Raw genomic sequence first — 49,303 nt, forward strand, 5'->3', positions numbered from 1 at the left:
ACGAGAGTATAGAAAATGAAAAGACAATACTCTTTATAGATGAAATGCACGTTATTATAGGAGCAGGAGCTGCAGAAGGGGCAATGGATGCCTCAAATATTCTAAAGCCAATGTTGACAAACGGAGAGCTTCAAATAATAGGTGCCACTACAATAAGCGAATACAGAAAACACATTGAAAAAGACACAGCTTTTGAAAGAAGATTAATGCCGATAACTGTGGAAGAACCTTCAATTGAAGATTCAATAAAAATTGTAACAGGACTTAAAGAAAAATATGAAACACATCACAATGTAATAATCAGTGAAGAAGCCATAGATGCAGCAGTAAAACTCTCCAGCAGATATTTAACAGACAGATTTTTACCTGATAAAGCAATAGACTTAATAGATGAAGCTGCTTCAAAAATTAAAGTTAGTTCTTACAAAACTCCTGAATACAAATACAACTATGAAAATGAACTTGAAGAACTGGACAAAGAAAAAAATAGAGCAATAGACTCTCAAGACTTTGAGTTAGCTGCTTCTATTAGAGATAAAGAGAGAATTTTAAAAGAAGAGTTTGAAGAAAAAGAAAAAGAGTACAAGGAAAGTGAAGAAAAAGCTGTAGTTGGATATGAAAACATTGCTGAAATAGTTTCAGATTGGAGCAAAGTTCCGGTTACAAGAATGACAGAAGAACAAAGCACTAAATTATTAAAACTTGAAGACAATTTAAAATACTATGTAAAGGGTCAAGATGATGCAATACACTCTCTATCAAGAGCTATAAAAAGAGCTAGAATTGGACTTAAAGATCCAAATAAGCCAATAGGTTCATTTATATTTGTAGGACCTACAGGTGTTGGTAAAACTTATTTGGCAAAAATGCTTGCAAAGGAACTCTTTGGAAGCGAAGAAAATATGCTTAGAATAGATATGTCAGAGTATATGGAAAAACATACTGTTTCAAGACTTGTAGGATCTCCTCCGGGATATGTTGGATATGATGAAGGTGGACAACTTACAGATGCAGTTCGTACAAATCCATACAGTGTAGTGCTATTTGACGAAATTGAAAAAGCACATCCGGACGTATTTAATGTATTACTACAAATTCTAGATGATGGAAGGCTTACAGATTCAAAGGGAAGAACAGTTAGCTTTAAAGACACAGTTATAATTATGACTTCCAACGCCGGAGCAAGTATGCTCAAGAAAAAAACATCAATAGGATTTACAACAGAAGACAACACCAAAAAAGAATATGAAAAAATGAAAGAAATAGTAAACACTGCTTTAAAGGATATATTTAGACCTGAGTTTTTAAACAGACTTGATGAGGTAATTGTGTTTAAAGAACTGGGACAAAAGGAAATTTCAAGTATTGTAGAGTTAATGCTTGTAACGTTAAAAGAAAGACTTGGCAATATGGGCATTAATGTGAAGTTTACTAAGAAAATCACTCAGTATATAGCTTCAAAGGGATTTGATCCGGAATTCGGAGCAAGACCTCTAGAACGTGCAATTAGAAGCTATATAGAAGATGAGTTAGCTCAAATGATGTTAGAGGGTGAATTTGGGAAGGGAGATTCAATAGAAGTCGACTTTAACAGAAAACTCATAGTTAACATTAAAAATACTGAGGTTAAAAATGAAGAAAAAGACAGTATTCAAGTGTAGTAACTGCGACTATATATCTCCAGGTTTTTTTGGTAAGTGCCCACAGTGTAATGAGTGGAACACGTTAGAAGAAATTGAAGTAAGTGGAAGTGAAAAGACCGCTACAACTGTAAAGAGAAGTAAAAATATTGCAAAAAAACTTTCTACAATAGAAGATAGAAATGCCTTTAGAGTAAAGACATCTATTGAAGAATTTAATAGAGTTATGGGAGGTGGAATCGTTAGAGATTCCATCTCTATATTAACTGCAAAACCGGGAGCTGGAAAATCTACACTGCTTTTACAAGTGGCAAATGACTTGAGCAGCAGTGGATTAAAAGTACTATATGCCTCAGGAGAAGAGTCTGAAGTTCAAATAAAACAAAGGGCTACCAGAATAACTGATGAGATATCAGAAAATATATATGTATATTCCGATACAGTTTTAGACAATGTGCTGGAGGAAATAGATAAAATTGACCCCGACTTTATAATACTGGACTCCATACAAACCTTTACATTAAATGAACTTCAATCAAGAGCGGGGACACCTACACAAGTAATGGAATGTGCTCACAAGATGGTTGAGATAGCAAAAGATGTAGAAAGACCTAGAATGGTGTTTTTAGTAGGGCAGATGACAAAACAAGATGAACTTGCAGGAGTTAGAGCACTTGAACATTTAGTAGATGCAGTTTTACTAATTGAAAATGAAGATAATGAAGAACTTAGAAGTTTACTTACAACTAAGAACAGATATGGCTCCACAGGAGAAATGGGTTTCTTTTTAATGACTCAGCAGGGACTAAAATCTCTAGACAATCCCTCAGAGTACTTTATGACCTATAGAGAAGAGGGAAGTGAACTGCCAGGTTCAGCCCTAAGTGTGATTAGAGAGGGAACAAGACCGATAATACTGGAAATTGAAGCACTTTCATCTCAATCCTTTCTACCCTATCCATCTAGAATAGGAGAGTGTATGAGAAGAGAACATTTAAATACACTAATTTCCATACTGGAACAGAGGGCAAATTTAAAGTTAATAGATAAAGATATAGTTGTAAAGACAACTGGAGGCATAAAGTTAAAAGAGCCGGCATCAAACTTAGCAGTGATGATGAGTATTTTTTCTTCTAGAAGAGATGTTGCCATTGACACATCTACAGTTTTTATTGGAGATGTGGGTTTAACGGGAGAGTTAAAAAGTGTGCCATCTTTGGAATTAAGACTTAAAGAAGCCAGTAGAATGGGATTTAAAAGAGCTTTTATACCTATTGTTTCAAATAAATTTGAAAATATTGAAGGTTTAAAAATTTATAAGTGCAAGACAATTTTAGATGTAATTAAATATTTTAATGTTTAGGAGGTTAAAACACAAAGTTTTAGCCTTTTTTTATTATAAGTTATTTTAATTAATTATGCTTTTTAAAGAATTTACATAAAATTCATTTGTTAAGAAAGTACTAAGTTATCTTAGTAAAATCCTTGATAAGTTAACAACTATTTCACTTGTTATTTGTATAGTATGTTGATAAAATAAAATGAAAGTAAAAATACACTTTACATTTATTGGAATTAATGATAAAATGAAAAATTTACTTTTAATAATGAATTATGTTATACTTATATTGGGCATATTTTCAGGAGGGATAAAGTGTTTAATATAGGTGATAAAGTTGTTTACCCAATGCACGGTGCAGGAATTATAGTTGCAATAGAAAACCGTGAAATTTTAGGAAAAATTCGAGAATATTATGTATTGAAGATGCCAATAAATGATATGGAAGTAATGGTTCCGGTAATTAATGCAGGAGATGTTGGAGTTAGAGATATTTTAGGAAAAGAAGAAATGGACAAAGTACTTAGTATTTTGTCAAGTGAAGATGAAGCTGTTATGCCCACAAATTGGAACAGAAGGTACAGATACAACATGGAGAGAATAAAAACTGGCGATATTGATGAAATAGCAAAAGTTGTAAGATCTCTAGAGAAGTTAGATGTTGAAAAAACTCTTTCAACAGGAGAGAGAAAAATGTTACTCAGCGCAAGACAAATTATTATATCTGAAATGGTCTTAGTTTATGAAAAGAGCACAGATGAAATTTCAGATCTTGTGGATGATATTATTATGAAAAGTTAAGAGGGAGGGATTAACATTAATAACAAGAAGGTAGTAAATAACTTATTTAGACTTCTATTTACAATGATAGGAGTTGGGTTTGGCATAGTTTCTTTTGAAATTTTAAAATACTTTCAGCTTTTTGATGGTTTTAGTAAAACTGTTATCTCAGCAATAAATGTATCAGTTGTTGTTGGATTTGCAATTATTTTTTTTCTTTTATCCAAGAAAGTATTTCGAAATATAAAAACTATACTGGACAAATTAGAAGAGGATTTAAAGGAAAAAGCTATTTCCGAAGTAATCTCAGGAACAATTGGATTAATTATTGGATTTATAATAGCTTTTTTTGTAAGTCAACCCTTCTATATGATTCAAGTTCCATACTTGGGTTCAGCAATAGGGATAATCTTTTACGGCGTATTTGGATATTTGGGCTTAAAGTTAGGACTTACTAATAGAGATACTCTATCTGTAAAGTTTAAAGACATTACAAGTTCGCTAAAAAATCCTGTTGTAAAAGAAAAGGAAAAGTCAAAGACTTCTAAAATGAATGGAATTCCAAAAATTCTGGATACATCAGTAATAATTGATGGAAGAATAATGGACATTTGCGATTCAAATTTCTTAGAGGGTTCAATAGTAGTTCCGGTTTTTGTATTGGAAGAACTTCAACACATTGCAGATTCTTCAGACGGACTTAAGAGAAGTAGAGGTAGGCGTGGACTTGATATTATAAAAGAAATGCAGGAAAATAAAAATTTGGACATAGTTATATTTCAAGGTAAGTACGATGAGATTAGTGAAGTGGATTCAAAACTATTGCAGCTTACAAAGGATTTAAATGGAAAAATCGTCACAAATGACTACAACTTAAATAAAGTTGCAGCAGTTCAGGGAATAGATGTGTTAAATATAAATGAACTTGCAAATTCTGTTAAGCCTGTTTACTTACCTGGAGAAGAAATGACAGTACAAATAGTAAAACTGGGCAAGGAACATGGACAGGGCTTGGGATATTTAGATGATGGAACTATGATAGTAGTTGAGTCTGGAAAGAATTACTTAGGAGAGACAATAAACGCAGTAGTTACAAGTGTACTTCAAACATCTGCAGGAAAGATGATTTTTGCAAAGCCTATGTAATATTAATAATCAGGGGGAAATAATGGAACAGAATATATATATTGAAAGAGAACGTTTAAATGAAGCGAAAGAGTTAGTAAAAAGTCTTGGAGAGTCTCTTTGACTTACCTACTCTAAGAACAAAAATTAAAAATTTAAATGAAAAACAAATGGTAGAGGGATTTTGGGATGACAGTGAAAAAGCTCAAAAAATAATAAGAGAACAAAATCACTATCAATCTAAAGTTGAAAAGTACGACAAGTTAATGAAAAAAATTTCAGATGAAGAAGATTTACTAGACTTAATGGAAATGGAAGAAGACTTTACTTTTTATGATGAGTTTAGATGGGAACTAACTTCAATAGAAGAGCTATCTCAAAGCTTTAAATTGGAAACACTTCTAAATGGAGAATACGATTCAAGTGATGCTATATTGTCAATTCATGCAGGGGCAGGTGGAACTGAAGCTCAAGACTGGGCTGGAATGCTCCATAGAATGTATGCCAGATATGCAGAAAAAAAAGGATATAAAATTGAAACTTTAGATATCTTAAAAGAAGAAGAGGCTGGAATTAAATCAGTTACAATGAAAATTTCAGGAGATAATGCCTATGGATATTTAAAGGGAGAAAAAGGTGTTCACAGACTTGTTAGAATATCACCTTTTGATTCAAACAAGAGAAGACACACTTCATTTTCATCTGTAGACGTATATCCTGTACTAGATGAAACAACAGAGATAGAAATAAGAGATGAAGATTTAAAAATAGATACTTATAGGGCATCAGGAGCCGGTGGACAACATGTAAACACTACAGACTCCGCAGTTAGAATTACTCACGTTCCAACGGGAATAGTAGTTCAGTGTCAAAACGAAAGGTCTCAAATTCAAAATAGAGAACAGGCTATGAATATGTTAAAGGCAAAATTAATAGCACTGGCTGAGGAAGAAAAGAAGGAAAAAATAGAAGATCTCCAAGGTAATTATTCACAAATTGCATGGGGTTCTCAAATAAGGTCCTATGTATTCCAACCCTATACAATGGTAAAAGATCACAGGACAAATACAGAAGTTGGGGATGTAAATAAGGTAATGGATGGGGATTTAGATATTTTTGTAAATGACTATCTACAGATGAAAGCATCAAACTAGGAGGTATGTATATGATTTTAACAACTACAGATAATGTTCAGGGAAGAGAAATCTCCGAGTACTTAGGTTTAGTTTTTGGAGAACAAGTTAACGGTATTAACTTTGTAAAAGATATTGGAGCTGGATTTAGAAATATTGTAGGTGGAAGAAGTAGTGGCTATGAAGATGAAGTAATAGACATGAGAGATGACTGTATAAAAGAGATTACTAAAAGAGCAAATGAAATGGGTGCAGATGGTATTGTAGGCCTTAGATTTGACTATGAAGTGCTGGGACAGGGCAATATGATTATGCTGTCTATTTCAGGAACAGCTGTAAAATTTAAATAGATATGTGTAGGAAGTATAAATATACTTCCTATTTTTTTAGTTTTAATATACACAAATCTATTAATTATGGTAAAATCTATTAAGAATAAAAGGAGGAATATTATGGCAAAAGATGTAATAATAGCATTGGACTTTGACTCAAGTGAAAAGACTTTAAAATTTTTAGAAAAATTTGAAGAAAAAATGTACTTGAAAATTGGTATGGAGCTATTGTATAGAGAAGGGTTAGATGTAGTAAGAGAAATTAAAAAAATGGGGCATAAAATATTTTTAGATTTAAAATTACATGATATTCCCAATACTGTTGCTCATGCTACTAAATCTCTTATTAGTTTAGATGTTGATATGATTAACTTTCATATTGCCGGTGGTTCTCAAATGCTATCTCAGGCAGTAAAAGTAATAGAAGATTCAAATGAAGAAGTTATTCCAATTGGAGTTACAATACTTACCTCTATGGCGGAAGATCAAATACATAGTGAGCTTCAAATAGCTGAAACTATGAGTTTAAATGAATTAGTTTTAGATTATGCAAAACTTGGGAAAAACTCAGGATTAAAGGGAGTAGTTTGCTCTGCACTTGAAGTTCCTGAAATAAAAAGACAACTAGGTGAGGACTTCTTAACAGTAACACCTGGTATAAGACTTGCTGAGGACTCAAAAGACGACCAAAAGAGAGTCGTAACACCAAAAGACGCAAGAGAGCTTGGCAGTGACTATATAGTCGTAGGAAGGTCTATAACGAAGTCAGAAGACCCTGTTGAAAGTTATCATAAAATTAAAAAAATGTTTTTAGGAGAGTAAGATGAAAAATATTGCAAAGATATTATTAGATATAGAAGCTGTAACACTGTCACCAGATGAGCCATATATTTGGGCATCTGGAATAAAAGCTCCAATATATTGTGATAATAGATTAATATTGTCATTTCCTGAAGAGAGAGATGAAGTTGAAGAAGCTTTAAAAGAAATGATTGTAGAAGAATTTAAAGATGTAGAATATATTATGGGAACAGCTACTGCGGGAATATCTCATGCGGCAATAGTTGCAGATAAACTAAATTTACCAATGGGTTTTGTGAGAACTTCTAAAAAAGATCACGGAAAGCAAAACAAAATAGAAGGTAAAATTAGAAAAGGTGCAAAAGTAGTAGTTGTCGAAGACTTATTTTCTACAGGAGGCTCATCAATAGAAGTGGCACTTGCACTTAGAGAAGCTGGGTTTGACGTGTTGGGAATAGTTTCAATTTTCACTTATAATTTAAAGGCAGCAGAGGAAAACTTTAAAAACAACAATATAGAGTACCATTCACTTACAAATATGGAAGAACTGGCAGAAGTGGCAGGAGAAATAAACTACATTAACGATGCACAAATAGAGAAACTTTTAAAGTGGAAAGAAAATCCAAGTGATGAAAGTTGGCTTATATAGTAAAAATAACAAAAAACGAGAGTTATAGAGCTCTCGTTTTGTTTTTAGAATTTAAAATTAAAAGAAGCGTAAAATAAATCCCTGTGCAAAAAATGCTACAATTACAACTGAGGTGTCAATAACCACTCCTGCAATCATAGGCTTAATTCCCACGCCTGAAACTTCTTTTAAACTAGTTTTTAGACCTATTGCTGCAAGAGCCATAGCTAGACAAAACTTTGAAATAAATGAAATATTACCTACTGTTGCTGTAGGAACAATACCTGTACTGTTAAGGGCAACCATTGCTATAAATCCTAAAATAAACCATGGGAATATTTTAAAATACTCTATTTTTTCCTTTTCAAATCCTGATTCAACTTGTTTGTTCATTTCCTTTTTAGCAAAAATCCATGAGAAAATAATAACTACTGGAACAATAAAAAGTGTACGAGTTAGTTTTACTATAGTTGCAAGCATTCCTGCAGCATCAGAAAAAGCATATCCTGCAGCTACAACTGAAGAAGTGTCATTTACAGCAGTTCCAACCCAGAGTCCAAATCCCGTATCAGTTAATCCCAACATATGTCCAATCCAAGGAAATGCAATTACAGTTATTATGTCAAATATAAAAGTAGCAGATATGGCATAGGCAATGTCTTTGTTATCAGCTTTAATAGTAGGACCCAGCGTAGCTACGGCAGTTCCGCCACAAATTGCAGTACTCACAGATAAAAGACTGGATAACTTCCAGTTTATTTTAAAAACCTTGCTGCATATGTAGCCCATACCAAAGGAAGTAGTAAGAGTAAATACTAATAAAATCATGGCATACTTACCTGACTGCATAAGTTGTGAAAAACTTAGAGTTATTCCGGTTAAGATAATTCCCATTCGCAGGATATATTTTGATGTCCAGTCAATACCATCTGATAAAAAATTATACTTTAGTAAAATTGGATTTAGCAGCATTCCAATGAGAAGTGAAATAATCGTAACCCCAAGTAAATCAGCGTGAAATACTTCATTTAGAATATAGGCTGTAAGTGCAATAATAGCACTTAAGATTATTCCCGAACTTTGTTTTTTAATTGTAGACATAATAGCACCTCGTTTTAAATTTTTAACAATGTATTGATTTTAACAAAGTTTTACAATAAAATAAAATTATGAATAATTATAGAACCATAAAATAAACTTATACAGGAGAGCTAAATGGACTTTAGACATGATACCTTTTTAACACTTTGTGAAATAGGAAACTACACTAAGACAGCTAAGCACCTTCACATTACACAGCCGGCAGTAACTCAGCACATTCAATATTTAGAAGAATACTACAACTGTAAATTATTTGTACACAACAATAAAAAAATAAAACTTACAAGACAAGGCGAGTATTTAAAAGATTTTATAAAAACTGTATCGGCAGATAGACAGCGCTTTAAAAAGAACTTGTCAGAAATGCACCTAGAGGAAATTACAGTTCAATTTGGAGCTACACTGTCAATTGGAGAATATGTAATGCCGGAAATAATATCAGAGCTACTACAGAAAAATCCTAAGTTAAAAATTCACATGCACGTTGCCAACACCCAAACTCTATTAGAAAAATTAAACTTAGGACAATTGGACTTTATAGTTGTAGAGGGATTTTTTAATAAAGCTGACTACCATTCAAAGACACTTAGCACTGAAAAATTTATTCCAATATGCTCTGTAAATTCACCTTTGGCAGAAGGTACTAAGTCTTTGGAGGAAATTACTAAGGAGAGACTAATACTTAGAGAAAGTGGCTCGGGAACTAGAAATATACTGGAAAACATATTAAAAAAATACAACTATACAGTAGATAACTTTCAAAATACTATAGAAATAGAAAATATGAATGCCATAAAAAAATTAGTTGCTGATAATTTAGGAATAAGTTTTTTATATGAAGTCGTTGTAAAAAGAGAAATAGAAGAGGGAATTATTAAAAAAATTAATATTTCGGATTTTAACATAGTTAGAGAATTTAACTTTGTCTTTTTAAAAGACAGTTTTTTTAAAGAAGAGTATATGAGTTATTTTAATATAATGAAAGAATTTATAAAAACTGAAGATAGAATTTAATAATAGGTAGTAATATACACTAAATAATAAAAAAATCTCAGTAGTGTTAAATATTCTACTGAGATTTTTTTATTATTGTTCTTCTTTTTTTAGTTTCTCTAAGTCGCTTTCATCAATAAATAATTTTATCTCGCCGGTTTCCATATTTAACTTTGCCTTTACTTCTATACCTGAAGGTATTAATATTCCGCCTGTATCTAATCTTGGGCGAGTAGTTCCAAAAGAATATGTAATCATTCTAAATATCTTTTCCAAAATGTTCACCTCTAATTTTTATATAATAATATTATAAATAGTTTAAATTAGCTTTCTCTCATTTTCTATACTCTCATTTTAATAGTGTTATAATAGTTAGAGCATTGGAGGTAATTATGCCTGATAAAAAATTCATATTATTTTTTATATTACTGTACTTAGTCTTAGCTATTGTATCATCAGTTATACCTAAGTTTTTATATAGCGTGGGTTCAACCTACTCAATGGGACCAACAATGAAGCAATTAATAATTTTTGGAGCAGTTTGTATAGTTGGGTATGTAATAAAAAACAAAAAGTAATTTAATATTAATAGTAGTTTAGTTAATAAAAGTAAAAAAGTGAAAAATAAATCTAAAAGTAAATATATTTGGACATTAAAAAAGCCCTACTATGAAGTAGGGCTTAATATTATAATCTGTTAATATTTGTAGCTTGTAATCCACGATCAGATGTTTCAGTGTCAAAACTTACTTTTTGACCTTCATCTAATGTTTTATATCCATCACCTTGGATTTGAGAGAAATGTGCAAAAACATCTTCACCATTATCTTGAGTAATGAAACCAAAACCTTTTTCAGAATTAAACCATTTAACTGTACCTAAATTCATAAAAATACCTCCTTTTAAAATATTGCAACAATCATAAATCTATAAAGGGGTATTAATATACACACATTTAATAAATTTCATAAAAATCACTTAAATAAGTGTAACATACAAATACTATAAAAGCAAACTATTATATTGAAAGAAAATTATTATATAAATAAAAGTATTTTCTAGGAGTAATATCAGGAAGCACAAGATGAATGAATTAAAAAAAGTTATTTGCAAGTAACTTTTTAAGCAGTTAATAAAGTAGTAATGCAGTTAGATATATAGAAATATTGAGTATCGTTTTAGGCACTGTAGTTAATGTCTTATTAAGAGGACTAAGTATTTAGGTTGTTTTAACCGGTGTAAGTTATACGATAAAATACTGGATGTATTTAATTTGGATTTAAAGGATAAAGAGTAAACTTTAAGAATTTTTATTTGGCAGCATATCGTCCTATAAAAATAAGAGTTCGTTCTAAATAACCGACGGAATCAATCGAATATTAGAGGCATCGTCCTTTACAAAAGAAGAACGTTCATATATAATAAGTTCGGAGGTTTTGTTAAATGAAATATTCTATAGAGATAGGCAAGATAGTTGAAGGAGCATTAAAACACGATAAAACAAAAGTTGTAAATTACACACAGAAACTTATTGAGAAACTTGAAGAGGACAAGGAAGAGAGAGCTGCCAAAAAGTTTGCTAAATTATTAGATATGAACGAACAAAAAACACTTTCTCCTCTGGTGGGATCCTCACTACCAAACTTACCAATAGACGAAGAATCTCGATCAACATTAGTAGATATAATTTATCCTGATGAAAACATAATTGAAGTAATTTTGTCTCAAAGTAATTATAAAAAACTAAATTCTTTTATTTTGAACTATGTTAATGCAGATAAATTGAATTCTCTAGGTCTGGGAGTTGCTAACACGCTTTTGTTATATGGTCCACCAGGTTGTGGGAAAACACAAAGCGCATTTCTTATTGCAAGAGAATTAAAATTACCTTTAGTAATTGCTAGGTTAGATAGTATGATTTCCTCTTATTTAGGGACTACATCTAAAAACATAAGAACGCTTTTTGAATTTGTGCAAAAAATGCCTTGTGTATTATTTTTAGATGAGTTTGATGCTTTAGCTAAAGCTAGAGATGATAGTAACGAATTAGGTGAATTGAAACGCGTTGTTAATAGTTTGTTACAAAATATAGATTCCATGGCTAGTGATAGTTTATTATTAGCTGCAACTAATCACGAACGACTTCTAGATCCTGCTGTATGGAGAAGATTTGACTATAAATTAGAAATTGAACTGCCGGATAAGAAAGCAATTATATCTTTGATTGAACTTTTTGTTAAAGATAATTTACATTTAAATGGAAAAGATAAAGAAGAATTGGCGTCTGTATTTTACGGACTTAGCGGAGCAGATATTGAGGAAATTATTAATAAAGCAACTAGAGATTCGGTAATATACAATAAACCTTTAAATAAAGAAAAAATCTATGATGAATTTTTTACGTTTAAAGAAATCATCCCTCAAAGTTGTGATGATAGACGTTTGCAAGAGAAAATCAAAGCTCTATATTTGCGGAAGTGTGATGAAAAAGTTTTTAGTTATTCAGTGATAGCAGATATTTTAAAAATATCAAAAACAAAAGTTGGAAATTTAATTAGCGAGGAGGTAACAAATGAGTGAAAAAAATCTTCCTATAAAAATTATTATGCAACGGAAAAATGATATAAAAAGGAATCAAGGAGGAGGACAGGATAAGTATTTTGAAGAATATACTCCTGAATTACAAAAAGAAATGGTAAGCAAATTTGAGAATATCTTAAAATTTTATGATGAAGTTTTTGAAGAAAACAAATTTGTACCAGCGATAGGAAAAATTACAGTAAAGGAAGAAGCTATTGCCAAATCACATAAACCGAATTATTTATGTAAAGAATGTAATATAATTGGCGGTGGGGAGTTAGATGAAATTTACATTAAGGTAACTAAAAATACGATTCAAGACACAATAAAACTTATTAAAGATCCTCCCGCTAAAACTTTAGAAGCAAATTTAACGGTTGTAAAAGATATAAATCCCGTATTTCCGAATGAAAAAATATCAAAAGAGTTAATTGAAATAAATAATCAGGGAGAGTTTGGTAAATTTAAGGAAAAAATTAAAATTAAATTATTTGATTTTGATAATGATTTTGATAATAGTCAAATCAAAACATATGTATATTCAAAGCTTGGGGAGTTAGGCTTAATGGCTGGGCATGAAGTTATTACATATGGTAAAAAAATTGATCTACTAAAAGTAAGTGTTTCTTCTTTTGATGATATCCTTAATATTTCGAAAATTAATGGTGTTAAATCAATAAATGTTCTTCAGGATTTTTCTATGCCAAATAGTAATGTGGAATATACAAATATAGGAAATGTTTTTGATGAACAAGAATATAGAAGTGATGTTTGTATTGGTATTATTGATTCTGGAATAAGTGAATCTAATGCTTTTTTAGAAAACTATGTTGTTGCTAGAGAAGAGTATGTAGATAGAAGATATCAAAATAGGAGTCATGGAACTTTTGTTGCTTCTATGATTCAATATGGAAATGAATTGAATAATATTCCAGAAAAGGAGTTTAGAAAATTTAATTTTATAGATATTATAGCGATTCCTAATAGCGACCTAAACTATGGGGAAAGAGATTCTATTAATGAAATAGAGTTGATGGAAATCATTGAAGAAGTAATGCAAAAATATTCGAATAAAGCTAAAATTTGGAATTTATCAGTAAATTTAGTAGGTAAAACTTATAGTAATACGATGTCTGATTTAGCTATTTTTCTTGATTATATTCAAGATGAGTACAATGTTCAAATTTTTAATTCCATAGGAAATTTAGATCAATTACCTTTAAGAGAATGGCCGCCAAGTGTTTCTATTGGAGAAAGAGATAGAATGTACCCGCCTGCAGATTCAGTTAGAGCAATTACAGTAGGTTCTTTAGCTTATCATGATTCTGCAAACTCTATGGTTAAAGCTAATGAACCATCTCCGTTTGGAAGAAGAGGACCTGGGGCAAATTATATTGTTAAACCCGAAGTAGTCGATTATGGTGGGAATATCTCAAAAAATTACAAGATAAATGGGTTAGGAATGAAAGGATTAGATGTTAACGGAAAAATTATTGAGGGCAATGGAACTAGTTATTCAACCCCAAGGGTGACCAAAAAATTTGCATCAATATTAGATGAAATGGAAGTTAAAAACGCTCTGCTAGCTAAAGGCCTTTTAATTCATTCAGCAAAAATGCATTCAAGAGATATCCTAGATCAAAATAGCGAAAATATTAAATATTTTGGATTTGGAATACCAATGGAAAACGCCAGTGAAATATTACATTGTAGCGAGAGTGAAGTAACGTTAATTTTTCAACAAGAAATTATTTCGGGCACACATTTAGAATTAGTGGACTTTCCTTTTCCGAAATCGCTAATTAGAGATAATAAATATTTTGGAGAAATAATTATGACTCTTGTATACCAACCTATACTAGATGAGAATTTTGGAGTGGAGTATTGTCGAACAAATATAGATGTAGGATTTGGCAGAATGCGATATGATAAAAATGGAGAATTAAAATTTAATTCCGATGTTCCTCTAGAGGTTTCATGGGATGATAAATTTGAAAAAAGTAGAGTTGAACATGGGTTTAAATGGTGCCCAGTAAAGTCTTATTATAGAAATATTAAAAATGGTATAAATTTGGGGGAAGGCTGGAAACTAAGATTAGATTTAACTTCAAGGAATGGGCTTAATATTGATAGGCAAGAGTTTGTGTTACTAGTAACTTTTAAAGATTCGAAAGGAAATGACATATACACAGATATTACAAATGAACTTAAAGAAAAAGGATATTCAACTAATAATTTGAAAACAAAGGCATTGATTCGTGAAAGACATAAAGCTTAACTACTCCCCTCAATCTGAATTGGTTGGGGGATTTTTTATTGCTCACTTATTAAATCCTTAGTAAAGCAAAAGCTGAACTAAGGATTATTTTTGTTAAGATTTTTATTAATAATACTACCTATTAAAAATCCTCTACTACAGAAAGGAAAGAACAATAAAGTAGTATTAATGTTAAAATTTTCTTTTATATTAAAATAAATAGTATATAGTATGATAAATATTATTAGAGTTATTAGAATTTTTTTGCTTTTCATAAGGAGCATCTACAGAAACTGATATATAGTTCTATAAGTATTAATAATTGTACTATAGTTAATAATAATTTTGTAATTTCAAATGTCATTACATAATATTTACATAAAAAAACGACTTAGATTAACTAAGTCGTTTTGACATGGTGCGGGAAAGAGGACTTGAACCCCCACTCCAAAGGAACTAGATCCTAAGTCTAGCGCGTCTGCCAATTCCGCCACTCCCGCAAGGACAATAGTTATTATATATAATTTAGAAAATATTGTCAATAGTTTTTTAAATATATTTATTTTTAGTGTATAATACATAACAAGGAGTGAATTTAAAGTGAAAGAAAAATTTTACAGATTTATGCAGGGAAGGTACGGAGCCCACTATGGAATGGATGCGCTGTCTAAATTTTTATTTGGACTTATGTTTGTATTAGTGTTGGCTACAATTTTTTTGGGGAATAATGTTATTTCAAATGTAGGGTTAATTTTATTAATTGTAGTTTTATATTATAGACTATTTTCTAAAAATGTCACTGCAAGATACCAAGAAAATCAAAAGTTTTTAAATATCACTGCACCGGTGAGAAAATTTTTTACTAGAACTAAGAGAAATGTAAAAGAGAGAAAAGAATATAAATACATTCAATGTGAAAACTGTAAACAAGAACTTAGAGTTCCAAGAAAAAAAGGAAAAATTAAAGTTACTTGTAAAAAATGTGGACATCAATTTGAAGTGAGAACTTAATTGTAAACTAAATAAAACTTAAAGTTGACATACCCCTTATAAAATATATAATTTTTATAGGGGGTATGTTTATGGATGTTGTATATTTAAAAAATAAAGTTATTGATGGATATAGTATTAATAAAAAAGAGGCTATGGAGTTATATAATTGTGACTATGAGCAGTTGAGAAAGAGCGCAAATGAAATAAGGAAATTTTTTATGGAAAACAGTTTTGATATATGTACTATTATCAACGCTAAAAGTGGAAGATGTAGTGAGGACTGCAAATTTTGCTCTCAGTCAGTTTATAGTGATTGCAATATTAAAGGTTATCCACTTTTAAATGCAGATGAAATAGTAGCAGATGCCAAAAGACAAAGGGATAATGGAATACTTAAATATTCTCTAGTAACGAGTGGTAAGAGACTTTTAGGTAGTGAGGTTGCAGAAGTTGCAAATGTAGTAAGGAGAATTAAAGAAGAAGTAAATATTGAGGTTTGTATTTCAGGCGGGTTACTTAGTTTTGAAAATTTTAAAGTATTAAAAGAAGCAGGTGTTACAAGGGTTCACAATAATTTAGAAACATCGGAAAGTTATTTTAAAAATGTGTGTACAACTCATAAATTTTCCGAAAAGTTAAAGGCCATTGAAGATGCAAAAAAATCGGGAATGGAAATCTGTAGCGGTGGAATTATTGGGCTTGGTGAAAGTGTTAAAGATAGAATTGAAATGGCCATTGAACTTCGAAAGTTAAACATAAAATCTGTTCCAATAAACGTTTTAAATCCAATAAAGGGGACTTCTTTAGGGGAGAATAATCCCTTGAGTATGGAAGAAATAAACAGAACTATATCTGTGTTTAGATTTATTTTAAAAGATTCTTTTATAAGACTTGCCGGTGGTAGAACTCTTATGAAAGATAGAGGAGAAAGTGCTTTTTTAAGTGGGGCTAATGCAACTATATCTGGCGATTTACTCACAACTTCAGGAATAGATACTAAAACAGATATAAAATTAATAAAAGATTTGGGATTTTCATTGGATTAAAAATTTGAATGCTAAAACTTTTATCATTTATTTTCATATGTTATACTAATTGTATAAAGAAAATGGAGGATGTTTAATGGATTTAGCAAGTAAGATTAGACCAATATACGATTATCCAATTGACGGAATAATTTTTAGAGATATTACTACTTTACTAAAAGATAAAGCTGCTTTTAAAGAGGCTATTGATAAAATGGCAGAGGCCTTTTATGAGGAAGTGGACTTAATAGTTGGAGTGGAGGCAAGGGGATTTATTATTGGATCAGCTGTTGCCTATGCTATGGGATGTGGTTTTGTTCCGGTTAGAAAACCTGGAAAGCTTCCTTCTGAAAAAATTTCATCTGAATATAAACTGGAATATGGAACTGACAGTGTTGAAATGCATAGAGATGCAATTGAAAAAGGGCAGAGAGTTTTAATTGTAGACGACCTATTAGCCACAGGAGGCACTGCAGGTGCTGTTGTAAATTTAGTTGAAGAATTAGGTGGCGAAGTTGTGGGACTGAACTTTTTAATAGAGCTAGTGGACTTAAATGCTCGTGAAAAGTTAAAGGGCTACAATGTAAAATCTGTAATTAAATTTAAGGGCGATTAGAGCTTATGAAAATACACCCTCAAGATTAATAATCTATAGAAACTTTGAGACCTAACAGAAATCTTTGATTTCGTTGTAGGTCCAATGTTAAGTTTTCCCAAGACTGAAAGACTTGGTTGAAAATCGTGGCATGATTTGTTATAGAATTAATGGTATCGTCATATTATGGTTAATAAATTGTAAGTGAGTATAAAAAATAAAATACACCTTCAAGATTAGATATAAAACTAATTTTAAAGGTGTGTTTTTTGATTTATCTTTCAGTTGTTTTTTAATTAAATAATTTTCACTAAATTTAAAGTTTATGAATTAAAAACTTAATTGCTCATAGTTTAAGTCTGTGAGATTAGAGGCACTAATACCTGCAAGTCTAAGTTTCTCTCCGGTGTACTGCTCATCAAAAATCTTTAAAGAAATTTCATAGATTTCATCAAAGGTTCTAATAACATGGGGAAAAGTTTTAGAGTGAGTAGTGGTTTTAAAATTACTGTTTTTAAGTTTTAAAGTAATAGTATAGAAGCCTAAATTTTTTTCGCTTAAATCTTTAGATAGTTCTGTGGCATAGTTTTTTATATATTCTCTTAGTAAATCAGCGTCATTTGTATCTAAGAAAGTTCGTTCAACAGCCATACTCTTGCGAACTCTGTTGGGTTCAACTTTTCGATTGTCAATTCCTCTAATTCTCTGATAAATTTCAGAACCCATTTTCCCAAACATCTCAACTAAAAAATCTTCAGGCAGAGCTAAGAGTTCTTCTATAGTATTTATGCCAAGAGCTCTTAATTTTTGTTGTGACTTTTGACCTAAGCCGTGGACATTATTTATATCCAGCGGTTTTAAAATATCGGGAATATCCGACTTTGTTATTATCATAAGTCCGTTGGGTTTATTCCAATCGGAGGCAAGTTTAGCTAAAAATTTATTATAAGATAGTCCGACACTTACAGTTAGTCCCGTATTTTTTTTGATATCTTCTTTCATTGCATAGATCATGTCAACGGGTTTGTGCTTGTTTTTAGAAATGTCTAAATAAGATTCATCAATAGAAACTTTTTCTATAGTACTTGAGTACTTTGAAATTATTTTAAATACTTCTTTGGACTTTTCCACATAGAGTGACCTTCTCATTGGCATAATAATTAAATCACTGCACAGTTGTTTTGCCATGAAAACAGGCATAGCTGAGTGAATGCCGTATTTTCTGGCTTCATAATTTGCTGTTGTGATAATTGAGCGGTCACTAAGTCCCCCAACACACATTGGCTTGCCAATTAAAGATGGGTTGTCAAGTTCTTCAACGGATGCATAAAAGGCATCTATATCTACATGGATTATATTGTTTCTCATATACTTCACCTATCTAAATATTATGATATAATTATGCTCATGTCAAAGCTAATATAACAGGTAATGGAGATTAAAAATCTAAGAGCGTGAAAATAATTTATTTGAGTAAATTAAAACATATTAGAAGCTATATTTGTTGTTTTATTTAAATTTATAATAATTTAGAGGTGAAGTATGAAGAAACAAGTTTTTTTATTTGATTTTGACAAGACATTAACTGATGAAGATAGTATATTTTTACTTTGGGAGTATGCCATTGAAAATAAAAAAATATCCAGAATAAACTATTACTGGACTATGTTTTTAGGAGCGTTAAAATATATTTTTACATTGGGCAATTTTAAACATATGAAAAATGCAATGTGCTCTGTATTAAAATACTTAAGTGAAGAGGATTTAAAGAATTTTGCAGCTTATATTTACAACAACCACATATTAAAAGAGGGTGAAGAATACTTTAACAATTTAGGCGAGGGCTATAAAATGTTGGTTTCAGCATCTCCGATTAACTATTTAAAATATATGGATAAATATTTTGAATTTGATGTAATAATGGGAACAAATTTAGACAGTAATTTTAAAATAGTTGGCGAAAATAACAAACATGAGGCAAAAGTTAGAAGAATAGATGAGTATTTAAAAGAAAAAGATATTGAAATAGACTATGAAATTTCAGAGGGCTATTCTGACTCCTATTCAGCAGATAGACCAATGCTTGAGATGGTTAAAAACAGATACTTAATTAATTCTGATAAGAGAGAAGAAGGATATATAAACTTAAGTTGGAAGTAATATATTAAATTCAAATTTTTTTACTATTAAAATAATGTGTAAAGACAGTAGAAATTACAGAAGTTGTTTTTAAACTTTTTATGTAGAAATATGAGTAGTTACAGTATATGCAACTGTCAGTTTACAAAAATCAAATTAAAGTTGATAGAAGGCAACTGACAAAACTGTTAAAATACATACAAAAGGAGGGCATATGGAAATTTCAGAAAGACTTCAAAAACTTAGAAAAGAAAATAATTTATCTCAAGAAGAACTTGCAAACAAACTTGAATTATCTCGGCAGGCAATTTCAAAATGGGAGAGCGGTATAACAAGCCCTGACATAAAAAACATAATAAAGCTAAGTGAAATATATGGTGTTTCAACTGACTATATTTTATTGGGAAGAGAAAATAATAATGAGAGTATTAAAGATAAAAACGAAGATTTTATAAGTCAAGATATTCCGATAAAATCAAAGAAGAAAAAATCTGTACTGTCTTGGGTATTATTTTCAATGTTTATATTATTTCTTATAGTTCTCATTTTTAATTTTATAGTTCCGGCAAATATAACAAAAGTAAATAATTTAAATAATGTAACGACAGTTGAAATGGAAGAAATTAACAATCAGTAGAAATTATATTTATGAGGAGCATTTATGGAAAATAGACCTGCATTAAGTAAAAAATTAAATAGGGAAGAGTTTTCCGAGTACTACTATTTAAAAGAAGAACTAGTGGAATTTTGTAGAGAAAATAAAATCCCCACTACAGGCTCTAAACTGGAATTAACAGAGAGGGTATCTCACTTTTTAGAAACAGGAGAAATATTAAAATCAAAAAGAAAAGTTAGACCAATAGCCAATATTGGAAATTTAGATGAATTTTCAACTATTGAAGATAATTTTGTTTGTTCAGAAAAACACAGAGCTTTCTTCAAGTCAAAAATAGGAGAGAGTTTTTCATTTAAAGTTAGATTTCAAAATTGGCTAAAAGAAAACAGTGGAAAGACCTATAGAGATGCCATTAATGCCTACTATAAAATTATAGAAGAAAATAAAAGTAAAAAGACTACTATTGATAAACAGTTTGAGTATAATACTTATATTCGGGATTTTTTTGAAAGAAATCCGGATAAATCTCTAGAACAAGCTATAAGGTGTTGGAAATATAAGAAGAGTATTAAAGGTCATAATCAGTATGAAGATTTAGATCTTAACATATTGCCATAAAATAAACTTATATGCACTATAGAAAAGCTGTTAGAAAAATAAATTTTAAAGGGAGAAAAATATGCCTTATATTACAATTGAAAGTGGAATTTTATCAGATGAGCAAAAGGAATTATTGATAAAGCGTTTAACTGAAGTATCTTCTGAAATAATGAATGTACCACAAGAGTTTTTTGTTACTACAATTAAAGAATTACCTGATAAAAACTTTGGTATTGGCGGCAAGACCATTGACAAGGTAAAAGATGAGTATATGAAGAAACATCAAAAATAAAATATAGTAAAGGTTAAAAGACAAGTAGTCTATATAGTTACTTGTCTTTAATAATTTACTCTAACTGAAATAAATATGTTCTACTATTTTTTAAAATAGTTACAATTTATTTACATATTTCAAGTTCTATTTACAATAACTTTTTTTATTGTTAAGATTAGGTATAGTTGGAGGAAGAGATGAAAAAAGTGTTTAAATTTTCTGCGATTTTTATTGTGGGAATTGTATTATTAGTATATATAGCAGGATTTTATTACTTTGGAAGATATTTTCTGCCGAACTCAAAAGTCAATGATAAAGATGTAAGTTTTACAAAGATTTCAGATTTATATAATACTTACAATTCAACTTATGATAATTTTGAGTTGGAAATTGTTGGAAGAGGAGTAAAAGATAAGGTAAAAGCTGCCAGTTTTGATTATAAGAATATTTTAGAACCAAATCAAGTTGTAAATCAAAATCCATTTTATTGGGTTTTTTATTTATTTAATCAGAAAGAATATAATTTGGAGTCTAGAGTAACTTATGATAAGGAAAAGTTTGAAGATATAGTAAATAATTTAAATTTAGTGAAAGAAAAAACTGTTGAGCCTGAAAATGCAAAGGTAGTTTTCAACGGGAAAAAATTTGAAATAGAAAAAGAAGTTTTGGGAAATAAACTTAAAAAGGACTTATTAATTGAAAAAATTTTAGACTATATAAGTGAGGACAAGGATACTTTAAAATTAGAGGATGAGGGAATTTACTATAACCCCACAGTCTATTCTGATGATGCGGGCTTAAAAAGTAAGTTAGACCAGATGAATAAGTTAAATTCTTTTGAAATAACTTATAAATTTGAAGATAGAACAGAAGTAATAAAAGATGAAGAACTTTTAAATATGTATAGAGAAAATGAAGATGGACTATTAGTTCCCGATACTGAAAAAGTTACAGCTTATGTCAGAAATCTTGAAAAGAAATATGATACTTTTCACGGAACTAGAAACTTTTATGCAACGGGTATTGGACCTATAGTTGTAAAAGGTGGAATTTACGGTTGGTGGACAGATACAAAGGCAACAGTTGAACAGCTTACAAAGGCGCTTGAAAACACTGAAACGGTAACACTTGAACCTGTTTACAAACTGACAGCTCAATCAAGATCTGCAAATGACCTTGGAAATTCTTATATTGAAGTGGATTTGGGTAGACAACATTTGTGGATGTATAAAGAGGGAGCTCTTGTGCTTGAGACAGATTTTGTATCCGGAAATCCAAACAAAGGTAACGGAACGCCAACTGGAACTGACAAAATTTGGTCAAGAGAGAAGGGACGTTATTTGACAGGAGAAGATTATAAGAGCTTTGTAGACTACTGGCTGGCAATTAATTGGAGTAATATAGGGCTACATGATGCAAGTTGGAGAAGTCAATTTGGAGGGAGTTTATACCTTTCAAACGGTTCTCATGGCTGTATAAATATAAAGCCTGATGTTATGAAGGACATCTATGACAATTCTTTTGTGGGAATGGGAGTAGTAGTATACGACTCCAGCGTTCCAAGTTAAATTAAAAAATTAAAGTTAAAATAAAACCTTTGAGAGATTATGGGAGAGTTATATCTAAATTTTTCAAAGGTTTTTAAATTCTATTAAAAGTAGTTATTTTTTTAACAATTCCTATTGTATAAACATAGACACTATGCTATACTTAATTTATAAATATCTTCAGGGCGAGGTGAAAATCCTTGACCGGCGGTAAAGTCCGCGAGTTCGAAAGAACCGAATTGGTTAGATTCCAATACCGACAGTATAGTCTGGATGAAAGAAGATTGCAGTTTTTTGTATGCAATTGAGCCCCGGAGACGAGGGCTTTTTTAATGCCCTTAATATATCTTTGGAGGGTTATTTATGAATAGTGTAAGTCGCAGTAGAAGTAAGGTAAAGTTTATGACAAGGGTGGGAATGCTTAGCTCGCTAGCTTTTGTGCTAATGTATTTTCAAATTCCGCTAGGTTTTATAGCGCCACCTTTTATGAAGTTGGATATTTCAGATTTGCCAATACTAATTGGATCTTTTACAATGGGTCCATTGGCAGCAGTGTTAATATCATTTATTAAAAATGTTTTGCACATTGCAATTCAAGGTAGTACAAGTGGAGGAGTTGGACCACTTTCAAACTTTATTGTGGGAAGTATTTTTGCAATAACTGCAGGAACAATCTACAGAAGAAACAAAACAATGAAAAGTGCCATAATTGGCCTTTTTGTAGGAACGATTGTAATGACAGCAGGAGCAATAATTTCTAATTATTTCTTTATTTTCCCACTATACGCAAAGATGATGCCAATGGAGGCAATTGTAAATGCAGGTGCAGCAATAACATCAAAAATTACTGATGTGTGGAGCATGATGATGTATTCAGTACTGCCATTCAACTTAATAAAGGGATTTATTGTATCTCTTATAACACTTTTAACTTATAAAAAAGTTAGTTATGTTTTTAAAGATTAATTAATAGTATATAAATTTTAATTACAGATTAAAAGGAACCTACCAAAATTTTGGCAGGTTCCTTTTGTATTATTTGAAAGTATAATAAAAAGAGTTCAGCTTAGTAAAACTAAACTGAACTCTTTTAAATTAAATGTAATTATTCTTCAGAACCTTCAGATTCAGAAACTGTAGGGATATCAGCAGCAGAAACTTCTTCAACTGCTTCTTCTTCAGCTTCTTCTTTTGGTTCTTGAAGTGTAGCTACAGTATCAGATAATTCTGTAAGTACTTCGATTTTATCGTTTTTACTTACATCAAGATCTTTTACTTCAATAACATCTCCAATTTGCATATCTTGAACATTAATTAATGCTTCAGATGGCAAATCAGCAGGGAAACATTCAATTTCAATTTCATCTAATATTTGAAGTAAATTAGATGGTTGAACTCTAATAGCATCTCTATTTTCAAGAACTACTGGAATTGTAACTCTGATTTTTTCAGTCATATCAACTAAATATAAATCAAAGTGTAAAATGTGGTTTTTAAAAGGATGTCTTTGTACATCTTTAAAAAGTACCATTTGAGTGTCAGAACCTAAGCTTGCTTCAACTATGTTAGAAGTACCAGCTTGGCTATAGATCTTCATAAGATCTTTTTCAACAGCACTAACGGATTTACTTTCATTACCTTTTGAATAAACTACTCCAGGAACAACTCCAACTTGTCTTAACTTGTCAACTTGGTTTTTCCCTTTTTCTTCTCTTGCTTCAAGTGTTAATTTAATACTTGACATTTCGTACCTCCAAAATGAACTTATTTATTTTATTATACCAGAACCTAAGCAAATATCTCCATCATAAAATACCAAAACTTGTCCAGGTGTTACGCCTTTAATTGGATTATCAAATTTTACTATTAATTCATCGTTCAAAAAATCCACAGTCATTGCTTCATCTTTGGCACGATACCTAATTTTTCCGGTACATCGTAAAGGAAAATCAGGAGTTTCTGTAATCCAAAAAGGTTCTTCGCATATGGTTTCTGTCTTATACAATAGTGGATTTTTAACGCCTTGTGCGACAATAAGTCTATTGTTTTTCAAATCTTTGTCTGCAACAAAAAACGGCTCTCCACTACCGATGCCACCTATACCGATTCCCTTTCTCTGACCTATGGTGTAATGCATAAGTCCAGAATGTTCTCCAAGGTATTCTCCCTCAACAGAATAGATGTCTCCTTTTTTAGTAAAGAGGAAACTGTCTAGAAATTTATTAAAATCTCTTTCACCTATAAAACAAATGCCTGTAGAATCTTTCTTTTTTGCAGTAGATAAATTGTATTTTTCAGCAATTTCTCTAACTTCTTCTTTTGTCATATCTCCAACTGGGAAAATAGTTTTTGAAAGGGCATCTTCTTTTACACGTGATAAAAAATAGCTTTGGTCCTTATTTTCATCAATACCTCTTAGTAGGTATGTATGATTATTTTTTTTGAGAGTTCTAGCATAGTGTCCCATTGCAATATAGTCTGCATCAAATTTCATTGCAAATTCTAAAAAAGCTTTAAATTTTATCTCAGTATTACACATTACGTCAGGATTTGGAGTACGTCCCTTTTCATATTCTGATAAGAAGTAGGAAAATACTCTATCTTTATATTCTTTTTCAAAATTTACAGTGTAATGCTTAATACCAAGCTCAGCACAGACTCTTACAACATCAAGATAATCTTCTGTTGCAGTACAAACTCCATCTTCATTTTCTTCGTCCCAGTTCTTCATAAAGACTGCTGTAACGTCATAGCCTTGATCTTTTAATAGAACAGCACATACTGAAGAATCAACTCCTCCACTCATGCCTAGAACTACACTTTTTGACTTAACCATCAAAACACTCCAGTTTTATTAAATTTCATTAAATCATTATACATTAATAGTGTGGAAAAATCCAATTATTTTGGAATTAGTTGCTTAAATTATTTTAGAACTGTGGGATTGTTATAGAAGTTCTTAGAATATAAGCAGATATTATTTTACTTTAATCTGTAATATATTAATGGTAATATATTAAAAGGTGATAAAATGAAAAAGTTATTCGCAGTGCTCATGGCGATTATATTCTTAAGCGGATGTTCTAAACACTACGATAAATATGATATAGAAGTTTTCGATGCCTTTGACACAGTTACTTCAATAGTAATTTACGACACAAGTAAGACAAAAGCTGATGAAAAACTAGGCGCTATGAAGGAAAAATTACTGCAATTACATAAATTATTTGATAGGTACAATGACTATGAAAATATTAACAATGTAAAGACTATAAATGATAATGCTGGAATTCAACCAGTTAAAGTTGATGATGAACTCTACTATTTAATTGAAAAATCTATGGAGTACAATGAAACTATAAGCGATAAAGTAAATATACTAATGGGACCTGTAGTAGATTTGTGGGCTGAGTATAGAGATTTATATAATGAAGGATATTCTGAAGATAAAGTGGCATTAAAACTTGGTAGTGATCTTCCGACAGAAGAAGAACTAAATAGTTTAAGACCACTTGTAGATTTATCTAAAATTGAATTAAATAGAGAAGAACAAAGTGTATTTCTAAAGGAAAAGGGAATGAAACTTGACCTTGGAGCTTGTGCTAAGGGATATTCTGTAGAGTTACTTTGTGAATTTGGGAAAGAAGAGCTTAAAATAGAGTCTGCCATAGTATCAGCCGGAGGAAATGTTAAAACTATAGGAAGTCCCCCAGATAAGGAATTCTATAAAATAGCAATTCAAAACCCTGAGAGTATAGATGATGAAACAAAAGATCCCTACATGGCTACACTAAAAATAAAAGAAGATTCTATTGTGACAAGTGGAGATTACCAGAGATACTTTACCTACAAGGGTAAAAAGTATTGTCATATAATAGACCCGAATACATTTATGCCTGCCAATGAGTTTAGGTCAGTGAGTATAGTGGAAGAAGATTCACTTCTTTGTGATTACCTTTCCACAGCATTATTTTTGACAGATTATGACGATGGACTTAAAATGTGTAAAGACTTAAATGTAAATGCAATTTGGTTTTTTGACGACGGTGAGATAAAATATACTGACGGAATCAAAAAAATGTTGGAGGGCTAGATGAAAAATAATGTAAGAGGATTAGTATTTCACTTATTTGTGATTATTATAGTTTTTTTAATTTCACTACTTATTAATTTAAATGAAACAGTGGTTAAAGTAGTTTATGGAAATATAGTTTTTAAAGTTATTCTATCTTTGTTTATAATTATTTTATATTATAATTTTGGTAAGGCAATGAGTAAAAGATCCAGTAGAAAATTAGATTTTTTTACGGGGAATATTATATTTTGTATAGCAATAGTATTATTTATGTTTGCATTTGTGGGATTGGGAGCGGATTTATTTAAATTTGAAGTTTCCGGTTCAATGTGGAAGTTTCCGCTGGACTTATTTCTAATGCCGGAACTTTACATTTATCAAATGTTTAATATTGGCTACAATATCTTTTCTATATTTTTTGCAGCTATAATACCGGGAATTATCTATGGAATTTCAATAAAGAGATCACGTGCAAAAATATTAAAGAAAAAAAGACTTATGAAGCAAAGACAGAACAGGAGAAGATAGTTGAAGAAAAGTGCTTGTTTTTTAAATGTAGTATTAATTTTAATATTATCCCTATTTTTAACAGGTTGTGAAAGAGAAAATATTAAAGCTGACTATGAAATTGTCACTGTTTCACAAGTTATAGATGGAGATACAATAAGAACATCTCAAGGGGAAAAAATAAGGTTGATAGGCATAAATACTCCGGAAAGTAAGAATAATAAAGAAGAGTTCGGAGAAGAGGCATATCTATATGTGAGAGATTTAATTGAAGGAAAGGAAGTATATCTTGAAGAAGATATTTCAGATAGAGATAAATATGATAGAATGCTAAGGTATGTTTGGTTAAAAGAACCTGAGCAAATAGATAAAAATACAGTTGAAAATTATAACTTGTCAGGTATCCTCTTAAAAGAGGGGCTTGCAAAGAAATATACTTTTGAACCGGATATTAAATACAGAGATTACTTCAGTGAAATTCAAGATACAGCAAGAGAAGAAAAAATAGGAATGTGGAGTAAGGACAAATACGGAGCCACAAGAGGAGATAGAATATAGATGAATATAAGCCACAGCTCTAAGGAACTCTACGAAGAGTCAATAAGCGCTTTTGAAAAAATAGGAGTGACAATAAGAGATATATCACTTATTGTATATGAACTACAAAAGCCATACTTAGAAGATATTACATTGGAAATGTGTGAAGAAAATGTTAGAGATGTTTTAAAAAAGAGGGAAGTAACTCATGCAATACTTACAGGACTTGCATTAGATGAGCTGGCAAATCAAAAAAAACTTCCAGAGCCAATTCAAACTATAATAGCCAATGACGAAGGACTATACGGCATTGATGAAGTGTTGCCACTTGGAATAGTAAACGTATATGGAACAATAGGTCTTACAAATTTTGGCTACTTAGATAAGAAGAAAATAGGAATAATAAAAGAGTTAGACAACAGAAAGAAAACTACAGGTGAAATTGCCACATTTGCAGATGATTTAGTTGCAGCAGTTGCAGCAGCAGCAGCTTCAAGGATGGCGCATAATGATGTAAAATAAAAAAATATAAATATTATTAAGGAGGATATATTTTATGAAAGTAACTATATGTATGGGGGCAAAATGTACATTAATGGGAGCTGATTCAATATATGATGCAGTGGAGTATTTAAAAGAAAATGTATGTGGTCCTGAATCAAATGTTTGCTCTGCAGAGGGACTGGAAGTTGAACTTTCTAACTGCATGAACTACTGTAAGGACAGAGAAGGTGTTGCACCAGTAGTTACAATTGACGATGAAGTCATATTTAATGCAACTGCACAAGAAATAAGCGAGAAGTTAATAGATAAACTAAGAATATAATATAGAATATAGGGAAAAAATATGAAAGAAAATTATCGTACGATATTAGATATAAGAAGAAAAGTATTTGCAGAAGTTGCCAGAATTGCATATAACGACTCTGACGTTTCAGAACTTGAGGACTCAAGTTACAGAATAGTGCCTGGGGAAGTTCCCAGATATAGAGAAGACATATTTAGAGAGCGCGCAGTAGCGGATGAGAGAATTAGACTTGCAATGGGAATGGATGTTAGAAAAATTAGTGAGTACAGGAAAGTTACAGACGGCTTTGATAAAATAGACATTGATACAAATGCCTATGAAAAACCACTTATAAATGTAATTAAATTTGCATGTGAATCCTGTCCTGAAAAATCTTTCTTTGTAACAAACAACTGTAGAAAGTGTATGGCACATCCTTGTACTAACGTATGTCCTGTAAACGCAGTTTCAATGACTAGAAACGGGGCGTTAATAGATAAGGAAAAGTGTATTAAGTGTGGCAGATGTAAAGATGCCTGCCCATACAGTGCAATAGTAAAATACGACAGACCATGTGCGGAAGCCTGTGGAGTAAATGCAATAAGTTCTGACAAATATGGAAGAGCTGAAATAGACCACGATCAATGCGTAGCCTGTGGTAGATGTATTGCAACTTGTCCATTTGGAGCAATAGCAGATAAAACTCAAATATTTCAACTAATAAAGGCCATAAAAGCAGGGAAAAAAGTTTATGGAGCAATTGCACCTTCGTTTGTTGGGCAATTCGGAGCTAAGACATCTCCAATTCAAGTAGTAGAGGCCATTAAAATGTTGGGCTTTAAAGATGTAATAGAAGTAAGTCTTGGAGCAGATGTAACAACTCTGCATGAGGCAAAAGAATACTTAAATAGAGTTCCAAATGAAATTCCATTTATGGGAACAAGTTGTTGTTACTCATGGTCACTTATGATTAAAAATAAATTTCCGGAACTGTCAGAACAAATATCGGACTCAGGTTCTCCAATGAGATATACAGCTGAATATATTAGAAAACTTGATCCGGAAGCAGTTGTAGTATTTATAGGCCCTTGTACCTCAAAAAAATTAGAGGCAATAGATACAAAGGTAAAATCAAGTGTAGACTTTGTAATAACATTTGAAGAGTTACTTGGAATGTTTGTAGCAAAGGAAATAGAGCCATCTGAAATAGAAATATCAAAAGAAGTAGAAGATGCCTCATCACTTGGAAGAGGCTATCCAATAGCCGGAGGAGTTGCAGAATCAGTAAAAGTTGTTGCAAAGCAACTTGATCCTGATAGAGAAATAAACATACAGGGAGCAAATACACTTTCAGAATGTATGAAAATGCTTAAAATTGCAAAAGCTGGAAAGTTAGACGGATACTTATTAGAGGGTATGGCCTGTCCGGGCGGATGTATAGCGGGAGTTGGAACTCTTGCATCAGTAGATAGAGTTAGAAAAAACATAACTAAGTTTGCAAAAGATGCAAAAATAAAAAGTCCGCTAGAAAACGAGCTAATAGAAAGTGAAATAGAAAAATAAAATTTTCACAAATAGCTAAATAGTGCTTGACACATTAAAACTACTGTATTAAAATAGTTTAAGTGTTTAAAAAGCCCCGGAAAAATTTTTTAAATCACGTAGGAGGAATTATTCCAATGAAAAGTTATATGGCTAAAGCCAATGAAGTAGATAGAAAATGGTATGTAATAGACGCTGAGGGAAAAGTTCTTGGACGACTTGCCACTGAAGTTGCTAGTATACTAAGAGGAAAAAAGAAACCAATTTACACTCCACATGTAGATACAGGTGACTTTGTAGTAATAATTAATGCTGAAAAAATTAAATTAACAGGTAATAAATGGACAGATAAAGTTCACGCTTACCATACTGGATATCCAGGCGGAAGAAAAGAAGTTTCTTACGATCAATTAAGAGAAAAACACCCTGAAAGAGTTATTGAATATGCAGTAAGGGGAATGCTTCCAAAGAGCAGACTTGGAAGACAAATGTACACTAAACTTAACGTTTATGCAGGAGCTGAACATCCACACGCAGCGCAAAAACCAGAAGTTTATGAATTTTAATTGAGGAGGATATAGATGGATAAGGCACAATATAGAGGCACTGGAAGAAGAAAAACTTCTGTTGCACAAGTTAGATTATTACCAGGAAATGGACAATTTACTGTTAATGGTAGAGATATAGAAGATTATTTTGATTATGAAACTCTAAAGACAGTAGCAAGATCCCCTCTAGCGTTAACAGATACACTAACACAATATGATGTTATTATAAAAGTAACAGGTGGTGGATTTACAGGACAAGCAGGAGCAATAAGACATGGTATTGCAAGAGCACTTATTGTAGCTGACCCTGAACGTAGAGCAATCTTAAAGAAAGCTGGATTTTTGACAAGAGATCCGAGAATGAAGGAAAGAAAGAAATACGGTCTTAAAAAAGCAAGACGTGCACCTCAATTCTCAAAGAGATAAGATTACAAATCAAAGCATTGGAATATTCCAGTGCTTTTTTTATTTGGAGTTTTATTAGTATGGTTTATAGTTATTCTCAATTTAGAGAGGTCTATATGCTGATTTTATAAGATAATTATTAATTAACGTCAATTGCTATAACCAATAGAAAAGACCTTCTTAATAGCATTTTAAGGAGGTCTTGATATAAGAAGAGTATTTAAAATGTATGGATAACATTCTTTATTAGTCTTTAAATAAGAAAATTATGTTATTATCGTATGTGATTGTTTTAATTAAATTAAAGCATAATTAAAAATTATAAAGGATGAATAGATTTGAATATAAAAAATAGAGAAAAAGAAATAGAAGAAATAGTAAATGGAGTATTTAAGATTATAGATAAGGATAATATAGATGAAATTAAATACGATGTTATAAGTAGAGGGTGTCCACATGAACCAAAAGGTTTACCAAAAAATAAAATGGGAATTTACATGTTCATATATGGTGACAGATTTCTTAAAATTGGAAGAGTTGGCAACAAAAGTAATGCAAGATTTGTTTCTCAACACTACAATCCAAATTCGTCAAAGAGTAATCTAGCAAAATCAATTCTTAAAGATGAAGATATGAAAGATTTTAACTTAGACGAAAAAAGTGTGGGGAAATGGATAAAAGACGAATGTTTTAGAATAGATATATTAGTTGATGATAGTTTAGGAATAAGAGCACTTAGTGTGATTGAAAGTATTTTACAGTATAAGTATAAACCTATATATGAGGGTTTTAAATCTCAAAGGTGATAAATTTTACATAGGAGAAAATATAGATATAAATTTTTAACTAATTACATAACCATAATAGATATAGTGGCTGTGGCAATAAATAACCTCACTAGATCAGATAGTTTAAATAGAAATATATGGGAGAAGTGAATGGTAATATTTTTTATTTTTACTGAAATAGAAAGTATATTAGTTTTGCGAAATCCAGGAGAGTTTAGTCAACAGGAGATATACTTTTTCATCTAGTAAATACAACTTCATTTTTATACTTTACAATATCTATGTTGACATATAATTTAATAAGAGTCTTTAATAAGTAAACCCAACAATACTAGTTTGTATTGTTGGGTCTTTTAACTATTCATTCCAAGCAATATTGTGGAAAATATAAAAAATAGAAATAACCAAGGTAAAAAATAGTACTTTTCTTCTTTTGACAAAACTATAAATATAGAGCCCAGTATTCCTGAAGTGGGAGCAGCTATAAGAAGATATACCATATCTCCACAAACTATTGATAAAACTATTCCAAGTATATATGTAAATATACAAGTAAAACTTAAATATAAAAAGACTTTGCGAATATTTATTTTCATATTTTCACTCCTAATTTAAATGTTGTTATTAATTTAAATGTTGTTATTAAAATGAAGATATCACACTTTTAAGTAATTAAATTTAAAAATACTTTTATAAAATATGGCAAGTAAAAATATAATTAAGTTAATTGCCAATATAAAAACAAATAATTTTAGCATATATTATCTCCAAATTTTATATAATTATCTATCTCTTAGTTTTTTTGCGATTTCCTTAAATAAGTTATCTCTATCTGCATCTAGGTTTGGAAATGATTTAAAAAACTTTTTCTGACGAGATAATTCATTATTTAATATATAGTTATATTTTTCTTTAAGTTGATTGTAAGTATATTTAAGTTCATCTTTTGTTCTACCCATATCCTCAACGTTTTCAACGAGTCTCTTACTCATGTCGTCAGCTAGAGACCTTAGTTCTTGAGCTATATTGTCAATTTCTTCATACTTACTTCTAAGTTTTAATATAGAAAGAGAAGTTGAAATTATGTCAATTAAAAAAGTAAATATAAATACTATAGTTATAAAAGTTGGAATAAAGCTTATATTAGTCCAAAATAAGTCATTTAGCTTTAGTATTATGGGCATAATTACAAAGCATACTACAGTTCCTCCAACTCCCCACATAAGTGAATATCTAAGGCATATGTAGCCGTGAAAATTGTAGGGCATATTTGAATAGTCCCACCATCTTCTGTGAAGAATTTGAAATAGCAGAGCACCTGCCACAAGTTCCACTACAGTTGCAATAATTGTGCTTCCAATAAAAACTAAAAATATATTGTCAATTCCATATATAAATTGTAGTACAAATATTAAACCAAATCCATATATGGGACATATTGGTCCGTTTAACATTCCCGTATTGACGTATCTTTTATGTACCACAAAAATAAAAGTAACTTCTGTAACCCAGCCTAAGAATGAAAATACAAAGAATAAAAATACATATTGTAAAAAGCTTAGTTCTGCCATTGATTCACTTCCCTCTTTTGACTTGCTTTAAATATATTATGCTATAATAATTTTAAAAGCAATTTATTTATACCCCATTAAGGGAAATCTTATAAGGAGATTACAGTGAAATTAGATAGAAGTTTTTTTAATAGAGACACTATTATGGTAGCTAAAGAGTTACTTGGAAAAGTAATTGTCAGAAAATATGGAAGTGTAGAACTGGTGGGGCGAATTGTTGAAACAGAGGCCTATACGGGATACTTAGACAAGGGAAGTCACACCTATAATGGAAAGAGAACTAATAGGACAGAGGTAATGTACGGCGAGGCAGGTCACTTATATGTATATTTAAACTATGGAATGTATAATTTGACAAATATTGTAACTAATGAAAAAAATTTAGGCGAGGCTGTTTTGTTAAGAGGAATTGAGCCTATTTCCGAAATTGAAGAAATGTCAAAAAACAGGTTTAAGAAAAGTTATGAAGAACTAAATAGCTATCAGAGGAAAAACTTTTCAAATGGACCTGGAAAACTGTCTATGGCAATGAATATTACTAGAGATGACGATGGTAAAGATCTATGTAGTTTTGAAGACGTTTACTTAAGAGATGATGGATATAAGAATTTTAGCATAGTTGAGTCTAAGAGAGTTGGAATAGATTATGCAGAAGAGGCCATAGATTTTTTATACAGATTTTATATAGAGGGAAGTGACTATGTTTCAGTTAAATAAATATTTCTTATACTATTTAATTTTCATAAATATTTTTTCTTTTATACTATTTTATATAGATAAGAGAAGGGCAGTAAAAAATAATACCAGAAATAGAATTTCAGAAAACAATTTACTTTTAAGTGCATTTTTATTTGGCTCACTTGGAGCTCTTATAGCAATGCTACTTTTTCATCACAAGACAAAAAAACTTAAATTCAAAATTTTAGTTCCACTATTTTTAATAGTACAAGTAATTGGAATATATTATTTTAAAGTATTGTACTAAGTGTTTTAAATATTATTAATAAAAATAGAACCAACTTAAAGTGAAGTTTAAGTTGGTTCTATTAATTTAAGTTAGTATAATATTTAATCAAGTGCCATTAAAATATCTTCCGGCTTTATTGGAAGTCTTCTAAAGTTTTTATTTGTGGCATTGTAAATTGCATTTGCAATTGCAGGAGCAGAAGTGTTAATTACAACTTCTCCAATTGACTTTGCTCCAAAGGGACCCGTTGGTTCAAAACTCTCTCTAAATTCAACTTTTAATTCACCAATGTCCAGTCTGGTTGGGATTCTATAGTTCATAAAACTGTCTGTTGTAATTTTTCCCCTACTGTCATATTGAACGTCTTCATATAGAGCATAGCCAATTCCCTGAACGATTCCACTTTCAACTTGAACTCTTGCCAAGTTTTCATTTATAACTGTTCCACAGTCAACTATTCCCACAAATTTTTTAACTACTGCCTCTCCAGTCAACAAGTCTGTCTCCACTAGAGAAAATCCTGCCATAAATGGAGGTGGAGAGTCGTCGTTGCCAAAGTGACCTGTTTCAATAATTGTATGGCCTTCTTCGCCGGCAGTGAGGTTTTCAGAAAGGGAAATTAAGTCAATTATACGGTCTTCTGAACTAAAAACATTTCCGTCAAATTCAACGCTTTCACTATTTACATTTAAGAATTTTGAAGCTTCCAGCTTAAGTCTTTCAACCATTTGTTCGCTGGCTCTTACAACTGCATTTCCAGTAGTGTATGCTCCGCTTGAGGCATAAGAACCCGGATCAAAGGGAGTTAAGTCAGTATCTGCAACAATAAGTGAAATGTTTTCCATATCGGTTTTTAAGATTTCAGCAGCCATTTGAACCATTATCGTGTCTGTTCCCGTACCGGCGTCAGTACAGCTCACAAATAAAGTGTAGTCTCCACTTTCATTTAATTTAATTTGAGCTGTGGAAGTATCTATTTTTTCGATTCCTGAGCCTTGCATTGTTATAGCCATTCCCACACTTAAAATTTTATCATCAGATATTTTTTTATAGGGATAAAATTTATCCCACTTTATAAGTTCTTTACCTCTTAATATACATTCATCAAGTCTTGAACTCCTAATGTCCTTGTTAAAAGATACTGTTAAATCTCCTTGGCGAGTTAAATTTTTAAGTCTAAGCTCAATAGGGTCCATATTAATTTTGGCAGCTAATTCGTTAATGGCAGACTCAACTGCAAATGCTCCCTGAGTCGCCCCATAGCCCCTAAAAGCTCCTGCTGGCATCTTGTTAGTATAAACGGCCCTACCGGTAAACCTTGAAGCTGAAATCGAGTTATAGAGGGGCAGAGTTTTTTCGCCTATTAACTTTAAAGTAGTCCAAGCGTGGTATCCATATGCACCTTGATCTGAAAGAGCATCTATGTCAAGACTTTTTATAGTTCCATCACTTTCTGCTCCGATTTTAACTTTTATTTTTGTAGCGTGTCTACTATTTGTAGCATAGTAGGTTTCTTTTCTATCGTATACTATTTTTGCACTTCTTCCGGTTTTTAAAGTTACAATTGCCACATAAATTTCAGATTCCGAAGTTTGCTTTGCTCCAAAGGCACCGCCAATACGTGGCTTTATAACTCTAATCTTACTTGGGGACATTTCAAGAGCCCTTGCAAGCTGACGCTTTATGTGAAAGGGAACTTGAGTTGAAGTGATTACAACCAGTCTGTTAAAGGAGTCAATATAACTGTAAGATCTAAAAGTTTCCATCATAGACTGAGCTTGAGCTTGAGTATAGTAAGTGGAGTTGATTTTTACAGGTGAGGACTCATATACTTTATCAACGTCTTCTTCGCCAAAACTCAAGTTATGCTGTCCCACAATATTTTTTTCATAGTCATATAGACCTACGCTTTGAGGCAAATTGCTAAAGGGTTTTTCACTGTGAACTATAGGTCCTGTTTCAGCCTCTTCGAAGTCTATAACAGAGTCGAGCTCTTCATATTCTACCTTGATTAGTTTCATTGCTCTATCTGCAATTTTTGCACTTTCTGCTGCAACTATGGCAACAGGGTCGCCTACAAATCTAACTTCCTGATCTAAAATAAGTCTGTCATAGGGCGATGGCTCAGGATAGGATTGTCCAGCAAGAGTAAATTTGGTTTGAGGAACATCTTTATAAGTTAAAATACATTCAACACCTTCAATTTTTAAGGCGTTAGATACGTCGATTTCTCTTATTAGAGCATGGGGATGTGGACTTCTTAAAAGTTTTACAATTAGAGCATTTGAATCGGCTAAGTCGTCAGTATAAACACTTCTACTCTGTAGAATGGAAGTGCTGTCAATTTTTTTTATGTTTTTTCCTATATACTTCAACACTACACCTCCAAATACTTTTTAATTGCTCGCATTTGACTTTCATATCCAGTACATCTGCACAAGTTTCCGCTTAAATAATTTTTTATAAATTCATCACTTGGATTTTTATAGTTTTTCTTTAGAGACACTGTGTTAATTATAAATCCCGAAGAACAGTAACCACATTGGTCTGCTCCTTCTTCAGCTATAAAGTCGGAAAGAATTTTTGCGTCACTTCCTATTCCTTCAAGGGTAGTAATATTTTTATCTTCACATTGAACAGTTAGAAGAGTGCAGCTCAAATAGGACAAATCATCTATTAAAACAGAGCAAAGCCCACAATTGGAAGTTTCACAAGCTCTCTTTACAGATTTAAAACCTAAGTTTCTAATAGTATTTAATAGAAGTTCATCAGGAGCAACATCTAAGTTATATGTCTTTTTATTTATATTTAAATTAACTTTCATAGTTATCCTCCAGTTCAAGAATAGCTCTTTTAAATAAATTTCCAGCTAGTTTTTTTCTATACTCTCCACTTGCCTTTGCATTGGAGCTAAAAGAAACCTCTTCAAATAAAATTTCTCTTGCACGGGAAATATCTATACTATTATTATTTTCAGATAAGTACTTAGATGTATTGTGGCATAAAAGAGCAAGCCCCGGCCTTGCGCCTACACTTACCAGATAATTTGAATTTCTTTTAGACACGCCCACATTTACAATAGAAAAATCAGTTTTTGTGCTTCTAAGGGATTTAAAGCTACAGTTTATTTTTTCCTTTGGAATAAATATTTTAAGCAAGATGTCTTTTTTAATGTTCTTACTTAAAAATTCTTCTAAGCTCATTTTTCCGTTTTTGTGTAGCAATACACTTGCATTTAAAACCAGAAGTGTTGGAATAAAATCAGAAAACCCATACTTTGAATAGACACTCGCTCCAACAGTTACATGATTTCTAAATTGTGAACCTACAATATTTTCAGTGCATTTTATTAAAGCACCGTCTGCAAAAGTACTAAAAGCATCAAATCTTCCGATGTCACCGTAAGTTGCATAAGCTCCAAGTTCGTATTCAGTTTCTCTTTCTACAATATTGTTTAATTCTAAATTGGACAAGTCTATTGCGACATTGTATTTTTTATTAGATAGTTTTAAAAATGTATTTCCACCAAGTATTACATTATTGCGAGAATTTTGTAATATTTCATAGGCCTCTTCAACAGAAGTGGGCTTTAAATAATTGTTTAATTGAAACATTGTTCTCTCCTATTCATATTTTAATAAAACTATTATACCATTTATATACAATATATCTATTCAATTAACTCTAAGAGTTAGATATTTCAAGAAACTATTGAAAACTTGAACTGCATGTAATAAACTATAAAATTATAGCGGGACGTAATTGTATGATAAAAATAAAAAAGGTAAATATATGATAAAAATAAAAAATGTTTTTTTTAAATATGAAAATAGTGAAGAATCAAATTATGTAATAGAAGACTTGAATTTTGAAGTAGAAGAAGGCGAATTTGTAGCTGTACTTGGTCATAATGGCAGCGGGAAAAGTACTTTGGCAAAATTAATTAATGGATTAATAGTGCCCACTTCAGGAGAAGTTACTGTAGATGATATGAATACAAAAAAAGATGAAGAAATTTGGAATGTCAGATCCAGAGCGGGAATGGTATTTCAAAATCCAGACAACCAATTAGTTGCAACTGTAGTAGAAGAAGATGTTGCCTTTGGTCCGGAAAATTTAGGTGTGCCCACAGAGGAAATTCAAAAGAGAGTGGACTTGTCTCTTGAGGCCGTTGGAATGAGCGATCACAGAAAGAGCTCTCCTCATATGCTCTCAGGTGGACAAAAGCAAAGAGTTGCAATAGCAGGTATACTCGCCATGTCTCCGGAGTATATCATCTTAGATGAGCCCACAGCAATGCTTGACCCAATAGGTAGAAGAGAAGTTATGGACACTATAAAAAAATTAAACAGAGAACAAAAAAAGACTATTATTTTAATAACTCACTACATGGATGAAGCTGCACTTAGTGACAGATTAGTTATTATGGAAGCTGGTAAAATCATCTTAGAGGGAAAGCCGAGAGAAGTATTTTCTCATGTGGAAAAAGTTAAGTCTATTGGTCTTGACGTTCCACAAGTTACGGAGCTTGCATATGAACTTAAAATGGATGGATTTGACATTGATGAAAAAGTTTTAAGTGTAGATGAATTAGTAGGTGAAATATGTCGCTAATAGAAGTTAAAAACTTAACACATATATATGGAGAGGGAACTGTATTTGAAAAAAAGGCACTGGACAGTGTAAATTTAACTGTAAACGAAAGAGATTTAATTGGATTAATTGGACACACAGGTTCAGGTAAATCCACATTAATACAGCACTTAAACGGACTTATAAAACCTACTAGCGGAGAGATAGTTGTCGCAGGAAAGACTATTACAGATAAAGTTCCACTAGTGGATATAAGACAAAAAGTAGGACTAGTGTTTCAATATCCTGAATATCAACTTTTTGAAGAAACTGTTGAAAGAGACATTGCTTTTGGGCCACAAAATCTGGGGCTAAATGCTGAAGAAGTAAAAATAAGAGTGAAAGAGTCCATGGAACTGGTTGGACTTAACTATGATACATTTAAAGAAAAATCGCCCTTTGAACTTTCAGGGGGACAAAAAAGACGTGTTGCAATAGCCGGTGTAATAGCAATGAAGCCCGACGTTTTAATACTGGATGAGCCAACGGCGGGTTTAGACCCAAGAGGTAGAGATGAGATATTTGGAGAAATTAAAAATCTCTATAAGAATGGAAATATAACTATTATAATAGTCAGCCATAGCATGGAAGACATGGCAAGTATTGCAAATAGGATAGTAGTCATGAGCGATGGCAAAATTGTCATGGACGATAAAGCCAGAGAAATATTTAAAAGAGAAGATGAACTTGTAAAGATAGGACTGGGTGTGCCCCAAATAACATCTTTCTTAATAGAGCTTAAAAAAAGAGGCGCTGACATCAATACAAATTGCATCACTGTTGAAGAGGCAAAAGAAGAGGTTGAAAAATATTTGAGGGGTAGAGAAAATGCTTAAAGACATATCTGTAGGACAGTATTATCCGGGGGATTCAATTGTTCATAGATTAGATCCAAGGTTAAAGATAATAACAGTACTCATGTATATAGTTACGCTGTTTTTTATTGACAGCTACTTGCCATACTTGTTTATATTTATTTATTTAGTACTTGTTATTAAAGTTTCAGGGATTCCCTTTTCTATAATTTTAAGGGGAATGCGTCCTTTGAGATGGATTATATTAATCACATTTATAATAAACTTGTTGTTTATTAGAGGAGAGGTAATATTTAAAGTTGCCTTTATATCAATATCCAGAGAAGGTGTGGATACTGCTATAAGAATGGCAATAAGATTGCTATTAATAGTAAGTGGAACCAGTTTATTGACACTTACCACATCTCCAATAGAAATAACTGATGGAATTGAAGCCCTTTTAAAACCATTAAATAGAATAAAAGTTCCGTCACATGAAATTGCAATGATGATGACAATAGCACTTAGATTTATTCCAACACTAGTTGAAGAGACAGATAAGATAATGAAAGCTCAAATTGCAAGAGGAGCTGATTTTGAATCTGGAAATATATTAAGGAGGGCGAAAAATTTAGTACCTCTCTTAGTTCCCCTATTTATAAATTCCCTTAGAAGAGCAGATGAACTTGCAACTGCCATGGAAGCTAGATGTTACCGTGGGGGAGAGGGCAGAACTAAATTTAGAATTTTAGTACTTGAGAAAAAAGACTATGTGACTTTCATATTAAATATGGCCTTTTTCGTAGTAATTATAGCGTGGAAATATATATGAATATACTTTTGAAAGTTAGCTATGATGGAACAAAATACCATGGATTTCAAATTCAGCCAAATTTAATAACAGTGGAAGAGGTTTTAAAAAACTCTATTGAAAAAACTGTACATCACAAAGTAAAATTATATACTGCTGGTAGAACAGATAGAGGAGTTCACGCTATGGGACAATGCGTGAACTTTTATTCGGATACAACTATAGATATTGGAAATTTGCCAAAGGTTATAAATTACAATCTTCCAGAGGATATTGCAGTTGTGGGAGCAAAATATGCACCTGATGACTTTCACTCCAGATTTTCAGCAAAGGGAAAGCACTATAGGTATATTATTTACAGAGGAAAGTACAGAAATCCTCTATATAGAAATAGAGCTTTAAACTTTCCCTATGAACTGGATATTGAAAAGATGCAAAGTTCATTAAATTACTTAATTGGAGAAAAAAACTACAAGTCTTTTATGGGAAGAGATGCAGTAGTAAAAGATACTATTAGAAGAATAGATAAAATAAAAGTCATAGATAAAAAAGAGTTTATATATATTGATTTTTATGGAAAGAGTTTTTTAAAAAATATGATAAGAATTGTAGTGGGAACAGCCATAGAAATTGGAAGAGGAAAGTATGAACCGGAGTACATGCTGGAGGCGCTAAATAAAGAACATAGAAGAGCTGCGGGGCCGACAGCACCAAGCTATGGACTTTATTTAATGGAAATTTATTATTGATTTTAGGTGAGTTAAATTAAGCTTGTAATTGGTTACAATACAGTGACAAGTGGCTTAAACTCATTGTATTATTAAAATATTTAAGTTATTATAAATTTAAATGGAGGAAGTATGAAATTAGTTTATAAAATTAAAAATACTTTAAATAAAACTAAATTATCCTTTGAGAGGTTTCCACTACCAATGGCGTGCATATTATTAAGTGCGTTGTTTTTTATTTTAGAGATAAAAAACTATTCAAATGTAGATACAGTTAAAGATGCAGTTTTAAATATGTCATATATGAAACTGGGCTACTTGTTTTTAATTAGTACATTTGTATATATATTTTTAAAAATGCTCAATGAAGGATTAGTTGGTAGTTCAACTACTGTTGAACAGTTAAAGAAAATAAGAGTATTAAATATTGCTCTTTATATATTGAGTATACCTTTGCTATATAGTATTTACAGACTTTTTATTTCGGAAGATCAAAGACTGTTTTTATATGAAAATTTCTATGGATATTTCGGACTACTATTGTTTTTTATAGTCAGCTCCTTTTATATATCTAAGGCATTTTTTCATAAGGACTATGTAGCCTATATGATAAAAATATTTATGTCAATATGTATATCTGTAAGTTATTCAATTGTGTTATTTTTGGGACTTTGTGCCATTTACTATGCCTGTGAAAAACTCCTTGGAGTTCAAGTAAATATGAACTTATACGCATATACAGCTATTGTAGTATTTTTGCCCTTTAATTTGGGTGTGTACTTGGCAAATATTCCAAGTGCCAGAGAATCATTTAACAACTACAATCTCACTAGAGCTGTAAAAGTTTTAATAACTTATATTTTAATTCCAATTTTTTCAATATATCTCATTATTTTATATTTATATTTTGGCAAGATGTTATTAAATAAAACATTGTTTAAAGGAATGGTTACAAGCCTTGTGCTGTGGTATTCTATTTTTTCTGTGGGATTTTTATTTGTCTTGGGAATGATAAAAGACAGCAGTTTCATAAAAACCTTTAAAAAGCTATTTCCAATTGCAATGTTGCCTGTATTATTTGTAATGTTTATATCTATAGGACTTAGGATAAATCAATATGGATTTACTGAAAATAGATATTTTGTAGTGGTTACAGGAATATTTGTAGCGGTGACTATGATATACTATATATTTCTTGATGAGGGCTCTTATATAACTGTGCCAATATTCTTAAGTTTTTTAATACTGGTTTCTACAGTAGGACCTATATCAGCTTACAGTATATCCAGGAATAGTCAAAACAGCCGTTTTGAGAAAGTACTTGTAAAAAATAACATGATTAAGGGAAATAAAATTCTAGGGAATACAAATGTATCAAAGGAAGATCGAGAAACCATAGTTGATATAGTGACCTATATGTTTAACAATCACAGACCTTGGGAGTTGAAATATATACCAAAGGACTTTGAACTGGTAGAAGAGGATTTTGAAGAAGTGTTTGGATTTAAACCTGATGTCAACAGTGATGAAATCACATCTACAAATTACTATTTTGAACACAATAAAGCTTTAGATATAGATGGATATAGTAAGATAATGTCCTTTTCTGTGGGAAATGAAATAGAAGAGGAAAATATCAAGACAGTTGGAAACTACAGAGTTAGTGTAAGTGGAGACAATGTTGCAGTAGATTATTTTGATAAGTCAGATGTCTTTAATCTTACAAATATAAATTCAAAAGAAGTTTTTGATAAAGTTAAGGCACTGGAGAAATCCAAGGGAATAATTGATCCGGAGGACATATCAATAAGTGGAGTGTCTCATGGAATAAAGTATAAGATAATATTTACAAATTTAAATCAATATGCAGTTACAGAAAAAGACAGAACTTTTAATATGGATTTTTATTTGTTGGTAAATAATAGCTTATTAATAAGCAAGAACAATCTGTAATTTAGAAGGAGAAGGTTATTGATAACTTTCTCTTTTTTTATGTTAAAATAAGTGTGGAGTTGTGATATGAAAAGAGATATTGTACCGGGAACGGATTATATTATTTATCAAAATGAAGAAAATTTTAAATATACAACTGACTCTTTAATACTGAGTTCTTTTTCACGTCTAAGTGGAAAGTGTGCAGACCTTGGAAGTGGAAATGGACTTTTGTCATTTAGATTAATAGACAGGAGTAGAGTGAGTAGTTTTATAAATGTGGAGTTCAATGAAGACAGTTATAAATGTTCGTTAAAATCTGTAGAAGAAAATGGTCTCTCAAATAAAATATCCAGTTTAAATATAGACCTAAGGGATATAAAAAAATATATAGCTCATCAGAGTATAGACAGTGTAATAATGAATCCGCCATATTTTTCAAACAGCTTAGAAAGTGAAGTTGAAGCTATAAGAAATGCAAGGCATACAGATGAATTGGAAATCTTTATTAATGCATCTGCACATATATTGAAAAATTCAGGAAAATTGTACATGGTAATGACGTCTAGTAGATTAATAGATGTAGTTTGCATGTTAAGAGATAGAGGGTTTGAGCCAAAAAAGTTGAGATTTGTAAAAAAAGATAGTAACTCAAGACCTAAAGTAGTATTAATTGAAGCTGTAAAACAGGGAAAATCACATTTAATAGTTGAAAGAGATTTTTTAATAAATAGTGACGAGTTAAAAAGAGTATATGAAAATAAGGAGATTTAAATGATATATTTTTGCCCAACACCTATAGGAAATTTATCTGATATAACAAAGAGAACTTTAGAGGTGCTAAACAGTGTGGATATAATTGCAGCGGAGGACACCAGAACCAGTCTTAAACTTTTAAATAACTACAATATAAAAAAGAAATTAATAAGTTACCACAAGTTTAATGAAAGCTCTCAAGCTGAAAATATTGTTGAATTGTCCAGGGAAAATAATATAGCAATTATTACAGATGCAGGACTTCCGGGGATAAGTGACCCTGGAGAAGTATTAGTAAAAAAGCTAATAGAAGAAGATATTGAATTTCAAGTTTTGCCTGGGCCAAATGCAGCTCTTACAGCACTGGTGCTCTCAGGTTTAAATACAGAGCACTTTTTATTTTATGGTTTTTTAAATTCTAAGAGCTCTGCCAGGAAAAAAGAATTAACTGAACTTGAAAATTTAAAATTCACACTTATATTTTATGAAGCTCCCCACAGGATTGAAAATTTCCTAGCTGACTTATATGAAATTTTTGGAGATAGGAGAATTTCTATTTCCAGAGAGCTTACAAAATTATATGAGCAGACATTGAGGGAAAATCTATCTTACTTTGTAGAAAATCCTGGCTCTATAAAATTAAAAGGTGAATTTGTAGTAGTGGTAGAGGGTAAAAAAGAAGAACAGTTAAATATAGATGTAAAAAATATTTTAACAGAAAAGTTACAAAGCGGAATGAAAAAATCGCAGGCAGTGAAGGAAATATCCAAGGAGTACAATATTCCCAAAAACGAAGTTTATAAAGTTAGCTTAGAGGTAGAAGAATGATTGAGGATATTCAAAGGGAAATTGAAAATGTAAATAATCTCTTAAAAAATAAGTATAGAGATTTTTTTTCGCTGGGCAATGAAGAATTTAAGGATAAGATATTAAATAAAGTAGGGCTCTTTTCTAAACTTAAAAAGTTGGAGGAAGCTCAGCTAAAGAGCTTTGGAGTAGTAGTGGGAGTAGATGGTTCTACAAATAGGATGGGAGGAGCATACCCTCACTATATAGATTTATTTCAAGCTCTTGCAAAACCAACAGTCGGGGAAGATTTATATTTAAATGAGTGCAACACTCCAATGCTGGACAATTTAAATAAGGGCTCTGAATTTGAAGTTGAAAAGAAGAATAAAATGCTGGCACAAATAGAATTAGATGCTGCAATAAATGCAATAGATCGTCAAAAGCCATCACTTATAATGATGGATGGAGGGCTAGTTAGATATATACTGGAAGACAACGACAGGTTTAAAGAACTGTCTGAAAAATGTGAGGAGAGAGGAATAATACTAATTGGAGTAATAGAAGATACTAAGACTAATATTATCTCCAGAGCAAATAGTATAGACAATTCATATTTTGACAGAGAACTGCTATATGGAAGATTGGAAATAGGAGAACTCTTAGAGGTTCATGATGCATATAATAAAAAGTTTGAATTTGGAATTTCCAGTGCATTTTTGAGAACATCCAGTCTTGCATCTGCCATAGGTTTGGATATTCTATCCTCACAAAAAAACTATTTAAAAGACGTGGCAAATTTAGTCTATACACTAACTCCATTTAACTCCAGAGGGATTCCACTTTGGCTTGACATTGTGGACAAGGAAGTTAGAATAACTGACAGCTTAATAAAAATGATGCTTGAAGAATACTTAGACAGAGATATTTATGAGAGGTTTTTTGTATCAGAGAGAGATAGGAGAAGTTTATGAAAGTACTTGGAATAACTACTCAACAGGAAGTATTTATAGGTTCAAGAGATAGAAACTTTAGAATAAATGAATTTTTAATAGTTGAAGATCCGGCTCAAGGTGACTTAATAGGAGAGATAGTAGAGGCGAAGACCTTTAACAGATTTATTCCCTTAGATATGGGCGGAGACTTTGTAGATTCTTCTGTAATAGAGTCATTGAAGGCAATGGGATATGATGTAAATAACGAAACTATTTACATTGGGAGACTTAGACTTTTAAAAGAAGCACAGTATCCGGTACTAACCGGAAGTGCAGTGAGAATACCGAAGTTTGAAGAAGTTAGAAGACTTTTAATTCCAACAGAACCCGAAGTGGGACTGGTGCTTGGAGTAATAAAAAATACAGATGACTTAACTAGAGATATGGATAAAAAATATTCCAACTTGTGTAAGACTTTTGATGAGGGAAATTTTTATGAGCAAAATGACATTCCTTATATATTGGATTATAAAGCTATGCATGAGTATCCTCATATAGGAGTATTTGGAGGTTCAGGTTCAGGGAAGAGCTTTGGACTTAGAGTTGTACTAGAAGAAATTATGCAAAAGGAAATCCCCACAGTTGTACTTGATCCTCACTATGAAATGGATTTTTCTCTGGATTCTCCGGCAAATGACAAGTTTAAATACAGTGATTCTTTTAAGTGTCTGCAAGTTGGAGTAGATGTGGGAATTAAGTTTGAAGAACTGTCAGTTGGAGATTTAAAAAACTTGCTAAATACGTCAAGTCAACTTACAGACTCAATGAACAACACTGTGGAAATACTATTTGTAAAGGGCAGCAACTACTACAGCTTTTTTAATAAGATGCAAAACCTAACAGAAGCTCAAGAAGTAGGTTCAGTTGAAAAAATAGAAGAGAAATTTTTTTATGCAGATAGTGAAGAAGATAAACAAAGGTGGATAGATAGAAAAGACTTATATCAAAAATACGATAAGACCTGTCCCAATCAATCAGTTAGAGGAATTATGTGGAGGCTTATAAAACTTTACAATGAGGGGATATTTAACAGAGATATAACTGAACTTGTAGATGGGATAAAAGCTGGAAAGCTTATGGTAATTCAAGGCTCTACTAGAATGATACAAGTGTTTTCCACATTTTTATTAAATAAACTCTACTATAGTAGAAGAGAGTATAGAGAATCAGTTTACAGACATGAAAGCACAGACTTTTTTCCGCCATTTATAATAGTTACAGATGAAGCTCATAATTTCGCTCCAAAGGGCTATGAAACTCCTTCAAAGTCAATTTTAAAAGAAATTGCACAGGAGGGACGAAAGTACGGTGTGTTTTTAGTCTTGGCAACTCAAAGGCCCACACTTTTAGATGAGACAATAACAGCTCAGTTAAATACAAAATTTATATTTAGAACTGTCAGGGCATCGGACATAGATACAATAAGAGAAGAAACCGATATATCTCCAGATGAGGCAAAGAGGTTGCCATATTTAACTACGGGCGATGTGTTTATATCCTCTGCAAAAGTGGGAAGGACATCTTACGTAAGAATTAGAGCGGCTCATACTCAGACACCACATAAAGAAAACCCCTTTGACGAATTAAATACAATTAAGTCAAGAGAAAATGAAGACTTCTTAGGATATATTAGGGACTTTATGCCAATATCAACTTCAGTTGATAGCTTGGAGATAATTCAAAGTATATATGAGAGATATTCAGTAAACTATACAATTGATCAGTTTAATTTAAAGCTTGAAGAACTTAAAAAAAGTGGACTAATAGAAGTAGAAGAAACTTTTTTAGGACCTCAGTATAGATTAAAGGAATAGTGGAATTTATAATGGGAAAGTCTTTGAAAGGTTCCAAATCTTGACTTCTAAAAAATTTGGAAGTAAACTAAATATATACTTGAAGTTAACAGGTAATAAATGAGCTATTTTTTATGCAGAAGATTGCTCATTTTTTATTTAACTATAGTGAACTAAAGATAAATTTATATAGTATGCAAACATAAGGAGGGAAATAATGAGTAGTACTAAAATACAAGTAGGTATTGGATTTATAACAGGAAGAAAGACATTTTCCGATGTAGTTGGTGCTTATATTAACGCTTGGAAAAGTAATAGTAGTGGCGAGGAGTGTCCAATAGAAGTAAACTTGTTTGTAGTCACAGACTTTCAATACACAGATACTACAGAAGAAGATTATATAATAAGAGATAAAAATGTTTTAAATTCAATTAATAAAATATATTACTTAGACAAAGAAGTTATTGATAGAGAAGTGAAATATTTACTTAAAGATGTATTGGATAGTGAAGAAGAGGCAGCATTAATTTTCGGAGACGGCTATGCTAAAATGCGCAACCAAATTTTATATTTTGCCAAAAAAGAAAATATGGACTACTTAATATTTTTTGATGATGACGAGTATCCTCTAGCTTGTCTAAAGGAGGGAGAACACTTGTTGTGGGCTGGGCAGGATCCAATTTCAACTCACGTAAAGCACTTGCAATCTTCTGATATGACAAATGGATTTCACTGTGGTTATATTTCTCCCATTCCAAAAATTGAATATAACGATGTATTTAGAGAAGAAGATTTTAAAAATTTAATAGAATCAGTAAGTAACGATATTTTAAGTTGGGACTCTGTAAAGGAAGTCTTAGAACAAGATGGGATTACCTATGCACAGAGAGAGAAATTAAATATATACTCTGAAAAAGAAGTTATGGAGGCAAATGGAATGAAGTTTATTTCAGGTGGCAATCTGGGGTTTAACTTAGATAGTATTCACACACTTTTTCCATTTTATAATCCACCAGGAGCTAGAGGAGAAGATACTTTTTTAAGTACTTGCTTACAAGACATAACCCTATTTAAAATTCCACTATACACATTTCATGATGGATTTTTATTTTATCCCAATATATTAAAGGGAGCTTTACCTATAGAATTTCCTCATGCAATTAAGTCTTCTAATCAAATGATAAGTAGATTTAGAAAGGCTCTTATTGGATGGATAAGGTATAAGCCGCTTTTCTTATTTATTACACAGAGAGATTCCTATGATGAAGAAATTTCTAAAATTTATAGTTCACTGGAAAGTATTTTGCCAAAACTTTGCAAGTATTTCGATGACGATAGATTTTATACAATGTTATCTGAATTAAATTATTACAATGAGCATGTAGAAGAACACTTTGAAGATTTTAACAATACAAAAAATGTATGGCAAAAACTTATGCACTATTTAGATTCATAGATAGTATATTTTAAGAGATTTTAACTTAAACGTTAAAATCTCTATTATTTTTCTCTATTTTTATAAAGTTTAGTACATGATAGATTGTAAAATTAAATGCGACACCTAAAATAAAAACTCATAACAAATTTGTATTTCGTGTAAAATGTTAATTACCACAAAAAACAATCACGAAAGGAATCTGTTATGAGTCATAAATATCTTACCATGGATGATAGAAATAAAATAGAAGTGTTGAATAAAGAAGGATATTCTGCTAGAAAAATTGCCAATATATTAGGGTTTCATCATTCAACAATTAGTCGAGAACTTAAAAGGTGTAAAGCCGAATATTCAGCAGTAGATTCTCAAAAGTACTACCAAGAACTTTCTATGAAAAAGGGTAGAAAGTCTAA

54 protein-coding genes, 1 tRNA gene and 1 riboswitch (1 of these 56 running past the window's edge) are annotated in these 49,303 nt (G+C 31.3%); of the genes, 43 read left to right on the forward strand and 12 right to left on the reverse strand.

The window, feature by feature from the left end:
- From BUB47_RS05255 to pyrE, 8 genes are all read left to right on the forward strand, one after another.
- On the forward strand, window positions 1–1,661 hold the 3' portion of the coding sequence (locus BUB47_RS05255; protein WP_073184453.1) for an ATP-dependent Clp protease ATP-binding subunit. 790 nt of this gene lie to the left of the window's left edge; the window shows 1,661 of its 2,451 coding nt (coding positions 791–2,451); the start codon falls outside the window, past its left edge; its stop codon occupies window positions 1,659–1,661.
- Window positions 1,633–3,003 (forward strand): DNA repair protein RadA, encoded by a 1,371-nt coding sequence (gene radA / locus BUB47_RS05260; RefSeq protein ID WP_073184455.1) that lies wholly within the window; start codon window positions 1,633–1,635, stop codon window positions 3,001–3,003. The genes BUB47_RS05255 and radA overlap by 29 nt, the downstream gene beginning before the upstream one ends.
- A gap of 291 nt (window positions 3,004–3,294) precedes the next feature.
- Window positions 3,295–3,780, forward strand: coding sequence for a CarD family transcriptional regulator (locus BUB47_RS05265; protein WP_073184457.1), 486 nt, complete (start codon window positions 3,295–3,297; stop codon window positions 3,778–3,780).
- Between the two features lie 63 nt (window positions 3,781–3,843).
- On the forward strand, window positions 3,844–4,905 hold the full coding sequence (locus tag BUB47_RS05270) for a PIN/TRAM domain-containing protein (protein ID WP_073184459.1): 1,062 nt from the start codon (window positions 3,844–3,846) through the stop codon (window positions 4,903–4,905).
- 22 nt (window positions 4,906–4,927) lie between these two features.
- Window positions 4,928–6,038 (forward strand): peptide chain release factor 2 gene (gene prfB / locus BUB47_RS05275; RefSeq protein ID WP_143270610.1). Its coding sequence is split into 2 segments (ribosomal slippage): window positions 4,928–5,005 and window positions 5,007–6,038, totalling 1,110 coding nucleotides; the frame shifts between segments, so codons are not numbered across the junction.
- An 11-nt stretch (window positions 6,039–6,049) separates the two neighbouring features.
- Complete coding sequence (locus tag BUB47_RS05280; protein WP_073184461.1) at window positions 6,050–6,367, forward strand: YbjQ family protein; 318 nt, start codon at window positions 6,050–6,052, stop codon at window positions 6,365–6,367.
- Between the two features lie 102 nt (window positions 6,368–6,469).
- Window positions 6,470–7,171 carry an orotidine-5'-phosphate decarboxylase gene (gene pyrF, locus BUB47_RS05285; protein WP_073184462.1) on the forward strand — a complete coding sequence of 234 codons (702 nt, stop codon included), beginning with the start codon at window positions 6,470–6,472 and terminating at the stop codon, window positions 7,169–7,171.
- Between the two features lies 1 nt (window position 7,172).
- A complete protein-coding gene (pyrE, locus tag BUB47_RS05290) occupies window positions 7,173–7,799 on the forward strand; it encodes an orotate phosphoribosyltransferase (RefSeq protein WP_073184464.1) in 627 nt (208 codons plus the stop codon).
- Between the two features lie 57 nt (window positions 7,800–7,856).
- On the opposite strand, the gene BUB47_RS05295 is transcribed toward pyrE, so the two are convergent.
- Window positions 7,857–8,879 (reverse strand): YeiH family protein, encoded by a 1,023-nt coding sequence (locus BUB47_RS05295; protein WP_200779481.1) that lies wholly within the window; start codon window positions 8,877–8,879, stop codon window positions 7,857–7,859.
- Window positions 8,880–8,993: 114 nt separating this feature from the next.
- Between BUB47_RS05295 and BUB47_RS05300 the strand changes: the two genes are divergently transcribed.
- Complete coding sequence (locus BUB47_RS05300) at window positions 8,994–9,893, forward strand: LysR family transcriptional regulator (protein WP_073184466.1); 900 nt, start codon at window positions 8,994–8,996, stop codon at window positions 9,891–9,893.
- 72 nt (window positions 9,894–9,965) lie between these two features.
- Here the strand turns inward: BUB47_RS05300 and BUB47_RS05305 are convergent, their stop codons facing one another.
- Complete coding sequence (locus tag BUB47_RS05305) at window positions 9,966–10,148, reverse strand: hypothetical protein (protein WP_073184468.1); 183 nt, start codon at window positions 10,146–10,148, stop codon at window positions 9,966–9,968.
- Window positions 10,149–10,264: 116 nt separating this feature from the next.
- On the opposite strand from BUB47_RS05305, the gene BUB47_RS05310 reads away from it, so the two are divergent.
- Window positions 10,265–10,450, forward strand: a complete 186-nt coding sequence (locus BUB47_RS05310; RefSeq protein ID WP_073184469.1) for a hypothetical protein — start codon at window positions 10,265–10,267, stop codon at window positions 10,448–10,450.
- Window positions 10,451–10,559: 109 nt separating this feature from the next.
- Here the strand turns inward: BUB47_RS05310 and BUB47_RS05315 are convergent, their stop codons facing one another.
- Window positions 10,560–10,760, reverse strand: coding sequence for a cold-shock protein (locus BUB47_RS05315; protein WP_073184471.1), 201 nt, complete (start codon window positions 10,758–10,760; stop codon window positions 10,560–10,562).
- 555 nt (window positions 10,761–11,315) lie between these two features.
- Between BUB47_RS05315 and BUB47_RS05320 the strand changes: the two genes are divergently transcribed.
- Together BUB47_RS05320 and BUB47_RS05325 are read left to right on the forward strand one after the other, a co-directional pair.
- A complete protein-coding gene (locus tag BUB47_RS05320) occupies window positions 11,316–12,452 on the forward strand; it encodes an AAA family ATPase (protein WP_073184473.1) in 1,137 nt (378 codons plus the stop codon).
- Complete coding sequence (locus BUB47_RS05325; RefSeq protein WP_073184475.1) at window positions 12,445–14,730, forward strand: S8 family peptidase; 2,286 nt, start codon at window positions 12,445–12,447, stop codon at window positions 14,728–14,730. The genes BUB47_RS05320 and BUB47_RS05325 overlap by 8 nt, the downstream gene beginning before the upstream one ends.
- A gap of 395 nt (window positions 14,731–15,125) precedes the next feature.
- On the opposite strand, the gene BUB47_RS05330 is transcribed toward BUB47_RS05325, so the two are convergent.
- Window positions 15,126–15,209, reverse strand: a tRNA-Leu gene (locus BUB47_RS05330).
- Window positions 15,210–15,309: 100 nt separating this feature from the next.
- Between BUB47_RS05330 and BUB47_RS05335 the strand changes: the two genes are divergently transcribed.
- The 3 genes from BUB47_RS05335 to BUB47_RS05345 all read left to right on the forward strand — a co-directional run bounded on the left by BUB47_RS05335 (window position 15,310) and on the right by BUB47_RS05345 (window position 17,343).
- Window positions 15,310–15,720 (forward strand): zinc ribbon domain-containing protein, encoded by a 411-nt coding sequence (locus tag BUB47_RS05335; protein WP_073184477.1) that lies wholly within the window; start codon window positions 15,310–15,312, stop codon window positions 15,718–15,720.
- 71 nt (window positions 15,721–15,791) lie between these two features.
- Window positions 15,792–16,748, forward strand: coding sequence for a biotin synthase BioB (gene bioB, locus BUB47_RS05340; RefSeq protein ID WP_073184487.1), 957 nt, complete (start codon window positions 15,792–15,794; stop codon window positions 16,746–16,748).
- 76 nt (window positions 16,749–16,824) lie between these two features.
- Window positions 16,825–17,343 (forward strand): adenine phosphoribosyltransferase, encoded by a 519-nt coding sequence (locus tag BUB47_RS05345; protein ID WP_073184489.1) that lies wholly within the window; start codon window positions 16,825–16,827, stop codon window positions 17,341–17,343.
- A 309-nt stretch (window positions 17,344–17,652) separates the two neighbouring features.
- Here BUB47_RS05345 and BUB47_RS05350 read toward each other — a convergent pair whose 3' ends face one another.
- Window positions 17,653–18,690 (reverse strand): DNA polymerase IV, encoded by a 1,038-nt coding sequence (locus BUB47_RS05350; protein WP_073184491.1) that lies wholly within the window; start codon window positions 18,688–18,690, stop codon window positions 17,653–17,655.
- Window positions 18,691–18,864: 174 nt separating this feature from the next.
- On the opposite strand from BUB47_RS05350, the gene BUB47_RS05355 reads away from it, so the two are divergent.
- The 6 genes from BUB47_RS05355 (at window position 18,865) to BUB47_RS05380 (ending at window position 23,464) form a co-directional block, all read left to right on the forward strand.
- Complete coding sequence (locus tag BUB47_RS05355; protein ID WP_073184493.1) at window positions 18,865–19,482, forward strand: HAD family hydrolase; 618 nt, start codon at window positions 18,865–18,867, stop codon at window positions 19,480–19,482.
- A 193-nt stretch (window positions 19,483–19,675) separates the two neighbouring features.
- Complete coding sequence (locus BUB47_RS05360) at window positions 19,676–20,098, forward strand: helix-turn-helix domain-containing protein (RefSeq protein ID WP_073184495.1); 423 nt, start codon at window positions 19,676–19,678, stop codon at window positions 20,096–20,098.
- A 24-nt stretch (window positions 20,099–20,122) separates the two neighbouring features.
- Window positions 20,123–20,695, forward strand: coding sequence for a DUF6434 domain-containing protein (locus BUB47_RS05365; RefSeq protein WP_073184497.1), 573 nt, complete (start codon window positions 20,123–20,125; stop codon window positions 20,693–20,695).
- Window positions 20,696–20,756: 61 nt separating this feature from the next.
- Window positions 20,757–20,969: a 4-oxalocrotonate tautomerase DmpI gene (gene dmpI, locus BUB47_RS05370; RefSeq protein ID WP_073184499.1), complete on the forward strand. Its 213-nt coding sequence runs from the start codon at window positions 20,757–20,759 to the stop codon at window positions 20,967–20,969.
- A 179-nt stretch (window positions 20,970–21,148) separates the two neighbouring features.
- The gene (locus tag BUB47_RS05375; RefSeq protein WP_073184501.1) at window positions 21,149–22,519 is read left to right on the forward strand and encodes a L,D-transpeptidase family protein; all 1,371 of its coding nucleotides are present in this window, start codon (window positions 21,149–21,151) and stop codon (window positions 22,517–22,519) included.
- 151 nt (window positions 22,520–22,670) lie between these two features.
- A riboswitch (FMN riboswitch) is annotated at window positions 22,671–22,787 on the forward strand.
- Between the two features lie 74 nt (window positions 22,788–22,861).
- Window positions 22,862–23,464 (forward strand): ECF transporter S component, encoded by a 603-nt coding sequence (locus BUB47_RS05380; protein ID WP_073184503.1) that lies wholly within the window; start codon window positions 22,862–22,864, stop codon window positions 23,462–23,464.
- Between the two features lie 139 nt (window positions 23,465–23,603).
- Here the strand turns inward: BUB47_RS05380 and BUB47_RS05385 are convergent, their stop codons facing one another.
- A complete protein-coding gene (locus BUB47_RS05385; protein ID WP_073184504.1) occupies window positions 23,604–24,242 on the reverse strand; it encodes a 50S ribosomal protein L25 in 639 nt (212 codons plus the stop codon).
- 24 nt (window positions 24,243–24,266) lie between these two features.
- On the reverse strand, window positions 24,267–25,334 hold the full coding sequence (mnmA, locus tag BUB47_RS05390) for a tRNA 2-thiouridine(34) synthase MnmA (RefSeq protein ID WP_073184506.1): 1,068 nt from the start codon (window positions 25,332–25,334) through the stop codon (window positions 24,267–24,269).
- 195 nt (window positions 25,335–25,529) lie between these two features.
- Here mnmA and BUB47_RS05395 point away from each other — a divergent pair, with 195 nt between their 5' ends.
- The 9 genes from BUB47_RS05395 (at window position 25,530) to BUB47_RS05435 (ending at window position 31,705) form a co-directional block, all read left to right on the forward strand.
- A complete protein-coding gene (locus BUB47_RS05395; RefSeq protein WP_073184508.1) occupies window positions 25,530–26,591 on the forward strand; it encodes an FAD:protein FMN transferase in 1,062 nt (353 codons plus the stop codon).
- On the forward strand, window positions 26,592–27,101 hold the full coding sequence (locus tag BUB47_RS05400; RefSeq protein WP_073184510.1) for a hypothetical protein: 510 nt from the start codon (window positions 26,592–26,594) through the stop codon (window positions 27,099–27,101).
- Window positions 27,102–27,638 carry a thermonuclease family protein gene (locus tag BUB47_RS05405; RefSeq protein ID WP_073184512.1) on the forward strand — a complete coding sequence of 179 codons (537 nt, stop codon included), beginning with the start codon at window positions 27,102–27,104 and terminating at the stop codon, window positions 27,636–27,638.
- Entirely contained in the window at window positions 27,639–28,139 is a 501-nt protein-coding gene (locus BUB47_RS05410) for a phosphatidylglycerophosphatase A family protein (protein WP_073184513.1), read from the forward strand.
- Between the two features lie 34 nt (window positions 28,140–28,173).
- Window positions 28,174–28,443, forward strand: a complete 270-nt coding sequence (locus tag BUB47_RS05415; protein ID WP_073184515.1) for an NAD(P)H-dependent oxidoreductase subunit E — start codon at window positions 28,174–28,176, stop codon at window positions 28,441–28,443.
- A gap of 21 nt (window positions 28,444–28,464) precedes the next feature.
- Window positions 28,465–29,967 (forward strand): 4Fe-4S dicluster domain-containing protein, encoded by a 1,503-nt coding sequence (locus BUB47_RS05420; protein WP_073184517.1) that lies wholly within the window; start codon window positions 28,465–28,467, stop codon window positions 29,965–29,967.
- A 116-nt stretch (window positions 29,968–30,083) separates the two neighbouring features.
- The gene (rplM, locus tag BUB47_RS05425; protein ID WP_073184519.1) at window positions 30,084–30,512 is read left to right on the forward strand and encodes a 50S ribosomal protein L13; all 429 of its coding nucleotides are present in this window, start codon (window positions 30,084–30,086) and stop codon (window positions 30,510–30,512) included.
- A gap of 15 nt (window positions 30,513–30,527) precedes the next feature.
- A complete protein-coding gene (gene rpsI / locus BUB47_RS05430) occupies window positions 30,528–30,920 on the forward strand; it encodes a 30S ribosomal protein S9 (protein WP_073184521.1) in 393 nt (130 codons plus the stop codon).
- Between the two features lie 317 nt (window positions 30,921–31,237).
- The gene (locus BUB47_RS05435; RefSeq protein ID WP_073184522.1) at window positions 31,238–31,705 is read left to right on the forward strand and encodes a hypothetical protein; all 468 of its coding nucleotides are present in this window, start codon (window positions 31,238–31,240) and stop codon (window positions 31,703–31,705) included.
- 335 nt (window positions 31,706–32,040) lie between these two features.
- On the opposite strand, the gene BUB47_RS05440 is transcribed toward BUB47_RS05435, so the two are convergent.
- Together BUB47_RS05440 and BUB47_RS05445 are read right to left on the reverse strand one after the other, a co-directional pair.
- A complete protein-coding gene (locus BUB47_RS05440; RefSeq protein WP_073184524.1) occupies window positions 32,041–32,283 on the reverse strand; it encodes a hypothetical protein in 243 nt (80 codons plus the stop codon).
- A gap of 186 nt (window positions 32,284–32,469) precedes the next feature.
- Window positions 32,470–33,258, reverse strand: a complete 789-nt coding sequence (locus BUB47_RS05445; RefSeq protein ID WP_073184526.1) for a putative ABC transporter permease — start codon at window positions 33,256–33,258, stop codon at window positions 32,470–32,472.
- Window positions 33,259–33,363: 105 nt separating this feature from the next.
- Between BUB47_RS05445 and BUB47_RS05450 the strand changes: the two genes are divergently transcribed.
- Together BUB47_RS05450 and BUB47_RS05455 are read left to right on the forward strand one after the other, a co-directional pair.
- On the forward strand, window positions 33,364–33,975 hold the full coding sequence (locus BUB47_RS05450) for a DNA-3-methyladenine glycosylase (protein ID WP_073184528.1): 612 nt from the start codon (window positions 33,364–33,366) through the stop codon (window positions 33,973–33,975).
- Entirely contained in the window at window positions 33,959–34,243 is a 285-nt protein-coding gene (locus tag BUB47_RS05455; protein WP_073184530.1) for a DUF1294 domain-containing protein, read from the forward strand. Before BUB47_RS05450 ends, BUB47_RS05455 begins: the two co-directional genes overlap by 17 nt.
- Before the next feature lie 83 nt (window positions 34,244–34,326).
- On the opposite strand, the gene BUB47_RS05460 is transcribed toward BUB47_RS05455, so the two are convergent.
- From BUB47_RS05460 to BUB47_RS05470, 3 genes are read right to left on the reverse strand one after another with little or no spacing between them, the layout of a single operon-like run.
- Window positions 34,327–36,603 carry a xanthine dehydrogenase family protein molybdopterin-binding subunit gene (locus tag BUB47_RS05460; RefSeq protein WP_143270611.1) on the reverse strand — a complete coding sequence of 759 codons (2,277 nt, stop codon included), beginning with the start codon at window positions 36,601–36,603 and terminating at the stop codon, window positions 34,327–34,329.
- Window positions 36,603–37,049: a (2Fe-2S)-binding protein gene (locus BUB47_RS05465; protein ID WP_073184534.1), complete on the reverse strand. Its 447-nt coding sequence runs from the start codon at window positions 37,047–37,049 to the stop codon at window positions 36,603–36,605. The genes BUB47_RS05460 and BUB47_RS05465 overlap by 1 nt, the downstream gene beginning before the upstream one ends.
- A complete protein-coding gene (locus BUB47_RS05470) occupies window positions 37,039–37,839 on the reverse strand; it encodes an FAD binding domain-containing protein (RefSeq protein WP_073184535.1) in 801 nt (266 codons plus the stop codon). Before BUB47_RS05470 ends, BUB47_RS05465 begins: the two co-directional genes overlap by 11 nt.
- A gap of 178 nt (window positions 37,840–38,017) precedes the next feature.
- On the opposite strand from BUB47_RS05470, the gene BUB47_RS05475 reads away from it, so the two are divergent.
- The 11 genes from BUB47_RS05475 to BUB47_RS05525 form a co-directional block, all read left to right on the forward strand.
- Window positions 38,018–38,839: an energy-coupling factor transporter ATPase gene (locus BUB47_RS05475; RefSeq protein ID WP_073184553.1), complete on the forward strand. Its 822-nt coding sequence runs from the start codon at window positions 38,018–38,020 to the stop codon at window positions 38,837–38,839.
- Window positions 38,830–39,693, forward strand: coding sequence for an energy-coupling factor transporter ATPase (locus BUB47_RS05480; protein WP_073184536.1), 864 nt, complete (start codon window positions 38,830–38,832; stop codon window positions 39,691–39,693). The genes BUB47_RS05475 and BUB47_RS05480 overlap by 10 nt, the downstream gene beginning before the upstream one ends.
- Complete coding sequence (locus BUB47_RS05485) at window positions 39,686–40,483, forward strand: energy-coupling factor transporter transmembrane component T family protein (protein WP_073184537.1); 798 nt, start codon at window positions 39,686–39,688, stop codon at window positions 40,481–40,483. Before BUB47_RS05480 ends, BUB47_RS05485 begins: the two co-directional genes overlap by 8 nt.
- Entirely contained in the window at window positions 40,480–41,211 is a 732-nt protein-coding gene (gene truA / locus BUB47_RS05490) for a tRNA pseudouridine(38-40) synthase TruA (RefSeq protein ID WP_073184538.1), read from the forward strand. Before BUB47_RS05485 ends, truA begins: the two co-directional genes overlap by 4 nt.
- A gap of 111 nt (window positions 41,212–41,322) precedes the next feature.
- Entirely contained in the window at window positions 41,323–43,143 is a 1,821-nt protein-coding gene (locus tag BUB47_RS05495; RefSeq protein WP_073184539.1) for a DUF4153 domain-containing protein, read from the forward strand.
- Between the two features lie 66 nt (window positions 43,144–43,209).
- Window positions 43,210–43,896 carry a tRNA1(Val) (adenine(37)-N6)-methyltransferase gene (locus BUB47_RS05500; RefSeq protein WP_073184540.1) on the forward strand — a complete coding sequence of 229 codons (687 nt, stop codon included), beginning with the start codon at window positions 43,210–43,212 and terminating at the stop codon, window positions 43,894–43,896.
- Complete coding sequence (gene rsmI, locus BUB47_RS05505; RefSeq protein WP_073184541.1) at window positions 43,897–44,706, forward strand: 16S rRNA (cytidine(1402)-2'-O)-methyltransferase; 810 nt, start codon at window positions 43,897–43,899, stop codon at window positions 44,704–44,706.
- Window positions 44,703–45,638, forward strand: a complete 936-nt coding sequence (locus BUB47_RS05510) for a DNA double-strand break repair nuclease NurA (protein WP_073184542.1) — start codon at window positions 44,703–44,705, stop codon at window positions 45,636–45,638. The genes rsmI and BUB47_RS05510 overlap by 4 nt, the downstream gene beginning before the upstream one ends.
- A complete protein-coding gene (locus tag BUB47_RS05515; RefSeq protein WP_073184543.1) occupies window positions 45,635–47,473 on the forward strand; it encodes an ATP-binding protein in 1,839 nt (612 codons plus the stop codon). The genes BUB47_RS05510 and BUB47_RS05515 overlap by 4 nt, the downstream gene beginning before the upstream one ends.
- A gap of 196 nt (window positions 47,474–47,669) precedes the next feature.
- On the forward strand, window positions 47,670–48,908 hold the full coding sequence (locus tag BUB47_RS05520; protein ID WP_073184544.1) for a hypothetical protein: 1,239 nt from the start codon (window positions 47,670–47,672) through the stop codon (window positions 48,906–48,908).
- A 186-nt stretch (window positions 48,909–49,094) separates the two neighbouring features.
- A partial coding sequence (locus tag BUB47_RS05525; protein WP_143270612.1) for a helix-turn-helix domain-containing protein occupies window positions 49,095–49,303 on the forward strand: 209 nt, incomplete at its 3' end.

The sequence above is a fragment of the Anaerosphaera aminiphila DSM 21120 genome (assembly GCF_900129925.1).
Classification (GTDB): domain Bacteria; phylum Bacillota; class Clostridia; order Tissierellales; family Peptoniphilaceae; genus Anaerosphaera; species Anaerosphaera aminiphila.

Bases quoted from the DNA above. Each gene is read 5' to 3' on its own strand.
- dmpI (WP_073184499.1), top strand. From the start codon at position 20,757: ATGCCTTATATTACAATTGAAAGTGGAATTTTATCAGATGAGCAAAAG.
- BUB47_RS05475 (WP_073184553.1), top strand. From the start codon at position 38,018: ATGATAAAAATAAAAAATGTTTTTTTTAAATATGAAAATAGTGAAGAA.
- BUB47_RS05355 (WP_073184493.1), top strand. From the start codon at position 18,865: ATGAAGAAACAAGTTTTTTTATTTGATTTTGACAAGACATTAACTGAT.
- mnmA (WP_073184506.1), bottom strand. From the start codon at position 25,334: ATGGTTAAGTCAAAAAGTGTAGTTCTAGGCATGAGTGGAGGAGTTGAT.
- BUB47_RS05485 (WP_073184537.1), top strand. From the start codon at position 39,686: ATGCTTAAAGACATATCTGTAGGACAGTATTATCCGGGGGATTCAATT.
- BUB47_RS05470 (WP_073184535.1), bottom strand. From the start codon at position 37,839: ATGTTTCAATTAAACAATTATTTAAAGCCCACTTCTGTTGAAGAGGCC.
- BUB47_RS05480 (WP_073184536.1), top strand. From the start codon at position 38,830: ATGTCGCTAATAGAAGTTAAAAACTTAACACATATATATGGAGAGGGA.
- BUB47_RS05360 (WP_073184495.1), top strand. From the start codon at position 19,676: ATGGAAATTTCAGAAAGACTTCAAAAACTTAGAAAAGAAAATAATTTA.
- BUB47_RS05395 (WP_073184508.1), top strand. From the start codon at position 25,530: ATGAAAAAGTTATTCGCAGTGCTCATGGCGATTATATTCTTAAGCGGA.
- BUB47_RS05350 (WP_073184491.1), bottom strand. From the start codon at position 18,690: ATGAGAAACAATATAATCCATGTAGATATAGATGCCTTTTATGCATCC.
- BUB47_RS05495 (WP_073184539.1), top strand. From the start codon at position 41,323: ATGAAATTAGTTTATAAAATTAAAAATACTTTAAATAAAACTAAATTA.
- BUB47_RS05400 (WP_073184510.1), top strand. From the start codon at position 26,592: ATGAAAAATAATGTAAGAGGATTAGTATTTCACTTATTTGTGATTATT.
- BUB47_RS05415 (WP_073184515.1), top strand. From the start codon at position 28,174: ATGAAAGTAACTATATGTATGGGGGCAAAATGTACATTAATGGGAGCT.
- truA (WP_073184538.1), top strand. From the start codon at position 40,480: ATGAATATACTTTTGAAAGTTAGCTATGATGGAACAAAATACCATGGA.
- BUB47_RS05385 (WP_073184504.1), bottom strand. From the start codon at position 24,242: ATGTCAAGTATTAAATTAACACTTGAAGCAAGAGAAGAAAAAGGGAAA.
- BUB47_RS05300 (WP_073184466.1), top strand. From the start codon at position 8,994: ATGGACTTTAGACATGATACCTTTTTAACACTTTGTGAAATAGGAAAC.
- BUB47_RS05510 (WP_073184542.1), top strand. From the start codon at position 44,703: ATGATTGAGGATATTCAAAGGGAAATTGAAAATGTAAATAATCTCTTA.
- BUB47_RS05315 (WP_073184471.1), bottom strand. From the start codon at position 10,760: ATGAATTTAGGTACAGTTAAATGGTTTAATTCTGAAAAAGGTTTTGGT.
- BUB47_RS05445 (WP_073184526.1), bottom strand. From the start codon at position 33,258: ATGGCAGAACTAAGCTTTTTACAATATGTATTTTTATTCTTTGTATTT.
- BUB47_RS05465 (WP_073184534.1), bottom strand. From the start codon at position 37,049: ATGAAAGTTAATTTAAATATAAATAAAAAGACATATAACTTAGATGTT.
- BUB47_RS05365 (WP_073184497.1), top strand. From the start codon at position 20,123: ATGGAAAATAGACCTGCATTAAGTAAAAAATTAAATAGGGAAGAGTTT.
- BUB47_RS05345 (WP_073184489.1), top strand. From the start codon at position 16,825: ATGGATTTAGCAAGTAAGATTAGACCAATATACGATTATCCAATTGAC.
- rpsI (WP_073184521.1), top strand. From the start codon at position 30,528: ATGGATAAGGCACAATATAGAGGCACTGGAAGAAGAAAAACTTCTGTT.
- BUB47_RS05455 (WP_073184530.1), top strand. From the start codon at position 33,959: ATGTTTCAGTTAAATAAATATTTCTTATACTATTTAATTTTCATAAAT.
- BUB47_RS05500 (WP_073184540.1), top strand. From the start codon at position 43,210: ATGAAAAGAGATATTGTACCGGGAACGGATTATATTATTTATCAAAAT.
- BUB47_RS05295 (WP_200779481.1), bottom strand. From the start codon at position 8,879: ATGTCTACAATTAAAAAACAAAGTTCGGGAATAATCTTAAGTGCTATT.
- BUB47_RS05515 (WP_073184543.1), top strand. From the start codon at position 45,635: ATGAAAGTACTTGGAATAACTACTCAACAGGAAGTATTTATAGGTTCA.
- BUB47_RS05380 (WP_073184503.1), top strand. From the start codon at position 22,862: ATGAATAGTGTAAGTCGCAGTAGAAGTAAGGTAAAGTTTATGACAAGG.
- BUB47_RS05420 (WP_073184517.1), top strand. From the start codon at position 28,465: ATGAAAGAAAATTATCGTACGATATTAGATATAAGAAGAAAAGTATTT.
- BUB47_RS05410 (WP_073184513.1), top strand. From the start codon at position 27,639: ATGAATATAAGCCACAGCTCTAAGGAACTCTACGAAGAGTCAATAAGC.
- BUB47_RS05280 (WP_073184461.1), top strand. From the start codon at position 6,050: ATGATTTTAACAACTACAGATAATGTTCAGGGAAGAGAAATCTCCGAG.
- pyrE (WP_073184464.1), top strand. From the start codon at position 7,173: ATGAAAAATATTGCAAAGATATTATTAGATATAGAAGCTGTAACACTG.
- BUB47_RS05440 (WP_073184524.1), bottom strand. From the start codon at position 32,283: ATGAAAATAAATATTCGCAAAGTCTTTTTATATTTAAGTTTTACTTGT.
- BUB47_RS05270 (WP_073184459.1), top strand. From the start codon at position 3,844: ATGATAGGAGTTGGGTTTGGCATAGTTTCTTTTGAAATTTTAAAATAC.
- pyrF (WP_073184462.1), top strand. From the start codon at position 6,470: ATGGCAAAAGATGTAATAATAGCATTGGACTTTGACTCAAGTGAAAAG.
- BUB47_RS05520 (WP_073184544.1), top strand. From the start codon at position 47,670: ATGAGTAGTACTAAAATACAAGTAGGTATTGGATTTATAACAGGAAGA.
- BUB47_RS05320 (WP_073184473.1), top strand. From the start codon at position 11,316: ATGAAATATTCTATAGAGATAGGCAAGATAGTTGAAGGAGCATTAAAA.
- BUB47_RS05310 (WP_073184469.1), top strand. From the start codon at position 10,265: ATGCCTGATAAAAAATTCATATTATTTTTTATATTACTGTACTTAGTC.
- rsmI (WP_073184541.1), top strand. From the start codon at position 43,897: ATGATATATTTTTGCCCAACACCTATAGGAAATTTATCTGATATAACA.
- radA (WP_073184455.1), top strand. From the start codon at position 1,633: ATGAAGAAAAAGACAGTATTCAAGTGTAGTAACTGCGACTATATATCT.
- BUB47_RS05325 (WP_073184475.1), top strand. From the start codon at position 12,445: ATGAGTGAAAAAAATCTTCCTATAAAAATTATTATGCAACGGAAAAAT.
- BUB47_RS05375 (WP_073184501.1), top strand. From the start codon at position 21,149: ATGAAAAAAGTGTTTAAATTTTCTGCGATTTTTATTGTGGGAATTGTA.
- bioB (WP_073184487.1), top strand. From the start codon at position 15,792: ATGGATGTTGTATATTTAAAAAATAAAGTTATTGATGGATATAGTATT.
- rplM (WP_073184519.1), top strand. From the start codon at position 30,084: ATGAAAAGTTATATGGCTAAAGCCAATGAAGTAGATAGAAAATGGTAT.